At 57.4% G+C, this 57,671-nt stretch carries 48 protein-coding genes (2 of these 48 cut by a window edge); 17 read left to right on the top strand and 31 right to left on the bottom strand.

Features of this window, described 5'->3' with window-relative positions; translation table 11 throughout:
* Positions 1 to 302, bottom strand: the 5' portion of a protein-coding gene (locus tag AB4Y89_RS19640) for a methyl-accepting chemotaxis protein (protein ID WP_442302638.1). Its footprint begins 1,303 nt before the window's first position; the window shows 302 of its 1,605 coding nt (coding positions 1–302); the start codon lies at positions 300 to 302; its stop codon lies beyond the left edge, outside the window.
* A 211-nt stretch (positions 303 to 513) separates the two neighbouring features.
* Between AB4Y89_RS19640 and AB4Y89_RS19635 the strand changes: the two genes are divergently transcribed.
* The 4 genes from AB4Y89_RS19635 to AB4Y89_RS19620 all read left to right on the top strand — a co-directional run bounded on the left by AB4Y89_RS19635 (position 514) and on the right by AB4Y89_RS19620 (position 4,971).
* Complete coding sequence (locus tag AB4Y89_RS19635) at positions 514 to 876, top strand: hypothetical protein (protein ID WP_442302637.1); 363 nt, start codon at positions 514 to 516, stop codon at positions 874 to 876.
* A 383-nt stretch (positions 877 to 1,259) separates the two neighbouring features.
* Positions 1,260 to 2,195 carry a c-type cytochrome gene (locus AB4Y89_RS19630; protein WP_442302636.1) on the top strand — a complete coding sequence of 312 codons (936 nt, stop codon included), beginning with the start codon at positions 1,260 to 1,262 and terminating at the stop codon, positions 2,193 to 2,195.
* Between the two features lie 11 nt (positions 2,196 to 2,206).
* A complete protein-coding gene (locus AB4Y89_RS19625) occupies positions 2,207 to 3,895 on the top strand; it encodes an acido-empty-quinoprotein group A (RefSeq protein WP_442302635.1) in 1,689 nt (562 codons plus the stop codon).
* A gap of 89 nt (positions 3,896 to 3,984) precedes the next feature.
* Positions 3,985 to 4,971, top strand: coding sequence for a sugar phosphate isomerase/epimerase family protein (locus tag AB4Y89_RS19620; protein ID WP_442302634.1), 987 nt, complete (start codon positions 3,985 to 3,987; stop codon positions 4,969 to 4,971).
* Positions 4,972 to 5,039: 68 nt separating this feature from the next.
* Here the strand turns inward: AB4Y89_RS19620 and AB4Y89_RS19615 are convergent, their stop codons facing one another.
* Together AB4Y89_RS19615 and AB4Y89_RS19610 are read right to left on the bottom strand one after the other, a co-directional pair.
* A complete protein-coding gene (locus AB4Y89_RS19615) occupies positions 5,040 to 6,236 on the bottom strand; it encodes an MFS transporter (RefSeq protein WP_442302633.1) in 1,197 nt (398 codons plus the stop codon).
* A gap of 36 nt (positions 6,237 to 6,272) precedes the next feature.
* A complete protein-coding gene (locus tag AB4Y89_RS19610; protein WP_442302632.1) occupies positions 6,273 to 7,475 on the bottom strand; it encodes a Gfo/Idh/MocA family protein in 1,203 nt (400 codons plus the stop codon).
* A gap of 194 nt (positions 7,476 to 7,669) precedes the next feature.
* On the opposite strand from AB4Y89_RS19610, the gene AB4Y89_RS19605 reads away from it, so the two are divergent.
* The gene (locus AB4Y89_RS19605; protein ID WP_442302631.1) at positions 7,670 to 8,635 is read left to right on the top strand and encodes a sugar phosphate isomerase/epimerase family protein; all 966 of its coding nucleotides are present in this window, start codon (positions 7,670 to 7,672) and stop codon (positions 8,633 to 8,635) included.
* Here the strand turns inward: AB4Y89_RS19605 and AB4Y89_RS19600 are convergent.
* Entirely contained in the window at positions 8,595 to 9,887 is a 1,293-nt protein-coding gene (locus AB4Y89_RS19600) for an ROK family transcriptional regulator (protein ID WP_442302630.1), read from the bottom strand. The genes AB4Y89_RS19605 and AB4Y89_RS19600 overlap by 41 nt on opposite strands.
* A gap of 150 nt (positions 9,888 to 10,037) precedes the next feature.
* Here AB4Y89_RS19600 and AB4Y89_RS19595 point away from each other — a divergent pair, with 150 nt between their 5' ends.
* From AB4Y89_RS19595 to AB4Y89_RS19545, 11 genes are all read left to right on the top strand, one after another.
* Positions 10,038 to 11,378 carry a DegT/DnrJ/EryC1/StrS family aminotransferase gene (locus AB4Y89_RS19595; RefSeq protein WP_442302629.1) on the top strand — a complete coding sequence of 447 codons (1,341 nt, stop codon included), beginning with the start codon at positions 10,038 to 10,040 and terminating at the stop codon, positions 11,376 to 11,378.
* Positions 11,379 to 11,496: 118 nt separating this feature from the next.
* The gene (locus AB4Y89_RS19590) at positions 11,497 to 12,573 is read left to right on the top strand and encodes a substrate-binding domain-containing protein (RefSeq protein ID WP_442302628.1); all 1,077 of its coding nucleotides are present in this window, start codon (positions 11,497 to 11,499) and stop codon (positions 12,571 to 12,573) included.
* A gap of 161 nt (positions 12,574 to 12,734) precedes the next feature.
* Positions 12,735 to 13,886, top strand: coding sequence for a galactokinase (gene galK / locus AB4Y89_RS19585; RefSeq protein ID WP_442302627.1), 1,152 nt, complete (start codon positions 12,735 to 12,737; stop codon positions 13,884 to 13,886).
* Positions 13,886 to 14,920, top strand: coding sequence for a UDP-glucose--hexose-1-phosphate uridylyltransferase (locus tag AB4Y89_RS19580; protein WP_442302626.1), 1,035 nt, complete (start codon positions 13,886 to 13,888; stop codon positions 14,918 to 14,920). The genes galK and AB4Y89_RS19580 overlap by 1 nt, the downstream gene beginning before the upstream one ends.
* A 103-nt stretch (positions 14,921 to 15,023) precedes the next feature.
* A complete protein-coding gene (locus AB4Y89_RS19575) occupies positions 15,024 to 16,688 on the top strand; it encodes a carboxylesterase/lipase family protein (RefSeq protein ID WP_442302625.1) in 1,665 nt (554 codons plus the stop codon).
* 111 nt (positions 16,689 to 16,799) lie between these two features.
* Positions 16,800 to 18,191, top strand: coding sequence for a glycoside hydrolase family 28 protein (locus tag AB4Y89_RS19570; RefSeq protein WP_442302624.1), 1,392 nt, complete (start codon positions 16,800 to 16,802; stop codon positions 18,189 to 18,191).
* Between the two features lie 6 nt (positions 18,192 to 18,197).
* On the top strand, positions 18,198 to 19,712 hold the full coding sequence (locus AB4Y89_RS19565) for a GDSL-type esterase/lipase family protein (RefSeq protein ID WP_442302623.1): 1,515 nt from the start codon (positions 18,198 to 18,200) through the stop codon (positions 19,710 to 19,712).
* 225 nt (positions 19,713 to 19,937) lie between these two features.
* The gene (locus AB4Y89_RS19560) at positions 19,938 to 20,927 is read left to right on the top strand and encodes a pectinesterase family protein (RefSeq protein WP_442302622.1); all 990 of its coding nucleotides are present in this window, start codon (positions 19,938 to 19,940) and stop codon (positions 20,925 to 20,927) included.
* 420 nt (positions 20,928 to 21,347) lie between these two features.
* The gene (locus tag AB4Y89_RS19555) at positions 21,348 to 25,094 is read left to right on the top strand and encodes a TonB-dependent receptor domain-containing protein (protein WP_442302621.1); all 3,747 of its coding nucleotides are present in this window, start codon (positions 21,348 to 21,350) and stop codon (positions 25,092 to 25,094) included.
* A 101-nt stretch (positions 25,095 to 25,195) separates the two neighbouring features.
* Entirely contained in the window at positions 25,196 to 25,630 is a 435-nt protein-coding gene (locus tag AB4Y89_RS19550; protein WP_442302620.1) for a hypothetical protein, read from the top strand.
* Between the two features lie 27 nt (positions 25,631 to 25,657).
* Positions 25,658 to 26,737: a LacI family DNA-binding transcriptional regulator gene (locus AB4Y89_RS19545; RefSeq protein WP_442302619.1), complete on the top strand. Its 1,080-nt coding sequence runs from the start codon at positions 25,658 to 25,660 to the stop codon at positions 26,735 to 26,737.
* A gap of 142 nt (positions 26,738 to 26,879) precedes the next feature.
* On the opposite strand, the gene AB4Y89_RS19540 is transcribed toward AB4Y89_RS19545, so the two are convergent.
* The 27 genes from AB4Y89_RS19540 to AB4Y89_RS19410 all read right to left on the bottom strand — a co-directional run bounded on the left by AB4Y89_RS19540 (position 26,880) and on the right by AB4Y89_RS19410 (position 56,276).
* Positions 26,880 to 27,851 (bottom strand): glycosyltransferase family 2 protein, encoded by a 972-nt coding sequence (locus tag AB4Y89_RS19540; RefSeq protein WP_442302618.1) that lies wholly within the window; start codon positions 27,849 to 27,851, stop codon positions 26,880 to 26,882.
* Between the two features lie 616 nt (positions 27,852 to 28,467).
* Positions 28,468 to 31,113 (bottom strand): SLBB domain-containing protein, encoded by a 2,646-nt coding sequence (locus tag AB4Y89_RS19535; RefSeq protein ID WP_442302617.1) that lies wholly within the window; start codon positions 31,111 to 31,113, stop codon positions 28,468 to 28,470.
* Positions 31,114 to 31,348: 235 nt separating this feature from the next.
* Positions 31,349 to 32,377: an NAD-dependent epimerase/dehydratase family protein gene (locus AB4Y89_RS19530; RefSeq protein ID WP_442302616.1), complete on the bottom strand. Its 1,029-nt coding sequence runs from the start codon at positions 32,375 to 32,377 to the stop codon at positions 31,349 to 31,351.
* 375 nt (positions 32,378 to 32,752) lie between these two features.
* Positions 32,753 to 33,046 (bottom strand): hypothetical protein, encoded by a 294-nt coding sequence (locus AB4Y89_RS19525; RefSeq protein WP_442302615.1) that lies wholly within the window; start codon positions 33,044 to 33,046, stop codon positions 32,753 to 32,755.
* On the bottom strand, positions 33,043 to 33,840 hold the full coding sequence (locus tag AB4Y89_RS19520; protein ID WP_442302614.1) for a hypothetical protein: 798 nt from the start codon (positions 33,838 to 33,840) through the stop codon (positions 33,043 to 33,045). The genes AB4Y89_RS19525 and AB4Y89_RS19520 overlap by 4 nt, the downstream gene beginning before the upstream one ends.
* Complete coding sequence (locus AB4Y89_RS19515; protein WP_442302613.1) at positions 33,837 to 34,742, bottom strand: hypothetical protein; 906 nt, start codon at positions 34,740 to 34,742, stop codon at positions 33,837 to 33,839. The genes AB4Y89_RS19520 and AB4Y89_RS19515 overlap by 4 nt, the downstream gene beginning before the upstream one ends.
* 9 nt (positions 34,743 to 34,751) lie before the next feature.
* Entirely contained in the window at positions 34,752 to 35,195 is a 444-nt protein-coding gene (locus tag AB4Y89_RS19510) for a hypothetical protein (protein ID WP_442302612.1), read from the bottom strand.
* Between the two features lie 2 nt (positions 35,196 to 35,197).
* Positions 35,198 to 35,740: a hypothetical protein gene (locus AB4Y89_RS19505; RefSeq protein WP_442302611.1), complete on the bottom strand. Its 543-nt coding sequence runs from the start codon at positions 35,738 to 35,740 to the stop codon at positions 35,198 to 35,200.
* A 10-nt stretch (positions 35,741 to 35,750) separates the two neighbouring features.
* On the bottom strand, positions 35,751 to 36,494 hold the full coding sequence (locus tag AB4Y89_RS19500) for a hypothetical protein (RefSeq protein WP_442302610.1): 744 nt from the start codon (positions 36,492 to 36,494) through the stop codon (positions 35,751 to 35,753).
* Positions 36,495 to 36,520: 26 nt separating this feature from the next.
* Entirely contained in the window at positions 36,521 to 38,083 is a 1,563-nt protein-coding gene (locus AB4Y89_RS19495; protein WP_442302609.1) for a type VI secretion system Vgr family protein, read from the bottom strand.
* A 62-nt stretch (positions 38,084 to 38,145) separates the two neighbouring features.
* Positions 38,146 to 38,559 carry a hypothetical protein gene (locus tag AB4Y89_RS19490; protein ID WP_442302608.1) on the bottom strand — a complete coding sequence of 138 codons (414 nt, stop codon included), beginning with the start codon at positions 38,557 to 38,559 and terminating at the stop codon, positions 38,146 to 38,148.
* Positions 38,560 to 38,620: 61 nt separating this feature from the next.
* A complete protein-coding gene (locus AB4Y89_RS19485) occupies positions 38,621 to 39,217 on the bottom strand; it encodes a hypothetical protein (protein ID WP_442302607.1) in 597 nt (198 codons plus the stop codon).
* A complete protein-coding gene (locus AB4Y89_RS19480; RefSeq protein ID WP_442302606.1) occupies positions 39,198 to 40,070 on the bottom strand; it encodes an N-acetylmuramidase family protein in 873 nt (290 codons plus the stop codon). Before AB4Y89_RS19480 ends, AB4Y89_RS19485 begins: the two co-directional genes overlap by 20 nt.
* Positions 40,070 to 40,798 (bottom strand): PP2C family protein-serine/threonine phosphatase, encoded by a 729-nt coding sequence (locus tag AB4Y89_RS19475; RefSeq protein ID WP_442302605.1) that lies wholly within the window; start codon positions 40,796 to 40,798, stop codon positions 40,070 to 40,072. Before AB4Y89_RS19475 ends, AB4Y89_RS19480 begins: the two co-directional genes overlap by 1 nt.
* Entirely contained in the window at positions 40,799 to 42,919 is a 2,121-nt protein-coding gene (locus AB4Y89_RS19470; RefSeq protein ID WP_442302604.1) for a family 16 glycoside hydrolase, read from the bottom strand. It lies immediately after the preceding gene.
* Entirely contained in the window at positions 42,916 to 45,630 is a 2,715-nt protein-coding gene (locus tag AB4Y89_RS19465) for an ATP-dependent Clp protease ATP-binding subunit (protein WP_442302603.1), read from the bottom strand. Before AB4Y89_RS19465 ends, AB4Y89_RS19470 begins: the two co-directional genes overlap by 4 nt.
* 17 nt (positions 45,631 to 45,647) lie before the next feature.
* Positions 45,648 to 47,417, bottom strand: coding sequence for a type VI secretion system baseplate subunit TssK (gene tssK / locus AB4Y89_RS19460; protein ID WP_442302602.1), 1,770 nt, complete (start codon positions 47,415 to 47,417; stop codon positions 45,648 to 45,650).
* Positions 47,410 to 48,414, bottom strand: a complete 1,005-nt coding sequence (locus tag AB4Y89_RS19455) for a type VI secretion system baseplate subunit TssG (RefSeq protein WP_442302601.1) — start codon at positions 48,412 to 48,414, stop codon at positions 47,410 to 47,412. The genes tssK and AB4Y89_RS19455 overlap by 8 nt, the downstream gene beginning before the upstream one ends.
* A complete protein-coding gene (locus AB4Y89_RS19450; protein ID WP_442302600.1) occupies positions 48,402 to 50,096 on the bottom strand; it encodes a hypothetical protein in 1,695 nt (564 codons plus the stop codon). The genes AB4Y89_RS19455 and AB4Y89_RS19450 overlap by 13 nt, the downstream gene beginning before the upstream one ends.
* Positions 50,097 to 50,127: 31 nt before the next feature.
* A complete protein-coding gene (locus AB4Y89_RS19445; RefSeq protein ID WP_442302599.1) occupies positions 50,128 to 50,490 on the bottom strand; it encodes a hypothetical protein in 363 nt (120 codons plus the stop codon).
* A gap of 74 nt (positions 50,491 to 50,564) precedes the next feature.
* Complete coding sequence (locus tag AB4Y89_RS19440) at positions 50,565 to 51,014, bottom strand: hypothetical protein (protein WP_147647548.1); 450 nt, start codon at positions 51,012 to 51,014, stop codon at positions 50,565 to 50,567.
* Positions 51,015 to 51,093: 79 nt separating this feature from the next.
* Positions 51,094 to 51,570: a hypothetical protein gene (locus tag AB4Y89_RS19435; protein WP_442302598.1), complete on the bottom strand. Its 477-nt coding sequence runs from the start codon at positions 51,568 to 51,570 to the stop codon at positions 51,094 to 51,096.
* A gap of 40 nt (positions 51,571 to 51,610) precedes the next feature.
* Positions 51,611 to 52,054: a hypothetical protein gene (locus AB4Y89_RS19430; protein WP_442302597.1), complete on the bottom strand. Its 444-nt coding sequence runs from the start codon at positions 52,052 to 52,054 to the stop codon at positions 51,611 to 51,613.
* A 24-nt stretch (positions 52,055 to 52,078) separates the two neighbouring features.
* Complete coding sequence (locus AB4Y89_RS19425) at positions 52,079 to 53,419, bottom strand: hypothetical protein (RefSeq protein ID WP_442302596.1); 1,341 nt, start codon at positions 53,417 to 53,419, stop codon at positions 52,079 to 52,081.
* 2 nt (positions 53,420 to 53,421) lie between these two features.
* Entirely contained in the window at positions 53,422 to 53,922 is a 501-nt protein-coding gene (locus AB4Y89_RS19420; RefSeq protein ID WP_442302595.1) for a hypothetical protein, read from the bottom strand.
* Positions 53,923 to 53,943: 21 nt separating this feature from the next.
* Positions 53,944 to 55,392, bottom strand: coding sequence for a vWA domain-containing protein (locus AB4Y89_RS19415; RefSeq protein ID WP_442302594.1), 1,449 nt, complete (start codon positions 55,390 to 55,392; stop codon positions 53,944 to 53,946).
* Positions 55,392 to 56,276 carry an FHA domain-containing protein gene (locus AB4Y89_RS19410; protein ID WP_442302654.1) on the bottom strand — a complete coding sequence of 295 codons (885 nt, stop codon included), beginning with the start codon at positions 56,274 to 56,276 and terminating at the stop codon, positions 55,392 to 55,394. The genes AB4Y89_RS19415 and AB4Y89_RS19410 overlap by 1 nt, the downstream gene beginning before the upstream one ends.
* Before the next feature lie 237 nt (positions 56,277 to 56,513).
* Between AB4Y89_RS19410 and AB4Y89_RS19405 the strand changes: the two genes are divergently transcribed.
* Positions 56,514 to 57,671: the 5' portion of a ThiF family adenylyltransferase gene (locus AB4Y89_RS19405; protein WP_442302593.1), read on the top strand. It continues 6 nt past the right edge of the window; the window shows 1,158 of its 1,164 coding nt (coding positions 1–1,158); its start codon is at positions 56,514 to 56,516; the stop codon falls past the right edge of the window.

Below are 57,671 nucleotides of genomic sequence, written 5' to 3'. Positions count from 1 at the left end.
TCCTCGCGCATCTTCTTCTCATACGTGTTGTACTCATCGATGGCCCGGCTCAGGCCTTCCGCATCATTGACCGACTCTTTGACCGCGATTCTGCGGCTGGCGGCGAGTATCTCGGTCGAGTGACCATTCGCCATGCCGGCGTTGTACATCTTGGTCGCGTCCTTAATGCCGAGCTCCCAAGTCAGTTCGCCAAGGCCACTAATCTCGTAAACGGCGAGTCCGCCCAGCAGGACTAGAAGAATCATCATGGTGCCGTATGAAATAAGAAGTTTCTGTTTCACGGTGTAGCGTTGCAGGTTCACGTTGGTGGCTCCGTTCCGCTGGGTTCAACAATTGAGCTCATCCAGCGTTCTCAGAACTCCTCATCGGCATCGCGTGCAGTATCTTGAAGCGATTCGATGCTCTTAGAGCATTTTCCCTGTGGGGGTAATGTAGGGCATCTGTATCGATGGGCATTTTCCGCAATGAAAACGCCGCCGCACGATCCTTCCGGGATACCTGGCAACAGGGAAAATGCTCGAATTCACCGGTTTTCCACCTATCGCCGGTTTTCTGGGAGCCGATAGCTGCAGTGAGGTCGCTATGCAGGTCGCTCTCCGAAAATATGCTGCATTGTTCGCGTCGGTGCTGCTCATTTTTGCGTGGGTTCTCCTGGTTATGGTGGCGGGCACGATACTGACGTCGTGGCACAGCCGCTCCATCACAGGGCCCCGTACTGCTCTGTCCAAAACATCTCGTGACATCGCCAGCGGGCTTGTCGCACTGGGAGGCAAGCGTCCGGCCTTCTCAGAGACCTCTCAGTCGTGGACGTCGAAGGTAACAGTGGTCTTTCCCGCCGATGCGACCCAGGGACACGCAATCGAGGGAGCGTTCTAATACTTTCACTCCGCCACCGTTCGTTCGACTCCATACCCCTCCTGCGCAGTCAGCGTGGGAGGGGTTTTTATGTCTGAAGATATTTTATAAATAAGATTAATCGCCACCATTTCTACCTGCTGGACCACCTTTCTTCAAAAATTTGTCGCTATCGTCGCTTTTTTAGAGACTGCATTGCGTCTATTTTGGCCTTCCATGCGTCGATAGGGCGGGAGTTTGATCTTCCCAATCGTCGATTAAGTCATTTATAAAAGAACGCGCTCCGGATTACGCCCGTTTGGACGTGTCTCCGGAACAACTCTTGGAAAGAATTCAATTGGCGGCAGGACAGTCGGAATGATGTCTTGGCGGAGATCTATTTACATCACGACAAGGTTTGGCCAATGACGATCTTCAACTCGAAACTTCGCCGAAGTGCACTGGTTGGCGGTTTTGCCGCGGCAGTGTCTTTATCGGTTTGGCTGTGTACCGGCAATCTTCATGTATCTGCCCAGCAGGCGCCGAGCGGAGAACACGGCGGGCAGGCTGAACCGCCTGCTCAGGGAGCCAGAAACCGTGGTGGCCTGGTGGCCTATCCCGATCGGCAGAAGGCGCCGCAGGAAGTCCTCGATCGTGGCAAGGCCACTTTCGGCGTGAACTGTGCCTTTTGCCATGGATCGGATGCAGGCGGTGGCTCCGTCGGCCCCAACCTATTGCGTTCTGAGATTGTGCTGCAGGATCAGAACGGCGAACTGATCGCTCCCATTGTGCATGGGGCCCGCGTTGATCGCGGCATGCCCAAGATCGATCTTACCGATGCTCAGGTCGCTGACGTTGCTGCCTGGCTGCACAGCTTGAAGGTCAGCAGCCGCGCTGTCATCACCGAAAAGATCAACATCGTGGTGGGCGACGCGAATACCGGCAAAGATACCTTCACCCACCTCTGCGGATCGTGCCATTCCGTGACCGGCGACCTTGCCGGGTTCGCCGCGAAGTACGCCGAACCGCGGGCGATGCAGCAGGCCTGGCTGTTGCCGGGGATGCCCGCCGGCCGTTTCCCAGGAGCCCCTGCCGGTTCTTCCGTGCCTCTGAAGGTGCCGCCGGTTACAGCCACCGTGACTCCGGCAAAGGGAACGCCTATCACCGGCAAGCTTGACGCCATTGATGATTTCTACGTCCAGGTCTCGACCGAGGATGGCGTCGCACATCGATTCCTGCGGGATAACGATCTTCCGAAGGTCGAGATCCACGATCCTCTTGCCGCCCATCGTGCAATGTTCCGCACCATCAAGGACAAAGAGATCCACGACATTACCGCTTATCTGGTGACGCTGAAATAAAGGGGACAAGGATGCGCGTACTAAGAACGTTTGCAGCAATTGCAGTGGCGGCCATGACCGTGGCTCCCGCCATGGCGCAGAAGGCGTGGCTGGATCCCGCCGATATCCTGAACCCCAAGCCCGATACCTGGCTGACCTACTCTGGCGACTACAGCGGCCGCCGCTACAGCTCTTTGAAAGACATCAACACTTCGAACGTTCATGGCCTCACCCTGGCATGGGTACAGCGCCTGAGCGCTGGTTCGGCCCCACCAAGCGCCGGTCCATTCTCGTTCGCTCCTCCGGCGCCTCCGACGACCGTAGGTGGTGTCGGTACGATCGAAGCCCCGATGGGCAGCGTGAAGGGCGCCATCCTGCAGGTCAATGGGGTGCTGTATGTCACTACGCCGGACAACGTGTGGGCGCTCGATGCCTACGATGGCCATGAGCTGTGGCACTACCTGTGGAAGACACGCGGCGGAACGCACATCGGCAACCGTGGCGTGGGCATGTGGCACGACCGTCTCTTCTTTGAGACCCCGGACAACTTCCTTGTGGCTCTGAACGCAACCACCGGTAAGGAGATCTGGCACAAGGAGATTGCTTCCTTCGATCTGCAGTACTTTTCCACCATGTCGCCGATCGTCGTTGGAGACCACCTGCTGGTCGGGACCGGCAACGACCTCGATGAGCCCGGCCTGCTGCAGTCCTTCAACCCGGAGACCGGGGACGTGGAGTGGAAGTGGTACGCCGTTCCGATGAAGGAAGGCGACCCGGGACTCGATACGTGGAAGAACCTCGACGCGGCCTCACACGGCGGCGGCAATGTTTGGGTGCCTGGATCATACGATCCGGAGACGCATCTTTATATCTTCGGCACGGGCAATCCGACCGCCGCATACACGTCGCAGCTTCGCGGGCCTGGCGCGAATCTCTACACCTGCTCGCTGGTGGCATTGAATGTCGAGACCGGCAAGATGGCCTGGTACTACCAAACCTCTCCACACGACACGCACGACTTCGACTCGACACAGACACCGGTGCTGACCGATGCCATGTTCGGTGGCAAGATGCGTAAGCTGGCCATCACGGCGGCCCGGAATGGCTACTTCTTCGTGCTCGATCGCGTGACGGGCGAGCATTTGCTGACCAGCAAGCTTGTCGACTCTCCAAACTGGGCGAAAGACACCCTCGACAAGAACGGTGCTCCCGACCGCGACCCGTCCAAGGACTTTGACCTTGGTGGAGCCTTGGTCTCTCCGGCCAACGGTGGCATCGTGAACTGGCCGCCGCCGGCGTACAGTCCGCAGACTGGCTACTTCTATGCACATGCACAGGAGAGCTATGCGATGTACTACCTGGCCACCACCGACCCTCGCGGAGCGATGGGACTCGGCGGTAAAGATGAGCTGAGCGTCGGCTCGCTGGGAAGCTACCTGGTTGCGATGGATCCGAAGACAGGCAAGCCGGCCTGGAAGCATCGCTATCCCGGTGTTACCGGAGGAGGCGGCGGGCTCAACGGTCTGCTGACAACCGCGGGAGGCCTTCTCTTTGCTTCGGATGCACGCGGCAACTTTGTCGCGCATGATGCAGCCACCGGTAAGGCTCTTTGGCACACACGCATCTCCACAACCAATGCTCCGGAGACCTACATGCTCGATGGTCATCAGTATGTTCTTGTTGCCGGCAGCGATACGGTATATGCCTTCCGCCTGCAGTAAGAGGCGTTTGGAAATCGGGAAGGGCCGCTTCGTTGTGTCGCGGTCCTTTCCTCTGGCTCAACGAAGTCTTTAGCCCTAAGGAGTGACGCATGCGGTATTCAAGACGTGAATTCGGCAAACTCGCAATCTCGAGCCTGCCGGTAGCAGCTGCCGTGGCAGCCAACCCGGCTCGTTTGTTTGCAGCCACGAAGCCCAACTCGAAGTTCAACGGCGTACAGATTGGTGTCATCAGCTACAGCTACCGGCAGATGCCGCAGCACGGCGTGCTGGATGACTTGAAGTACATGGTCGAGAACGGTATTAACGCCTGCGAGCTGGAAACGATTCAGGAGGAGTGGGCTGGAGCTCCCAAGCGCCCGATGATACAGCGTCCTGCAGGTCCGCCGCCTGCAGCCGGTGCGCCGCGTCCCGCAGGTCCACGACCGGAGATGACTGAGTACAACGAAGCTCTGACGAAGTGGCGTACGACCATGCCGATCTCGAAGTATGAAGAGCTGCGCAAGATCTATGCCGACGCCGGCGTCTGGATCTATGCCTTCAAGGCCGGCCTCACGATGCGAATGCCCGATGCGGAGTTCGACTACGTCTTCAACGCAGCCAAGGCCTGCGGAGCGAACCATGTCACCATGGAGATGCCCGACGGTCAGTCGGAGCTGACCAAGCGCATCGGCGAGTTCGGCGCGAAGCACAAGATGATGATCGGCTATCACGCGCACCTGCAGGCTTTGCCTACCACCTGGGATGAAGCCTGCGCACAGTCTCCCTACAACGGCATCAATCTTGATCTCGGCCATTACACGGCTGCCGGTAACAAAGACCAGATTGAGTTCGTGAAGAAGCACCACGATCGCATCACCAGCATGCACCTGAAGGATCGCAAGAGTAAGGAGCACGGTGAAGCCAACACACCCTGGGGCGAGGGCGACACACCGCTCAAGGAAGTGCTGCAGTTGATGAAGAAAGAAGGCTACAAGTTCCCGGCCACCATCGAGGTGGAGTACCCAATCCCAGATGGCTCGGATTCGGTGAAGGAAGTAGGGAAGTGCCTGGCGTATGCCAAAGCTGCACTGGCTTAGTATTCGCCTCTAGCAGCAAGAAAGCCCGCGGCAGTTGCCGCGGGCTTTCTATTGCTTACTCCAGGAGCTTAGGCCTCAGCACCGTTCTCTTCTTTGAAGGCGAAGAAGAAGAACACCAGCACCACAGCGGCGATGGATGCTGCAACCAGCCAGATCGAGGTCCATGCGTGTCCCCCGTCCGGAGAAGCGAACCTGTCGACGACCACGCCTGAAAGCCATGAGCCAAGCAACATGCCTACGCCGTAGGTGATCAGGGTGATCAGCCCCTGCGCCGCGCTGCGGTAGGCTGCCGGCGCCTTGTGGTCGGTGTAGATTTGACCTGTCACGAAGAAGAAGTCGTAGCAGATGCCGTGCAGCAGGATGCCAAGCAAGAGCATCCAGACGCCCGCTTGCGGATTTCCATAGGCAAAGAAGACATACCGCAGTACCCATGCTGAAATGCCCGCGATCAGCATCCACTTCACACCAAGCCGGCGGAAGAACCAGGGGATGAGCAGCATGCAGCCCATCTCCGACATCTGGCCGAACGTCATCTTGCCCGCGGCGTTCGCCACACCGATCTGGTTCAGAAAGGGATTCGTGAAGGCGTAATAGAACTGCAGCGGAATGCAGATCAGGAACGACGCCAGGGCAAATACCAGGAAGCTGCGATCACCGAACATCCGTCGCACTTCGACCGGAAACAGATTGCTCACCTTGAAGCTCTCTGTTGCCTGTGGAGGCGTATTGGGTAGAAGCAGCGAATACACCGCCATCACGATTGAACCGCCTGCCGCCAGCTTGAGCGGAAGCGCCGTCGCGTCGCCATGGAATCCGTAACTCACAAGGAGTCCCGCGCAGATCCAGCCGATAGTTCCCAGCACCCGGATCGGAGCAAACTCCGACTTCGGATGGTTCATCTGGCGGAAAGCAATCGCGTTTACCAGGCCAAGGGTCGGCATGTAGAGGATGGAGTATGCAAGCACCAGCCCGTACAGTGGAGCGAAGCTCGTCTGCAGCGACGCTGCATACATCAGCCCAGCTCCGACCAGGTGCAGCAGCGCCAGCATCTTCTCCGCGGCCATCAGGTTGTCCGCGACCCACCCCGCGAGGAAGGGCGACAGCACAGCACCGATGGCTGTGGTACCGGCAACCATTCCCGTCTGCACGCCATTGAAGTGGAGCGTCTGGCTAACCCAGGTTGTTACTGTCACATACCAGGAACCCCAGATGAAAAACTCCAAAAACATCATGGCGCTCAGCCGGAACCGCATCTGCATGTTCATCGGGAAGTCGTCTCTCCGGAATCAGTTTGAATTGTTTTATTGTGCGGCCAGGGACGCCGTGTTGGTCTCGCCCGCAACCGCAGGCAATTGGACCCGCTTCCACACGCTACCAGCTTCATGGCTCGCCAGCATAGCGTCGAGAACGTGGCTGAGGTATTCGGCATCCGCAAAGGTACAGACGGTCGCCGGACGATCGCCGGTTCGGATCCACTGGTAAATATCCGCAATGATGTTGCGGAAGGCGTCGGGCCAGCCCTCCTGGTGTCCGCCAGGTAGCGAGGCATAGGCTGCCGCACCCGGAAGCATCAGGCTGGGATCTTTCTTCAGAATCTCGTTCGGCCGGTTGTAGTGACCGATCCAGAGCTCATTCTGTTCTTCCTGCAGCCAGCGAAGGGAAGAAGTACGGCCATTGAGTTCGAGTTGCAGCCCGTTCTTGTGGCCGGACAATACCTGACCGACCGTAAAGCATCCACGCGCTCCGTTATCGAAGCGGACCAGCACGGATGCGAGATCTTCGCCGTTGACGGTGACTGGATGCCGTTCGCCTGTCTGGTTCTGTGAGAACGCCTCAGCGGAGGCGCCGCTGGTGTAGCGGGTCTTCACCACAGTTGTCATGTCCGCCAGGACCTCGATGATGCGCGCTCCGGCGACATGCTGTGCAAGATCGCACCAGTGCGAGCCAATGTCGGCAAGCGCGGAACTCACGCCCCCTTTGGACGGATCGGATCGCCAGGAATAGACCTGATCGTCCGTCATCCAGTCCTGCAGATACTGACCGTGCACGAAGAAGACACGTCCAAGCTTGTCCTGTTCCACCATCTGGCGTGCCTGCTGCACCAGGGGATTGCCGCGATAGTTAAAGGTGACGGCATTTACTACACCGGCGGCATCGGCTGCCGCACGCAATGTGGAGGCCTCGTTCGAGGTCATCGCCAGCGGTTTGTCGGAGATGACGTGTTTGCCTGCTTCCAGAGCTGCAAGGCTGACAGGGAAGTGCAGATGGTTCGGTGTCGTGTTGTGAATCACATCGATATCCGGCCGCGCGATCAGCTCGCGGTAGTCGCCATAGGAGGTCTCGATGTGGAGCAGATCAGCTTTCTTCCGTGCCGAGGCAGCACTGGAGCCGGCGATTGCGACGACATCCACGTCTCCAAGGCGGCGAACTGCGTCAATATGGTGCGGTGCAATGAACCCAGGCCCTACCAGTCCCATGGAGAGGCGTTTCGGTTGTGTTGACATCAGCAGCTTTTCCTCGGTTCCGGCAGCGGTACGACTGCCATAAATCCTGCCTAGGCGTGCACAGGTTTGTCAAAGATAAAACGAATGCGTCGAATGAACCGCGATTCTTTGCGGACAATTGTTAATTATCAAAATATATGGTGCCGTCATAGGTCGATTTTGAACGCGATAGTATTGCGGCGAGGGTAAATGGAATGCGACTTGGTGTCTTCGATCCCGTCTTTGCGAAACTGAGCCTGGCAGAGATGCTGACCGAGCTGAAACGCTATCCCCAGATCACGGCCATCGAGGTCGGTACCGGTGGCTGGCCTGGAAACAACCACATCGATATCGATGCTTGTCTGCAGTCCCCGGAAGTTGCCGCATCGTTCAAGCGGCAAATCGAAGATGCCGGACTGGTGATCAGCGCGCTCTCGTGCCACGGAAATCCCGTTCACCCCGATCGGACAATTGCCAAGGATTACGACACCGTCTTCCGGAAGACCGTTCGGCTGGCGGAGAAGTTGGGCGTTCCGGCGGTAGTGACCTTCTCCGGCTGCCCGGGAGGAGGGCCGGAAGAGGAGCGTCCGAACTGGATCACTACCCCCTGGCCGCCGGAGTACAGCGATATGCTGGCGTGGCAGTGGGAGCAGCAGTTGATCCCTTACTGGAAAGATGCCGGAGCATTCGCCGCCGATCACGGCATTGGAGTGGCGATCGAAGCGCATCCCGGTTTCTGTGTCTATAACCCTGAGACCGCCATGCAACTACGTTCCGAGGCAGGAAAGTCCATCGGCATCAATCTGGACCCGAGTCATTTTTACTGGCAGGGAATTGATCTCCCCGCGGCCATCGCCTATCTCGGAGAGGCCATCTTTCATGTGCATGCCAAAGACGTTGCCCTGAACGCTAGCAATGTGGCTCGCACGGGTGTTCTGGATGCAAAGAGCTATACCCGCATGCAGGAGCGCTCATGGCTCTTTCGCAGTGTGGGCTGGGGACATGACGAGCTTGAGTGGAAGCGGATTGCGTCAGCGTTGCGGCTGGCAGGCTACGACCACGTCATCAGCATCGAGCACGAGGATGCGCTGGCCTCGATCCGCGAAGGGCTGGCGGCTGCGGTCGCGACCTTGTCGCGCGTCATCCTGCAGGAACCGCCGGTTGAGGCATGGTGGGTATAGTCGCTTCTGCACCGCGGCGATGATGGATCGTGTCGATCATGGCAGCCGCGGTCAGGCGCGCCGCACCGACGGCTCCGGCATTGGTGCCCAACGGCGAGGAGAGCAACTGAACATCGTTCACTGACTTTTCCATGGCGCGCTGACGGACGACACGGCGAATCTGATCCAGCAGCAGCACGGGAGCGGCGCGGAAGAGTGCGCCGCCGAAGATAATCGCTTCGGGGTTCAGCAGGTTCACCAGGTCGGCCGCGGATGCGCCGATATGCGATGCTGCCTCCGAGAGGACGCGATAGGCGAGACTGTCATTCTCCTCAGCAGCCCTGGCGATGATCTCGATACTGATCTGGTCCATCTGGTTATTGGCCATCTCCAGCGTCTTGGAGATGACGCCTTTGCTGAGGGCTCTGCGGACCGATTCGATGATGGTTGCAGACGAGGCCATTGCCTCCAGGCAGCCGTTGTTGCCGCACAGGCAGAGCGGCCCGTTCTCATCGACAGTCATGTGCCCGAACTCGCCGGCGCTGCCGTTGAAGCCGCGATAGATGCTGCCGCCGATAAAGATGGAGGCGCCGATACCCATGCCGGCATCGACATAGACGAAGTCCTGAAAGTTCTGACCCGCACCCAGAAACCGTTCTGTCGTTGCAACGGCGCGCGCGCTGTCTTCCAGCAGGCAGGGAATACCGAAATAGTCCTCTACCAGCTTCTTCAGGGGAACATTCTTCCACTGTTCCGCGTGCCCCAGCCTGGGGTAGGAAAGCACCATGCCCTCTGCGACATCGATCACGCCGGAGAAGGCAACACCAATACCAAGAACCTTGCTGACTGGAATGCTGCAGGAAGCTAGAGTCTCGTCGATGAGCTGGAAGCAGCGGCTTAGGACAGCTTCGCGGCCGCGCCACATCTCCGTGGCTTCTTCCCGGTAGCCGAGCAGCTTGCCGTTCAGGTCTGTAACGGCAACGCGGAGATTGAAGGTTCCGATATCGACGCCGACCACGTTGCCGAGATCGGGATGTATGGTGAGCGAGATGCGCCTGCGCCCAACGACTTTGGCCGCGGACATCTCTTCCACAAGAAAGTCTTTTTCAACGAGCGCACCCACGACGCCGGTGATGTTGGCGGTGCTCAAACCCAGGCGGTGCGCCAGCTCGACACGGGAGATGGCGGGTTCGCGCTGGATCAGTTGCAGGACAGCCAGTTCGGTCTGTCTTCTGCTCGAGACACGTTCTTTATCATTCCCGGTGCGCGACATATCGTGACCATCATAAGCGAAGGAATCTCCCTTCGCGATGGCAAGTATAAGCCTGTGGGAATCCGATTGACGGGGGCTGGTAAAGGGGCTTACAACTTCGTATACGCAAATTGCGCCACTCGAACCAGCGCGCAGGAGAGCTTCCGTCGCATGATCCGCGATCCTGAAAAGCCGATCCGAACACGGCCTCTGCCGGATGAGTATCCAGGCGTTCATTCCATGGATGAGGACGAGGTCGAGGCGGCCGTCCGGGTTGTCCGAAGCAAGTCGCTCTATCGCTACTACGGCCTCAACCCGCAGCATGAGGTCTCTGCGTTTGAGGCGGAGTTTGCCCGGTTTATCGGCGTGCGACACGCCGTTGCGGTAACCAGTGGAACCTCAGCTTTACATACCGCGCTCTGCGCGCTGCAGGTTGGGCCGGGTGATGAGGTCATTATTCCCGCCTATATGTGGGTCTCAGTGGTTGCGGCGGTCGTGAATCTCGGAGCGATTCCGGTACTCGCTGAGATCGACGAGACCTTCGGCCTGGATCCTGCAGATGTGGAGCGTAAGATCACCCCGCGTACGGCAGGCATTATCGCGGTTCACATGAACGGATGTGCGGTGAACATCCCGCGGCTGGTGGCGATTGCCCACCGCCACAGTGTGTTCCTGCTGGAGGACTGTGCGCAGTGTGTCGGCGCCACGGTTGCCGGCCGTCGCGTCGGTACCTTCGGCGACGTCGCTATCTTCAGCTTCCAATTGAACAAGAACATGACGGTCGGCGAAGCCGGCGCGGTTGTGACGAACGACGAACTTCTCAATCGCCGGGTGGTGGCCATACAGGACTCGGGATACTCGCGCAGCGATACCGATGAACTGCAGATGGATGACGCCGCTTCCTATAGCTGGGGCCGCGGCGTCCGCATGGACGAGTTGCGTGCCGCCGTCTTGCGGGTGCAGTTGCGGAAGGTGGAGACGACGATCGAACGCATGCGGCACAGTAAGAACCGCATCCTTGAATCCCTCTATCCACGCCAGCAGGTCGCGTTTCGTCGCCGCATCGATCCGGCAGGCGACACCAGTTGCTTCCTGCTGACGATCTTCCCGCATCGGGATACAGCGAGAGAGATCAACCGCCTGATGCGGCTCCACGGCATCACCACGAAGTCGCCAGACACCAGCAATATTCTGCTGGCCAACTACGGCATGCACGTCTACTACAACATCCCCTCGCTGGTGCAGAAGATCGGGACCGGCAAGCACGGCTTTCCCTGGACGCTGGCAGAAAACCAGCACTCGGTCTACAGCTATGAGCGAGGCGCATGTCCTGCATCGGACGATCTCTTTGAACGTACCCAGTTGCTCGTGATTCCGTCGTGCCTGACGGCACAGGATGAAGAAGACATCATCGAATCGTTCCATCGAGCGATGGACGCTGTATTGGGGCCGGTGACCTCAATGACAAGCCGCCTCGATCAGAGAGAGTACCTAACCAGCCCCTGCGGCTAGTCTTGGGCGACGTGTCAGATGTCGTTCGTCTTGCTTAAGGAGACGGCTTCAGCCGCTGAGGTACCGGCAGTTATCGACCGGCTACTCCTATCAGTCAATAAGCCCTTAGGATGAAAGGGTGCCCAGACGTCCAGCCAAACCCAATGGCATTCGTGAGATCGCAACCGCGCTGGGCATTTCTATCGGCACGGTAGACCGTGCTCTTCACAACCGGCCCGGTATCAGCGAGCAGACACGTGAACGTGTGCTGCGCATGGCGAAGAAGCTGAATTACTCTCCGAATGTCGCGGCGCGACACCTGAAGCTCTCACGGACGCTTCGCTTCGGCATCTTTCTCCCGGAACGCGTCGCCGTCTTCTTCGATTCCATGCGAGCGGGAATGCGTCTTGCTGCCGAACGTCTGACGACTACGGCTCCTCTTGAGCTGCACTTTTTCAGCTTCCCGCGTCTGGGAGACGGTGACGTGGAGTGCATGGAGCGGGCTCGCTGGCGACAGTTCGATGGCATCGTGCTGGCCCCGGGCAATCCGTCGGCTCTATCGGCGCTGTTTCGCAGGGAGGACGCTCCTCCGATTCTCTTCATCGGCAGCGATGCGCCTTTGCTGGGGCGTATTGCGTCCGTCTCCGTAGATGCCACTGTCAGCGGCAATATCGCTGCAGATCTGCTGGGACGTGTGCTCCCCGACGCAGCGAAGGTGGCGATGATCGCCGGAGACCTCCGCATCCAGGACCACAGTGAAAAGCTGCGCGGCTTCTCCGCTTCGCTGGCTGTTCATGCGCCTCATCTCAGGCTGCTGCCGCCATTGGAGTCCCACGAAAACCCCGAGGAAGGTTATCAGGCGGCACGCAGGCTCTTTCGGCGTCATCGCGATCTCGGCGGCATCTATCTGGGAACAGCGAATAGCCTTCCGGTGCTACGTGCCGCCGATGAGGCAAAGCTCCTGGGCCGATTGAAGATCGTCACGACTGACATCTTCCCGGAACTGATCCCTCTTATTGAAACCGACCGGATTCTCTGCTCTGTGCATCAGCGGCCGTTTACACAGGGTCGTATGGCGATCGAGCTGCTCTATGCCCATCTGTTGGGGCTGAAGACGGTTCCGCCGGTTATCAGGCTGGCGCCGCATCTGGTGCTTCGCAGCAATCTATCGCTCTTCGCCGACGGGTTGGATCAGGACATCCAATTGCCGGAGTAGCGGCTGAGCGATCGCTGATAAAAGTGAAAAATTCTCGGTCTATCTTTCGGTGTATTCCTTTTCGTGTACGTTACCGGGTAAGATGCGAAAATAACCTGAGCAGCTTGCTCCGCCGTTGTTATCTTGTCTTGAATTTTATTTTTGGAATGGGTGACATCCCTTTGAGTACATCGTTTTCAACTCAGCACGAGACCGTCTTCCGTGCTCCCGCGCGCGTAAACCTGCTGGGCGAGCATACTGACTACAGCGGCGGCTATGTGCTTCCAATCGCGATTCCGTACTACACCGAAGTCAAGATCGCCGACGGCGACAGCCGTCACTATTTGTTCCGCAGCCATCAGTTCGCCGGTATTGCCGAGGGAGGCTGGAAGGACCTGCAGGAGCGTCGTCATGCCTGGAGTGACTATCCGGTCGGTGTGTTGCACGAGCTGGTAAAGCTTGGTATCTCCCCACCGCCTTTCGTCATGGACGTCAGTGGCAATGTTCCTCTGGGCGCGGGGCTGAGCTCGTCCGCTTCCATCGAGGTCGCCTCCTGCCTTGCCATGCTGCACCGCAGCGGCAAGACGATGACCGATGCCGAAATCGCGTTGCTCTGCCAGAGAGCAGAGAACATCTTTGTGCAGTCACCGTGCGGCATCATGGATCAGTTTGTTGTTACGGCCGCGAAGCAGGGGCATGCGCTGCTGCTGCAGACACGCGATCTGACCTACGACCTGGTACCGGTGATCAGTGGTGCGCTTGCGGATCTGCGGATCGTTGCCTGCAACTCTCTGGTGAAACATTCCATCGCCGCCGGCGACTATGGCAGCCGCCGTAAAGGTGTTGAGACAGGGCAGCAGGTGCTGCGGGAGCGTTTCCCCGGGCTTCGCGATCTCGGCGATGCCACGCTTGAACAGTTGGAGCAGTGTGCCGGCCAGATGCCGGAAGATGCCTACAAACGTTGCCGCCATGTGATCTCTGAAAATGGCCGCGTCATGGCCGCACGTGAGGCACTGCTTGCGGGGGATGCCAAGCGTTTCGGTGAACTGATGCTGGGCTCGCATGTCAGCCAGAGAGACGACTTCGAATGCAGCTGCGAAGAGATCGACTTCCTGGTTGAGACGGCGATGACCCTGCAGGGATGCGTGGGAGCACGTCTGACCGGTGGCGGCTTTGGCGGCTGCACCGTAAATCTGGTTCGCAAGGAAGATGTGGATGCGTTTACGGCATCCATCAAGGACGCATATCACCAACGCTTCGGCGTTCATCCGGAAATCTACGTTTGCGATGCCGTCGATGGAGCCGTCAAGCTGGCGGCAAAGGAGCGTGCCTGATGGAAACACTCTGGTTGCAAACTCCGCATCGCCGCTGGAATCCGCTACGCCGGGAGTGGGTTCTGGTATCGCCACATCGCACGCAACGCCCATGGCAGGGACAGATGGAGACACCGGCTGTTCCCGCGCCCATCACTTACGATCCCACGTGCTATCTGTGCCCAGGCAACATGCGCGCCAACGGAGAGCGCACACCGCAGTACGAGAGCACATATGTCTTTCAGAACGACTTCGCGGCGTTGAAACAGGATGCGCCGCAGGCGCAGTTTGACCTGGGAGAGGGCCTTCTGCGGGCAGAGACGGAGCGGGGCATCTGCCGTGTGCTCTGTTTCGATCCCCGGCATGACCTCACGTTAGCGACGATGGAAGTCGAGAAGATTCGCAATGTCGTGGATATGTGGACCGCTCAGGCCGAGGAGCTGGGAGCTCGTCCGGAGATTCAGTACGTCCAGATCTTCGAAAATCGCGGAGCGATGATGGGAGCCAGTAACCCACACCCCCACGGACAGGTCTGGGCCACGGAACATATTCCGAACGAGCCGTTAACGGAGCTCGCCGCACAGAAAGAATACTTCGCGAAGTCGCAGGAGCCGCTGCTCGCGACGTACCTGAGCACCGAGCTCGAAGAAGATGAACGTATTGTCGCTTCGAACGAGACGTGGGTCGTGGTTGTGCCGTTCTGGGCGGTATGGCCTTTCGAGACGCTGTTACTGCCCCGTCGCTCGGTAGCATCCTTTACGGATCTGAGCCCCGAAGAGCGTGATGGACTTGCGGGCATCCTGCACACGATTGCGGCAGGGTATAACCGGGTTTTCGATACGCCGTTCCCCTACTCGATGGGCTTTCATCCTGCTCCTTCGGATGGCGAACCGCATCCGGAGTGGACTCTGCATGCGCATTTCTTTCCGCCGCTGCTACGCTCAGCAACGGTACGGAAGTTCATGGTCGGCTTTGAGCTGCTGGGTTCGCCGCAACGCGATATCACACCGGAGTCTGCGGCGGCAACGCTTCGCACAGTGATGCAGACTTCCTAACACGCATCCTCAAGATGCGCCTCATTTGTTCTTTTGCCTGAGCTAAGGCAAGAATGAACCAGAGCCGCATTCCTCTTTCGGAGCGGCTCTGAGGGAGACCGGAGTGCGTCGTCGTGAGTTGCTGCAACATGGGCTTGGTGCCGCTGCCTTACTTTCGTCCCGATCAGTCTTTGCATGGGCGTCGACCGGGTCGAGGCCAGTGGTTCGCACCACTGCGGGCGACGTTCGCGGTACAGTCCGCGACGGCATCGCCGGCTTTCTGGGAATTCCTTACGGTGCTGATACGAAGGCACGCCGCTTCCAGCCGGCGATTCCAGTAGCACCCTGGAAAGGCATTCGCGATGCGACAGCATGGGGAGACCGATCTCCACAGCTCGGTGGAGGACGCGCCCGCCGCGAAGAAACACGCACGAACGCTGAGACCTACCATCTGCCGCCCGACGAAGGCGAGATCAGCGAAGACTGCCTCCATCTGAATGTCTGGACTCCGTTGCCTTCGCGTGTTGGTCATGAACGGCGGCCAGTTCTGTTTTATATCCATGGCGGGGCCTACAACAGCGGCACCGTCAACGCGGCTCTCTATGACGGAACACGGCTGGCCCGTCGCGGTGACGCGGTGGTGGTGACCGTCAATCACCGTCTGAATGCCTTCGGATTTCTTTATCTCGCCGAGCTGATGGATGATCCGGTGTATGCAGACTCCGGGAACGTGGGCATGCTGGATCTGGTGCTGGCATTGCGCTGGGTGCGCGACAACATCGCAGGCTTTGGCGGCGACCCAAACCGGGTCACGATCTGGGGACAGTCTGGTGGAGGAGCGAAGTGTGCCACGCTGATGGCCATGCCAACGGCGCACGGTCTTTTTCATCGCGTCATGAGCATGAGCGGCCAGCAGGTTACCGCGGCCCCAAAGAAGATCGCTAGCGAACGTACACGTGCCTTTTTGGCAAAGCTTGGGTTGGATCACGTCCCCGGCAGCGACTTGCGGCAGAAGCTTGATGCGCTGTCGCTCGAGGCACTGGAAGAAGCCGCGCGTGTCAGCAGTGCCTGGCTTCCGGTTGTCGATGGTGGTGCGCTGCCGCGCCATCCGTTTGATCCCGATACGCCTCCGCTCTCCGCAAATGTCCCCATGATCCTCGGAAACACACATGACGAGACCCGCGGCCTGATCGGCGGCTCGCAGCCTGCTCTTTTCTCGCTGACGTGGGAGGAGGTTCCGGCGGCGCTGACGAAGAACGTTGGCAGCTTCCTCGGCTTTATCGATCCTAAGGACGTTGTAGCGAAATATCGGGGCTGGTATCCGCAGTACTCGCCCTCAGATGTGTTCTTTGCTGCGGCGACTGCATTCCGGTCATGGCCGGGGCAGGTGATTGAAGCGGAGCGACGTGCGCAGAGTCCCGCTGCAAGCCGCACCTGGGTTTATCAGATGAATTGGCCGTCGCCGGTAGCAGGCGGAAAATTTGGCGCGCCGCATACGCTCGATATCCCGTTTTACTTCGATAACCTCGCACTCGCGCCCGGGATGGTCGGCGCATCTGCTGACGATGTGCGCCGTGCCCAGCCGTTGGCCGATGCCATGAGCGAAACCCTGCTGGCCTACGCCAGAACCGGGAATCCAAACAACCCTGCGATACCGCAGTGGCCCTTCTATGATCTATCGAAGCGTTTCACGATGACTTGGGATAATAAGCCGTCAGTTGTCCCCGATCCTCGCGGGGAAGAACGAAAATTTGCGGCACAAGCCCACTACCGCCAGCCTGGGACGTAATCGGCTTCTATATAGAAACGTTTCGATTTGATTTGACGGAAGGAAATCCCGATCCTTATAGTTCAGGCACGCCCTAGGGTGTATCCCCTTGCCGTTTTGAATTGGAGTTGCGTGATCCGTCCTGCTGTTTTTGCTCTCTCGCTTGCTGCCTTGAGTGTCGTCGCTGTGGCCCCCGCTGCAGCACAGGACACACGCCATGTCACTGAGCCCGTCATCCCTGCGGCCTGCACGGTACTGAAGGCAAAACTGCACGCAGAGAACAATGCTCTGCTGGAAGAAGACGAGCAGAAGCTCGATACGGAGCGCATTCAGCATGCGCTCGACATCTGCGGCAGCGGAAAGGCGGTAGCCCTGCGCGCTGATGGTATGCAGAACGCATTTCTCAGCGGCCCTCTGGAACTGCGCGAAGGTGTCACGCTGTTGGTGGACAAAGGGGTAACGCTCTACGGTTCAAGCGATCCCAAGCTCTATGACACCAAGCCCGGTGGATGCGGTACCTCCGGTCCTGACAGCTCGCCCTGCAGGCCGCTCATTAGCGTGAAGGATGTGAAGAATGCCGCGATTATGGGCGATGGAGCCATCGATGGACGGGGCGGAAGCCGATTGATCGGCAAAAGCTATAGCTGGTGGCAGCAGTCGCGCGCGGCCGAGCCGACGAATACCAAGTACTCTGCACCGCGGTTATTGATTGCGAACCACGCCGACGGCCTGGTTCTGTATCGCATCCGCCTGCATAACTCGCCCAACTTCCATGTCGCGGTGAACAACACAAACGGATTTACCGTGTGGGGCGTGCATCTGTTGACGCCCACCGTGCGCGGGACAGATGCGCGTAATACGGACGGTATCGACCCGGGAAGCTCTGAGAACGTCACCGTCACCAAGAGCTGGATCGACAATGGCGATGACAATATTGCCATCAAGGCCGGCGTGCACCGCATGAGCGTGATCGACAACCACTTCTACAGCGGCCACGGCATGTCGATGGGCTCCGAGGCGCGGGATGAGTCGGACATCCTGGTGGATACGCTGACGCTCGATCACACAACCAGCGGAGTTCGTATCAAGAGCAACGTGCAGCGCGGCGGCATGGTGCGCGGTGTGACCTATCGCAATCTCTGCCTGCGCAATGTTCCCGTGCCGATCTCCATCAGCCCGTTCTATAACGGACAAACGACGGACGGCATCGACGATCTCGGTATGAAGGGGCCGCTGACGCCTGACTACAAGGGCATCCGGATTGAGAACTTCATCAGCCTGACTCCCGGTATCGTTCAGGTTGCAGGTCTTAACGCCGAACATCCGACGGAATTGACTTTGGATGGAGTTGACGTGCGCGGCGTAAAGCCGGAGCAGGTGCGTGCCCGATACAGTTCCATCACCGTTGGACCGAAGGGCGCAAACTTCACCTTTACCAGTTCCGGCGTGACTCCAACGACGCCGACGCCCAAGTTGAAGATGGACTTTAGCTGCGATAACAAGTTTGTTCCGTACCAGGACTAGGAGAAGATGATGTGGATTGCTGCCAGAAGTCTGGGCGCGTTGTTCCTCTGTGCCGTCGTAACCGGCGCTGTCGCTGAAGATGCGTATGTCGGTTCGCAACCGGCCCAGCGCAGGCCGGGGACCGCAGTGCGTGTCGATCTGATCGGTGATTCTACGCAGACCGACAGCGCCGGTTACGGCCGCGGCTTCTGCGCCAACCTCTCGGAGAAGATCGACTGCCTGAATATGGCAAAGGGCGGCGCCAGCACCAAAACCTATCGCGAGCTCGGCCTCTGGGATCGCAGCCTGAGCACGAAGCCCGATTACATGCTGATTCAGTTCGGGCACAACGATATGGAGACGGCCGAGCACCTGGATCGGCAGGTCTCCATGGCGGACTACGAGAAGAATCTGCGTCGCTACGTTGAGGAAGCGCGCGCTCATGGCATTAAGCCGGTGCTGGTGACGCCGTTGACCCGCCGGTACTTCGAAAAGGACGGCAAAGTCCATAGCGATCTTCTGGCGCATGCCGCGACCATGAAGCGGGTTGCCACGGAGATGCAGGTGCCGCTTATTGATCTGCAGGCCGAGAGCATTGCCTATCTGGACGGCATCGGAGAGCAGGCGGGACTGAAGCTCGGCATCACCAAGAAGGACAAGGACGGAAAACTGCAGCCCGACAAGACGCACCTCGATTGGCAGGGAAGCTATGCCTTCGGCCGCATCGTCGCCGTCGATCTCGGCAAAGCTGTTCCTGCGCTGCAGCAGTATGTGCGGCCCAATGCGGCGGAGCTTCCTCCTGAGGGGCAGCTTGCCATGCGTGTCATCCAAGGGGCGCCCTTCAAGGTGGTACTGACCGGTGATTCAACGGTTGCGCTTGAGGGAGGCTGGGGCCCGGGCTTCTGTGCGACCCTTACACCGAACGTCGCCTGTGTTGACCTGGGGCAGAACGGCCGCAGCACGAAGAGCTACATTGATGAAGGCTGGTGGAAGAAGGCGCTGGACGAGAAGGGGAGCTACTACTTCATCCAGTTCGGCCATAACGATCAGAAAGATGACCCGAAGCGGCACGCCGATCCTGATGGCTTGTATAGCGAGAACCTGCGGCGGTTTATTCAGGATGTCCGTTCCATCGGCGGTATTCCGATCATCGTCAGCTCTCTTTCCCGCCGGAACTACAAAGACGGCAGGCTGGTGAAGGATGGCCTGGACGAGTACTCGGCCGCGGCTCGTCGTATGGCTGCGGAAGAGAAGGTGACGTTTGTCGATCTCTTCAGCCTGTCGCAACATTTCCTGTCGGCGAAGACTCAGGAGGAGGCGGATGCGTTCAACGCGACAACTCATCCTGACGCCAATGCCGAGAACGGCAGTGCAGTGAAGCCAGACCGGACGCACCTGAATGACAAGGGCAAAGCGGTCTTCGGCCGGATGGTTGCGGACAATGTCATCCGTACGCAGGTGGAGCTTGGGCCGAATGTCAATGGGCTTCCAGACGGCGCAACCCCGGTCCTGCAGCAGGCTGCACCGACCGACGGACACTAGAGCATTTCCCTGTAGGTGTAGAGTAGGGCTTCCGCATCTATGGGCGTTTTCCGCAATGAAAACGCCGCTGCACACCAGTTCCGGGCTACCCGGCAACAGGGAAAATGCTCAAGCACCAGAACCTATTTCATCCAATAAAGGAGTGGTTCCGTGAACGTTTGTCGCTTGACGGGGCGTCTGGTGATAGTGGCCGTATGTACCTCGTACGCACTGGCCGCAGGGGGCGTGAGGACTCTGACTGTCGCGAAGCAGGGCAAGGCCGACTTCCGCACAGTGCAGGATGCAGTCGATCATGCTCCGTCAGACGGCTCCATTATCCGCATCGCTCCAGGAAAGTACCGCGAGAAGATTCATGTCGGCACGCCAAATATTGAGCTGATCGGTACAGGCAAACTGCCGCAGGATGTCGTCCTGAGTTGGAATGATTCTGCCAAGTCCGCCGGCGGTACAGGCAAGAGCGGAAGCGTGAGTGTCGATGCCGACGGTTTTGCCGCTGAGAACCTCACCATAGAAAATACCTGGGAGTTGGAGCACGAGCGCCTTGAGGAGGGATCTCAGGCGGTGGCATTGCTTATGAGCTCAGATAAGGCGGTGCTCGATCGCGTGCGCCTCCTGGGCGCCCAGGACACCCTCTACGCGAATAGCCGCACCTGCCACGACAATCTTCCAAAAGATGGCAGCGCACCTGCTCCGGGACGCACGGCCTGCCTTGCCTCGCGGCAGTACTTTCACGACTGCTATATCGAAGGGCACGTCGACTACATCTTCGGCGACGCCAAGGCTGTCTTTGATCATTGCGAATTGCACTCCCGCCACCACGATACCGTCATGCTGACGGCGCAAAGCAAGCACTTCCCGGAAGAAGACTCCGGCTACTACTTCCTGCACTGCCGCATTACCGGGCAGGACGTCGGTGACAAGGTAGTCCTTGGCCGTCCCTGGAGGGATTACTCCACGGTGCTGTTCTACGACACGGATGTAGAGCAGAAGATTGCGGCCGATGGATGGTCAGAGTGGAGCGGCCGCCTGAAGACCAGCAACTACCGGGAGTACAAGTCCCATGGTCCCGGGGTGAACGACGGGCATAGGATCGTCAGCTATCCGCCGCTCACGTCCGGCGAGGAAAAGTCCTGGACACCGTCTGGGCTGCTTGGCGCTCCGGATCGCTGGGACCCGGTGGCAGCAGTGGCTCGGCTGCGCAAACTGGTTCGCTAGTTATTGGTCTGACCATTGCCCTATTGAAACTATTTCAAAAAGCATCCTCCCGCCGCTCAGGAGGAAGGGCCGTAAAGCCCGTTGCCGGGCCTTTTCTGTTTGCTGGAAGTCTCTGGAAATAAAGAGGAAAAAGTTCTCTACACGGGCGACGGTAAGGCGGTCTATGTGGCTCCACTCATGGAGATCAATCGAAACGCTTCAATTAATCGAAACTACCGATTAAACCTGACATTTCATCGGTAACTTGCCTACAGTTACCGAACCGTTTCAATGCGGAAAACTTTGTTTGACTCTCATGTTTTCACAAGCGTAACATTCGCACACTCTCGAATTTCGAGACCGAGCCGGCGCATGAGGGTAGGCGCACGGCGGATGATCGCGGCGAACGTATGCCAGCGAGTTCACTTTTAGGAGTAACCAATGACGTTTCGTTCTTCAATATCTCGACTAACGCTTGCAGTTGGTCTGACCAAAGGGGTCGCTCGCTGTGTGACACCTCTGGCTCTGGCTGCAGTGCTATCGGTCTCTGCCAGCGCGCAACTTGCCGGTAAGGGATCGATCAATGGCCGCATCGTAGATGGCACGGGTGCTGTGGTGCCCGATGCGTCTGTCACGATCACCGACATCGGCACCAATAAGAAGCTGACGGTGCAAACGAACCCGTCCGGTGAGTACACGTTTTCTCTTGATCCGGGTAAGTACACCATCATCGTCTCGCGGCAGGGCTTCAAGACTGTTACGCAGGAAAACGTCAACGTAAACGCGCTGCAGACCTTTTCAGTGGATCTGACCCTGCCAACCGGTGAGGCGACTGAGTCTGTGACTGTCTCCGACGCTCCTCCGACGCTCGAGACCTCGAACGCAACTCTGGGTGTGACCATCGAGCAGGAGCAGTATTCTGCTCTTCCGCTGATTCAGGATGGCGGCGGTCAACGCCGCGCGACCGACTTTGCGTCATTGCTGCCGGGCGTCAGCGCTCAGGTAACAAATGGCAATCAGACCACCAACGCCGGTATCGTGAATGGCGGCGGTAGCCGTGGCGCTGTTTCGGCAATCTACATCAACGGTGTACCAATTACTTCGGTAGCTGGAGAAGGTGACCCGCGCTTCGTCTGGACCTCCATGGCCGTTGACGCGATTGAGCAATTTCAGGTGCAGACCGTCGGCTATTCGGCGATCTATGAAGGCCAGGGTGTTCAGAACTACGTGGTCAAGCGTGGTACGAACCGTATCCACGGTGCGGCCTACGACTACTTCCGTGATACCGGGCTGGACACATGGGGTTTCCAGAAGACCACCAACCCGCTGACGGGACAACTCCAGAAGCCTACAGAGCACCAGCACGAGTACGGGCTCTTCGTCGGTTTCCCAATCATCAAGGACAAGCTATTTGTCTTCGGTGGTTATGAAGGATATCGGTTTTCCCGGCAGGTCCCATTTCAGTCGATGACGATTCCGACGCTGAAGATGCGTCAGGGTGACTTTACTGAACTGGCAACCGGTTGCACCGCGTCCAGCAATCCTGCCTCTGGCTGCCTTTATGATCCTGACACGACCACTGTCTCAGGCGGCGGTTACAAGCGTAATGGGTTTGCGGGAAATATCATTCCGGTTTCGCGCCAGTCCGCCGTGGCACGCCGACTCCAGTCGTACCTCCCGGCCCCGACGACCAACACGGTCAACAATAACTACCTCGTGAACTACAAGACAGGTCTGAGCAACTGGACTACGACGAACCGTATTGATTACACGATCAACAGCAAGCAGGCTCTTTCGGTAGTACTCGCCTGGGGCCGTCAGTCAACGACAGCCCCTGCCGCTGTGACAGTTTCGTCCTCGTCCAACGGTATGCCGCCGCCGTACATTTCATCACAGCAGTTTGCTCCGAAGACGAAGGTATTTCTCTTCGAACACACCTACGCGATCACGCCGCGCATCACGAATCAGATCAACTACGCCTTCGGTCGCTATGACGGCCCTGGATTTAACCAGGACATCGGCAATGGCTGGGGCGCTGCTGCAAATGGAATTTCTGGTCTGCCCACTGGACAGGCTCAGGATTCATTTCCGACCGTAACCTTCACTGGCAATACCAACATCAATCGTTGGGCTGGCTATTCCAGCAATCGTCCGGTTGCGAACGGCTTCGTGCTGGTCGATAACCTGCAGTACACCAAGGGCAATCACACGTTCACCTTCGGCGCGCAGATTGCATGGATGCAGTACAACTTCCTTAATAATGCGACCGGTGTGAACCCGCTGCAGTTGACCTTCAACAGCACAGCCACTGGCGCTTTCACTGTTACGAACGGTAATCCCACCACTGCCGTCAATTCGTCCACCGGTCAGGCGTACGGCAGCTACCTGATTGGTGCAGTCAACACTGGTACATTCACTCTGTCTGCCGTCCCGGAGACGGGTGCGCGCTTCCGTCCGATCTCGCCTTATGTTCAGGACAACTGGAAGATTACCTCGAAGCTGACTCTGGATCTGGGTGTGCGTTTCGACTACTTCCCAAGCTACCGTGAAGTGAAGAACCGGTTTGCCTATTTCGATCCGAACGCAACCAATCCGGTGGTTGGAATCAAGGGTGCGGTCGCTTTCGGCGGCTACGGTTCCGGTAAGTGCAATTGCGATCGGCCGGTGAATGACTACTTCAAAGGCTTCAGCCCGCGCGTTGGTTTTGCGTACCAGCTCGACCCGAAAACGGTTATTCGCGGAAGCTATAGCGTTATCTATACCCATGGAAACGCGAATGGCGGCAGCGCCACCGCCCGTCAGGGGGTTGGTCTGCTGGGCTATAGCGTGAGCCCCAGCACAACCTTCACACAACCTACTTCCGGACAGGTCGGTTCGCAGTACTGGAAGCTTGATACAACCTTCCCGTCGTACGCAGCTCCTCCGAACCTTGATCCGGCCATCGGTACCTACAACACCACACTCATTTCCAGCCCTGCTCAGACGCCTTCGTATGCAGATCCGAACTACGGCGGCCGTGCACCTCAGTTCATCAACTGGAACTTCGGTATCCAGCGTGAGCTCACTCCGAGCACTACGCTGACCATGAGTTATGTCGGTTCGAAGGGGCACTTCCTTCAGCCGGACAGCCTGAATGGCCGTGGCATTGCTTCGAACCAGCTCGACCCGAAGTATCTGACTCTCGGTTCGCTGCTCGGCTCGGCGGCATCATCGGCATCCGCTCGTGCCTCTGCAGGTGTAACGCTGCCGTATGCCAGTTTTGGCGGCGTAGGCAACCCGACAATTTCTCAATTGCTCAAGCCATTTCCGCAATACAACAGCATCAGCGATGCATATGGCTTTGTGGGTAATACCAGCTTCCATGCGCTGCAGATCTATATCACGAAGCGCCTGACCAACGGTCTCACGTTCATGACCAACTACCAGTGGTCACGTACGATCGATAACAACGGTACTTTCCGCTCGGGTTATGACATTCCGGCTTCTGTATCTTCTGACGGGCAGTTCCATGCCGCTCGTTCTCTTGATCAGAGCTTGTCTCTCGGAGATCAGCGCCACAAATTCGTGACGACCGGTGCGTATAACCTGCCTTTTGGTACCGGAGCGTTGGGCGGCGGCTCGCGCTGGTCTCGCGTTGCCTTCGGTGGCTTCCGTCTGTCGGGAATCTTCACGGCATACTCAGGGGCTCCCCTGTCGATCACAATGAACTCGTGCAATACAAACCCGTCTCAGAATGCCTGCTATCCGCAGATGAACCCCAGCTACGTTGGTAACGGGCGCCTGCAGAACGTAGGAGTACGTCCTCTTACATCGGCTGAAGTAGGGAGCAAGCAGTTCCTGGATCCGAATGCATTTGTCGCCTACGCCAATGCTCAGGCGCAGTACGACTACAAGTTCAGTACGACGGCACGCACGGCCCCGTATGCGGGTCTCTTCCAGCCTGGCAACTACAAACTGGATTTGAGCCTGCGTCGCGCGATCGATCTACCTCATGTGGGATCGTTCGAGTCGTCGAAGCTCGTTCTGGAAGCCGATTACTTCAACGTAACTAACCACACCCGCTTTGTGTACAGCCAGTCCAATGCTGTGTTGAACACGTTCGGTAGCTCCAGCTATGGAACGATGGTGGTCGACACCTCGGCGCCCATCAACCGCGCGTTGCAGCTTGCTGCCCGCATCGAGTTCTAACCCTCCAACTCGGAAAGCCGCCGGTTCGCCGGCGGCATTTCTTTGGCTACTTTGTTCGCTACCCGTAATTAATTTAAGCCTCCTCTGGAGAAATCATTCGCATGGATCGTCGCTCGTCTCTGCGTAACAGTACGCTTGCCGGCGCCGCCTCTGCTCTGAAATTCGAAGGCGCATACGGGCGACAGAATTCGCAGGCTCTGCTCACGGCAAACGCCCGCAGCATGCGCTACCTCGATGCACAGTTCGATATCTCTGATGACGGTTGGCGTCTCTGGCTCGATCGCAGCGCTACGTGGAAGAACGACACCATCTATCTGCCGGATGATGTAAAGCTAGGATCGCTACCCGTCAACGCCCCGACCGGGGTCGGAGCCTCACCGGCTTCCTGGATGGGCTCCTGGTATTTCATTCGCGAGCACCCTCTCTACGACGGCATGCCTGCTGACCATGGCGAATGCGCTTGCCTGGCTGACAACGAAGAGAACCGCATAACAGTTGTGGTTTCCTCTTGTTCTCTCGTTCAGGTAAGCTTATAGGCCCCTATCCTTTCCAGGAGATTTGCGTTGGCAGTTTCACCGAAGGCGGACGCGCATAAAACGAAGCGGTCCAGCCGGATCAAGATTCAGGACGTGGCAAGGATGGCCCAGGTCTCACTGAGCACCGTCTCCGGCGTGCTCAACGAGAAGGACAACATACGCCCTGAGACACGTCAGCGTGTGTTGGACGTCATTGAGCAGCTCGGCTATACCCCGAATATCTTTGCCAGCAACCTGGCACGCCGGCGCACGAAGCTGATCGGTATCATAGTCTCCGACCTGCTGAATCCATTCTTTGCGGAGATTGCAAAGGCCCTGGATACCCAGGCCCGGGCATTGGGCTATGAGACCTTTCTTGCCTCCACCAGCTTTCATCCGGAACAGCAATACGCTGCGGTACGGCAAATGCTTGCCCTGCGGGTTGCCGGTATCGCCATGATGACTTCGGAGAACGATCCGGAAGCCTTCTCACTGCTGAAGAGCAGCGGCACTCCGACGGTATATCTGGATAATCCCCATGCAGGTCCGCACATCGGTACGGTTCGCGTGGACAAGCGCCACGGTATGTTCATTGCGGTACAGCATCTGCTGGAGCTCGGACATCGCCGGATCCTTCTGATCAAGAACTCGCAGCAGAGTCTTTCGGAGCCGCCGGAGCCGCCCATGCTCTCCCATATGGAGCGCCAGATCGGGTTCGAAGAGGCCCTACTGCGGTACAACCCGAAGGAAATGGACGTACACATCATCGACGAAGCCGGCGAACCTGCCGCCGCCGGTCTACGTGCCGTCCAGCGAGCGCTGGAGCGCTATCGGTTTACGGCTGTCGTAGCGATCAATGATCTTGTCGCCCTGGGAGCTTTCCGTGGATTGCAGGCCGCCGGTCTTTCGATTCCGGAGGATGTCTCTGTCGTTGGCTTCGACAACACCTATCTCTGCGATTTCCTGCATCCGCCGTTGACGACGGTAGCGACCCCACGCGGGGATCTGGCGCGCAGTGTCCTCTCCATGCTGAACGCCTATATCGATGGCGCCGAGCAGCCAAGCGAACCCATGCTCTCCGCCAGCATCGTTCTGCGAGAGTCGACAGCAAAGCCACCTGCAAACTAGGGTGTGCCATCCAACCCGATGACGCGCCCTAGCGTATTTTCCCTGTAGGTGAAGTGTAGGGCCTACGCATTGATGGGCGTTTTCCTCAATGAAAACGCCGCTGCACCCATACTCCGGGATACTGCGAGAGATGGAATGAGAGCTAGCGGGACCAGTATGAGCGGTTCATGGAGAGCCGCCGTTTCAAAGCTGAGCTTAGCGCGGCCTCTCGCTGGCCAAGCTTGTAGCTCAGCAGCTTCGTCGTGGTTCGGAGCAGACTGTATGGCAATAGGTAGGGCTTCACCCGGAGCAGCATCTTGATCTCAGAAAGAACGAATTTCTTACCTTCTCCTGTTGCCTGCCCGAAGTTTTTAAGAAGCCAGGATTCCCGGCTGTGGAAGACGCCAATGTCGAAGTATCGTTTGGCTTCTTCTCGCAAAGATAGGTCATGGGAATGGACCACTGTGGCGTCGGCGACGTAAACCTTTTTATAACCTGCAAGCAGCATGCGCGCTGCTACGTAGGCGTCTTCGCCAAAGATGATGTCCGAAGGGAAACCACCGACCTCCAATAGGGCTTCACGCCGATATGCCGCAAAACTGTTGGAGATGAAGAATGCCTTCATCCCGATGGTTTCGCGCGAATGCAGGGTTACGATCGACGTACTTTCGGGATAGTTGAAATACCGGGCATGCTTCTCAATCGGACCCGCTGCAGCGCGGGGTAACTGGCGGCCATAGGCACATCCCACAAGGGGGTCATTAAACGCCTCAACCAGCTTATTGATCGAATCCGGTGCTGTGAGAACAGCATCCTGCGTCATAAAAAGCAGAATCGGAAATTCGATCTTGCTGGCGGCCATCTGTCGAGTGTGGCCATGATCGAATTCACATCTCTGAATCGGGATGACCGTAAATCCCGCATTTCGAGCGAGTGATGCTGTGTTATCCGTGGAAGCTGAGTCAACAACAAAGATCTGAGAGGGATCGATGAACTGCGATCTTAAACCTCGTATCAAGTCTGGCCAGTCGGTCGCGGCATCCAGTGTGGGGATAATGACCGCAACGTCCTTGATCGTTGTATGCGTAGGGCCGGATTGAATCGATTCTCTGGTTACGGTGAGCGGAACAGGCATAACAGCAAACTCATCCCTGAGAGTAGCATGGTAGTTCAAACATCGGTTATTCTAAAAAGTCGCTTGGGGGGGGTGTTGTTCCCAGAATAACACCTTACCGCGAATCTCCAGGGTACCAGCGAATCCCCCGATCATTCCAACGTTCGACTGCTGGCCCGGTAGGTAAACAGGCGCTTTCCAAAGCTACGCTGCACCTGGAACCGAAGCTCCACGATATCCCAATCCGTGCAGCCGGTCGATGGCACCATACGCCAATGATCGATGGGGGAAGTATAAGTCGTAAACGTGGTCCGGAACTGGTTTGTGCAAGTTCGCTTGTGACAGGGAAGAACAGGTGAAAGGCACAGGAAACCCGAAGCTGTTTGGCAAGACCCGTGTGGCGGAGTAACTGCCAGAGTATTGCCGCATATTTGTCACCATGCTAGAGCATTTTCCCTGTAGGTGTAGTGTTCGGCTTCCGTATCTATGTACGTTTTCCGCAATGAAAACTCCTCTGCACACACTTTATGGGCTACCCAGCAGCAGGGAAAATGCTCTAAATCAGCGGCCCGGAAGCCAGGCGCCAGATGCGGCACGGGAGAGAATTTTCCCTATGTCGCATCTGGCGCGAAAGGCCTTACCGGATGACAGAGATAATGGCTGCTACCACCGCGAACTGGCTGGCAAAGCTGGAGTCGAAGATCGTGCGGAATTTATTGATCTTGAATGATTTTTCTGGAACAACAACGGTATCTCCGGGCGCCAGTCGTAGATTGGCGAAGGCGTGGCCCTGTTCGGCCGAGACGATGGAGCCGTTTGCACGAATGACAAAGGTGCGGGACCGATCTCCGGCAGTCGTGGCGCCTCCTGCCAGCGAGAGATAGTACTTTGCTTTGGCCAGGGGCGCGAAGATGTACGAGCTCTGATTGTTCACCGCTCCAATGACATTGACGGTGCTTGGGCGTGGCGGAATGATCAAGACATCGCCGTCTTCCGGAACCATATTCGGCAGGTCTCCAAATTCATGAGCGTCCGGTGTTGTATTGAGAACGACGCGGCCGGTCGCCTTCTGATTCCGAAGACGCCGCAACAGCTCTGCTTGCAATACAGGCAGGCTGGAAGCGGCCGACGAGGCACTGCCTCCGTTTACCGTCACATTAATGACGGAGTGTTGGATTTCGGCGGTAAGGCGTTCGATGTAATCATCCAGCCGCTGTTGCTGGGCAACGCGGGCCGACTCACGTGTAAACTCCGCTCCGAACGGATACGCATTGGCGGTGAGGCCGCCCGCTTTCTTTATGACGTCAGTCCAGCTTTCGTTATTTCCCACTCCGTAGACGCCGGCCATGGTGACCTCGCCTTCTACGCGGACGAACTTCGTCTGCTGTTCTCTCGGAACAGTAACGTCTGCCTGGGAGAAAATCGTGACGACATCTTCGGGTTGAAGTTCCTTGTCCTCGCTCATGTCATGATCCAGGACAAGCTTTCCTAGATTGAAAGGGACGAGGGTGCTTTTAAGGGTAACTGGGTCTTTACGCTCGATGACAGCGTAACTCCAATCGATATCCGGGGCCGGAATAGTGATCTTTACCGCTTTGGCGGCTCCCTTACTGACCTGGTCGCGTCCTGAGATGGAGCCTTGGCTGGGATTGGGATATTGATTGGGATATTGATTGGGATATTGATCTCTGCTTCCAGCAGTTCCAGTGGCGCCGTTTTGGTTCAGATAGAGATTGGAATTTGCTTCGGAAGCGCCGTTGGGGGAGTACTGATTGGGGTACTGCTGCCCAACGGTCTGATCAGAGGTCGTGCCTGTCGTGGCCGTCCCATTGGGATACTGCTGCGAGGCAGCGTCGCGCGAGGTTATGCCCGTATCTCCAAGAGCGTTGCGGCGTGTTGTTGCCAGAGGCTGAAAGTCGGGTTCGACCGCCAGGCGATTGTGCGTGTACCAGTAGCCTTTGGTAAGCAGAGCGTTCTTCTCGGGGAGAATGTCGCTGAGTTTCAGGCCTGCATGCCACGCAAATCGGAGCGGTTGCACAACATTTCCGCGAAGGGTAATTGCATTTGAAAAGGACGGAGGAAGTTCGGGGACGAAGACGATATCGCCATTGCGTATAGGGGTCTCTGTCAGGGCCGTCGACGGGATACGAAGGATGGTTCTGTTGTCGCCCGGAACGATGCGTTCAATTGTGAGAGGGGATTCGGCGGCGGTATTCAATCTGCCGCCTGCCAGACTCAGCGCAGCCTCTACGGACTCGCCTCCCAGCAATTCGTAGACCGCGGTATCTTTGACGCTTCCGCCAATTGCGATCTGCTCGCCGACAGGAGGAATGAAAATGACGTCCCCGGGCATCAAACGGACATCTTTGGTTTTATCGCCGAACCGCAGAAAACGATACAGATCGAGTTCCGTCACTGTTTCGCCGCCGCGACGAAGCTGGATCCGGCGGAATGAACCCGTATTGGCAGGGCCCCCGGAGGAGAAGAGTGCACTGATGAGGGTGCTGAAGGAACTTACGGTATAGCTGCCTGGTTGCCGTGCCGCTCCCGTGACGAAGACCTGGATCGAACGCAGACGACCCAACTCGACGGAGAGGTTGTAGTTGCGATAAATGCGGTCAATAGCGCCACGAAATGTGTTTTCCAGATTGCTGAATGGAATGCCGGCAACCGTAATTTTTCCAACTTGGGGAAGATAAATCGCTCCGGCACGATCGACGGAGACTCTCTGATTCATAGAGACGGATCCCCACATCCGCACCAGCACTTCATCTCCAGGAGCAAGCTGGTAATCGTCGGGTACCTGCATTGCGGTATTGGGTGGGTAATCGTTCGGATCACGGAAAAAGCGGCGTCCGAAGATCGAAGGCAATGTACGAAATGTGTTTGCGGCGGCGAGTTGCAGCGGCAGTGGAGGCACCGACGGCTGTGTAAGCAGGCGTTCCCGGCGGGCGGCACTCTCCTGATCCGGGCGAAGAGGGTTGCTGTCCCGTTGCTGCTGTTGTTGTTGCAAACTCTGATCGTCGAGCGAGGGATACGCATTCCCGCTCTGGGGACGTTGCACCTGCGGAGTGGGGGCAAGACCCGTCTGCTGCTGCTGCTGCTGCGCGGCGGGATCGGGATATTGTGTCGCATTGTTCGTGCCCGCGCCATACTGAATGTCATACTGCTGCAGGATCGTCGTCGGGTTAACCGAAGGAGCCTGGCCGTGAATGGCTGATACTGATGCTGAAAAATAGCTGAAACAGGCGACGAATGTGATCAGGCGAATCTTGAAAGGCACGGACGGAGACTACTCCTCACTTTAGCAGCAGTATAGCTGCTGTCGCCCAACGACAGCAGTAATGTTGAATCCCGCAGATTCTTCTGAACAAAGGATAGTTTGACAAAAGCGGGGATCAGCTCCGGCCTATGGCTGCCGCTGGCTCGGTGCCGATGTAAGTTGCTGGATAGAGGACGCTGTTTCCGGTGCGTTGGAATATATCGGCCAATCTGGAATATGCCGGCAGGAGCTGGACTTACGAGAAATCTTCCGGGAGATCTTTTTTCCAGTCTTCAAATGCCTCTTCCAGCGTAAACCGGAATCGATATCCTAACTCCTCCAGACGCATGGGATAGACATTCGTGGAGCGAAATAGTTTCCGTACCCGAACCGGATTGATGGGAGTTTTTATCCCAAAGGCAGACGCCAATGTGGAGACCGGGTAGGAAACCCCAAGCAGCAGAGATCGAGGCACCGATAGGGGAGAACGTTTCAACCCGACGGTCTTTTGAATAGCCCGCACAAAATCCTGGAGCTTTGGGGTAGGCCCGAATGAAAAATTAAGCAACAGAAAACTCTGCTGATGCTCTTGCAGGTAGGCCATGGCGAACAACATGACCTGACAAAGCTCCTTGACGTAGCCGCCCGCCTTGATCGTATCGCGATTCCCCATGTAGACGAAGTAACCCTTCACAAGGCTGCGAACCAGGCGGGTTACATTGCCACCTTCGCCTGGGCCAAAGACGACCCCCGGACGCATGATGACAAGTCTTCGAGCACTATCGCCTGCCAGCCAGGCCAGATGAATTTTTTCAGCGGCCAGTTTCGAGCTTCCGTAAGGGCTCTCGGGGGTAGGGATGGATCGCTCATCCTTTCGGCTTTCGGACGGGCCATACGGCGAGATGCTGCTGGTAAAGATGATCTTTCGTGAGGATGTTCGCGTGGCCCAGTCACAGACATGCTCGGCCCCCAACAGATTCGTTTCAAAATATTCGGGGGCCGCATGGCCGGGTTCACGGTGGATCGCGGCAAAATTGAAGACAATCTCAGCCTGTGGCAGAAGATCTGTGGGCATTGGCTGCCGTACGTCATGCTGGACAAAGACAGCGCGCCCGGAAGAGAGCGCCTCCACAATAGGACGTGCATAGCCTTCCGTACGAGGAGGGCGGATATCCACCAAATAAATCGTATTCCGGGGATCGGCAGCAAGCAGCGTTAGTGCTGTGTGGGTGCCAATAAACCCGTTCCCCCCAAAAATAACGAATGACCTGTTCAACGCGTCCATGGGCTCAGTCGTCCTGTTCCTAGCCTAAAAAGTGTGTCAGTTTCGTGCAGTCAGTGTCAGAGTAGACGTAGTTTTGGCTTGCAGCCTCAAGCAATACGGAAGCTGAAGATTGTTCACAACCCCATTGGGGAAAACTCATTACGGCTGACATGAATATGAAACAAACGGGCCTGATCCACCATTGGTGACGTCTCCATTCTCTGTATACGTGTACTCCCTAGAATAGCCGGTCGCTTTGAATCGACAAAATCCTCCGAAGATATGTCGACAAACCGACATCCACCGGACTTTTTAGATAAAGCGCGGGGAAAGCTGAACGGATGTATGGATTCCGGTAGGAATTGACGGTACGTAACCGGCACTGGCAAAGCTACTTTATCGCGCGGACTGTGCCGCTGCCCTTGCCTGGGCTTCGATAGATTCCCGGAACTGTTGTTTAATCTCGTCCGCAAGTGACTGCAGTGCCCCATTTTCGGTGAACTCTCTCAGGTGGGCGTCGATTGACCGCTCCGCATTCGTCACGGCAGCCTCAACACTAACGGGGTCATCCGCCTGTACGGACTGAAACATCATGTCGCCGTTGACCCGGGCGATCAGTTCGTCGAAGTCCTGTCGAAGCTGAGCTGCGGCCGTATCGCTGCCGACGGTGATATTGATCTCACGGCTCATTGCATTTCTCCTGTTTCGGTCTGCTGGGGAAGGTGGAGAGCCCAGGGGCTTGCCTCTCCATAACCGGTGCGCCGCAACCCAGCCGTCCCAAGCAGCTGTTCCAGAGAGCGGCTGCCAACGACGACCAGTTCCTTTGTCTCCGGGGACTCGCGGAGATAGAGATCGGCCTCCGCGAGCCACTCCGAAAGCTGTTGTGCCGAAGCCTTTGCAACGCTTCCAGAGGTCAATAGTGGAAAGTAATACTTGAAGTTTTGGAACTCTCCCTCTGCCATATAACGCTTTAGCGTCTGCTTGGTGTGCTGCATATATCGCTGTGCCGCGGCAAGTGTGTCGGCCTCGCGGAAGCACATCAGGTTGGCAACTCCGCGGGCGCTCATGACCTCATACGCGGCAAGCGATTGCTGCAGGTTCGAGACGAAGATGCACGACCGGTCGGCCAGCCGGGGCTGAGTACCGTATTCCATATTCAAGAGATCGTCGAACCTCAGCTTGCGTGGAGCGGCTTCTGAGGGGTCAAAGCAGAAGCCCATCTCGGGCGACCATTGACGAGCATGAGATCCGTAGACCTTGCTTCCTCCCTCCTGGTGAAGTTGCTGTGTATCTAGCCAGAGAGCGGGTGTGCYGAGTCCGAGTTTTTCCGCCGCCGCAAGCAGCCTCTTCACCAGGTCAACGACGGGAGAACGTGCTTCACCCCAGAGGGGAAACGCGAGGTTCGGGACGCAGAACGCCTGGAACGGTGCGGCGCACTCTACCGGTGTGAGCTCGAGAACGGTTATGGCGGTCGCGGTGCTCATAATGGGTACTCGTCTCCATCCTTTTTGATCTCCTCCAGAAGCGCAATCAAGCGCTCGTCGAAGTCCGGATCGCGAAAGGCCAGCAGAATGCCCCGATCCTGTTCGCTCTCGATGCAATAGGCCGAGAAAATCTCAAACCACCTTTGGCGGTCGTCCGGCGACGCGTCCAGAAAGTGGGAGCTGTTAAAGCGAGGCAGCACAAACATCGAATGTTTTTTGGCGGGGCCGTCCGGAAGATGGGCTGCAAAGATCTCACGGCTCTTCGCCAGGAATGGGTGCTGCAGACGAGCCCCTTTGCGAATCATGGCATCGAAGTTCGTATCTTTCATGGCAGGATGGGTTGCGAGGACGCGCGGAAGCTCAATCTTTGGCCCGACAGGTTCCTGCCCGGCATCGATCCACAACATCAGCATGCCGCCGGCTCCGAAGAAGTCCTGCCGTTGCTGGGGCTGCTGTTCTCCGGCAAACCATGCGCAGTACTCGGGGACCAGATGATCAAGATTGAGCAGGCCATCGGAGCTGTGACTCTCGGTAAGCTTCTTGATCTCCATCGACGTGGGGACCGCAGGCAGCTGCTGGTTGGGCGCGAGCAGCATGCCTGTCATGGGCCGGTAGTCAAACATCGTGTTGACGAAGCGCTCATTCAGGTCCGTGCGGGTGTACTTCAGGAGTAGAAAGTTCTCTGAGGTCTGCTTCTCTTGTTTCAGGTCTTCATCCAGCCGCGCGATGAACTTCAGGATCCATTCCCGTCGACGGAATTTGATCGGGAACTCGGATACCGGCAGCCAATAGAGCGAGATATCGTCGATGGCATTTGCGCGGTGAAATGGCTCGAGCTGCCGCAACGACCTTACAGCAGTAAGACGGCGGCGGGCGGGTGTGGATATAAGTTCTTGCGTCATGATGATGCTCTATTGGCCGCACCGCTCGAACCGTACTGAGAGATTGAGTGCGGCATGATCCTGATTGCAGACAAGCGAGACTCTGCCATTCGCACGCCCATCCTGCAGGGAAATGTTGTCCGTTTTGTAGACGGAACAGGTGTTTTCGGGGAAGTCGACGGTCTTGCGATCGTATTCGAGATGAACCTTCCTGGTGCTGGGTGCAAGGGACATCGTGACGACAGCTTTTCCATCGGCCAGAAACGATAGCTCCTGGGAGCTGGCATGGTAGCGGCACGAATCGACGTGACGGTCCCAGGTCTGCGAGGACGGCGTATTGGGGTCTTGGACGTTGACGCCGCCGACTGCGGCATTTGAGCCCTTTAGATTCGTGCTGCCCATCGCCATTTCGGCTGCGTTGCAGCCCGTCATGATCGTGAGAGCCGCGAAGGTTGCCGTTGCTGCAACATGCATGATCACTGTCGGCCCTCCGTCGATGCATTCAGGAACTGATTGATCGTTCGCACGGCTTCATCCTGTCCGCTGCGATGGCTCCAGATGGGATAGGCGAGATCTCTGCCGGTTCGCGCCACCAGGCGGATACGGCCTGAGTTCGGCTTGGTGTCGAGCACAGCCTCTTCCAGATCTTTGAGTTCGCCAGTATTGGTTCGTACCGGCAGAAAGAGAGACATACGCCATTGCATCGCAACCGTACCCGCGCTTCGATCGAGTGCGATGGAGCCGGAGGTATATGACGCTGCCCAGAAAAGAGCGAGAGCCAACACGGTGATGCCCAGTCCGAATGCGCGATAGCGGAAGACAAGTGTCGCTACCTCGGCCGGCGCCTTTTCGGCCGAAAAGACCCGCGCCATCGAGCGACCGGTGAAGTAGAACATTGTGGCAAGCAGGATGCCGATCACGATTGCCAGCCATCCCGAAAGCAGGGATTGGCCTGGAGCCGCGATCACCAGCCGCGTGCCGCTACGTTCTACGATCTGAAACGCCGATTGGCCGATCACTCGAATCTCCTTACGCCCACGGGCTGTCGATATGCACCGCAATGCAGATGCCAACCCTGACAGGCATGATAATGGTGCGGGTGATTCCCACCTGGGCATTCAGTCCGGCGATGTTGTTATCGATGCCTTTCAAGCGTTCTTCGAGTTCCTTTTCGCCGATGTCGACAGCTACTGCTTCATTGACAAAGACACCTGCGCCGACTGAGGCAACCCAAGCCTCGGCCTTTCCAACCCAACCCTCTCCCTTCGTGACGGTAGCGTCCAACGCAAGCCCCTTCGCTTCGATGGAAGATGCTTTGATCGCCAGGTCTATGTTTTTGAATTCACCTTCAACATTAAGGATGTCGAAGGTGTGCGTCGGGTTGATCTGGTGATCTTGTTCGTGGTGCTGGTCGGTATGCTCGCCGAAGTACTCGAACCGGCTTTCCGCGTGGTAGTACTCCTTGACGTCTTCAATGCGGTTGTCCGTTGTCTTCCCATTGACCTTGAAGTTCAGGTCCTCGTGAACCGTCCACTCCTCGTTCTCCATGACGTCGGTCTTGAGATCCTTATCGATCTTCTCCGTCTGTTTGCCGTCGATCTGCTGCCATCGGTCGCCGTGGATCAGCTTGGCGTCGGTTGCATCTGTTCCGCTCAGAGCGGTAGCGGAGGTCATCGCCTTGGGATTCAGCTTGCCAAAATCCGGAGCGACGCTATCAGATCCGCCTTTGTTGGAACGGGTCGAGGTTGGAATATTTCCCTGAAAGACTCCCATCTGTTATCTCCTTTCGTTCCTGTTTATCAACCAATCTCACGCGAGAAGAACTGACTGCGTACATGCACACGGCCATTGGGCGCGGTCAGAATAATGTCGCCGTCGGAATGAATGTGTACCAGTGTCCTGCCAGTGCTGTCGTGTTTCTCGGTCATGGTCAGCGCAGAAGAGTTGGGTGTCGCCAGGACAACCGTCTCCTTGCTTGGCGTATCGATCATCTGCACCCGATTCCCGGCTTTCGTAACAATGCGCTTCACGTTGTTGTCTGGAATATCCGAGGTTGCTCCGAAGAAGCCGAGGCGAGGAGCCTGCTGCACGCCGTTCCAGACCGAGCCGAGAATAACGGGACGTTCCGGGTCGCCGTCTTCAAACACGATGGCAACCTCGTCACCGACCTCGGGCATGAACATGAAGCCGCGATCAGGGCCGGCATGCGGTGACACCATGCGCGCCCAGTGCGTAGAGCCATCCTGCTGCCAGAAAAACTGAACCTTGAGGCGGCCCATCTTCTTGGGATCGTTATGATCGACCACCCGTGCCGGCACCACGCCATACCAGGAACGAAGCGCCGGCTGCTGCGGATTCCTGTACTTCTTCCATGGAGTGCAGACAAAGGAGTTGCTGTATCCCTGCGGTTCCCAACGATGGATGACCTTTACGAGACCATAGGCGCCCTTGGCATCAATGTTGCCTTCGACTTCGACGATATCTCCAGCCTTCAACTGTTGATTGCGAGAGTGGCCGGTCGCAGTAACGCTGCCGCCGATGGAACGCTGGCTCTCTTTGCGGAGATAGTCCTGATAGCCATCAAGCGTCATGACACGCGCGCGCTGTGATGCAAATGCCGAGGGAAGCGACTGCGAGCGCGACTGGACCGCGCTGGTCAATTTACTCGAGGAAGGATAAAACTCGGTCGAGTCACTTATCTTTTGGAAGGTATTCGACTGCATGACATGGTGATCGTAGTGGGAGCCACTGACAGAGGCAGGTGCAAGCGAGCCCTTCACACGAAAGTCAATAAGACCATCTTCTCCACGCCACAATACTTTGCCACCGGGCTGGAAGGAATCGAAGACCTCGAGTCCTTTTTCAGAGGGCCGGAGCCAGCATCCATAGTCGTCGACAATCCGATTCAGGAACGAGAAGTCCGATTCGCCATACTGTACGTAGTTCAGCCCCTTGCCCCCGCCTCCGTTCACGGAAACGGAGAGACCCTCGCGGCCGGAGACGGTATTTGCGATCGACGATAAGGTTTGGTCAGAGTAGTACTCTTTCCGCGCTGTCAGGTCGAGCTTATAGCTCTCACTGACTGCGGTGAGCTGCGCGGTATAGCTGCCCCAGACCTCGTAGTTCAATTCGACATCCAGCACGAAGCCGGAGAAATTGACGTGCTCTACGCCGTCCTGGTCAGTCGTCTTGATCTGGACAGCCTGCCCAAGGAAGTCCTCGACTGGGATTCGTTTGTCTTCCGTCTGTCGGCAGACAATGGTGCACCACCAGTGCTGGTTAAGCTCTTGCGTGATTTCGACAGATGCGAGCAATGCATCCTGCAGCAGGTTGTCGCCAATTTGAATGTGAGGTAATGCCATGATGAGTGCCCTCAGACCTCGGTAGATGGCGTTGCAGAGAAGAACTCTGACGCCGAGCGGTCTTAATTGCCCAACTGGAGGTCGTGGTAGTTCTGTTGGTCTAGCGCGGGTTGAATACTGACGGAGAGAACGTGATTACTGCCACCTCCGCTTGATACGTTCCAGGAGCTGATCCAGCCCTTGAAAGAGAGTGTGCAGATGGCGTCCTGCCGATGTTCGTCTTTCCAGAATTCGATCTTTACGTCTTTGATCTTGTCTTTTGTCGGGACATTGGCAAGATCGAAGTATTTCTTCACCGTGGCGAATGGAACGTTGACGGTGTCGTGCATGTCAGCGGAAAAGTCCATCGCGCAGCTCAGAGAGCCCATCGACGGCATCCCGTTCGTATCAACAACCGTGGCCAGGCCGATCTGTGTCGAAAAGGCGTTGAGTTTAATGCCGTCGACGGTGATGGTCGTATTCGATGGATTTGCCATGCTTATCTCCTCACGGGGCTGAATCGTATGTTGACGGTCTCCATCTGGAGACCATTTGCGTCTACTTGCGCTCCGCGGCATTTTTTGCGAGGAGCCTACGAATATTGGGAATCGTGTACGGCAGTTGTTGTGTCGTAATCCATTGCGACCGCTCTGCGTCGAGTTCGTATATGCCGGAAGCGGAGTTCCACTTCAGCAACACTGGTTCCGGGAAGGACTCGTGTCCGGTCGTCGCCTGGTAAATCAACACCAACGCCGGATACTTCGATTTGCTCTCTGCGGTGCCGATGGCGGAGAGGGAGACACAGCTCTCAGCTTCGGTCCAATCGGTGCCAAAGGTGACGATAAGGTGTGTCTTTCCTGTGCCGTTAACCGTAGCGAGACCGCATTGATGAAAGGGCGGGCCGGCAGCGTCTCCATTCTTTGAAAAACGCACAGGCACAAGTGTGAGTGCCGGAGACACTGACAACGACATGATCTGTTTGCGGTCAATCTCCAGCTCTGCCGCTCCGGTTGGCAACGTGGGTGCCGTGACTTTGCCGGCGGCTGCGTTCGCATCCACAGGCGTAGCCTTCCGCATGGCGGTCTGTGCGTGGCAGGCAACGCTGCTGAGTGTCGCGAGCATGAGGAAGTGATGACTAAGGCGTCGCAGCGTCATAAGCTCCCTGCAGATTGGCGTCATAGTGGTTGTCCTTATACGCTGAACCGTTATAGATACGGGCGAAGGTCGCCCAGTTGCGATTTTGAATCGCTTGCGTCAGCGTGGCGTTGAACTTGATGAAGGCGACAAATGCCCGTAACTGCTGTTGGATCGACTGGCACATAGCGGTCACAAAGAGATCTACGGTTCCGAAACCTGCCTGAGCATAGTTGTCGCCGAGAATCTGAAATGCACCCCAGGAGGCTGCCCGGAGGGCCGCTGTCGCATCGAGCTGATAGGCACGCTGCAACTTGTCATACTGCGCCGCATATTTTCCATACCCACCGCGGTTGGCGTTGGAGATATCAGGCGCAAACCGGTCATAACGGCCAGCCGTGAAGCGATGGAAGAGGTGACGCTCGAAGAGAATCGTGGGGCGGCCGAACTCATCATAGGCTCCACGGGGAGCTTCTACCGACGTAACCGCCTTGATCGCACGCACCTCACAGCACAACTCATCCGCGGCGACCTTGTAATCGTCATCCGTCAGCTTCGCATCACCTGTACGGTAGGGAAGTCGAAGTCCTCCGGCTGCGCCGGCCATTAGCCGTTGCCCTGTTGTCATCGCAAGCTGCTGGAAGGTCGCGCTGTGGGGTTCTACGATGCCATCTGCGAACGGCATATGCATGATCCGTCGCTGGAAGGTAGTGATCGCCGTATAAGTCTGACGATCGAAGCTGCCATTCTGCGGAACAATGATTCCAGTACGTGCCGATTGCCGGTCGAGCAGACGCTGCACCAGGCGCACATCCTGTTCTTCGTTCGGCTTTCCGGGTCCGACGGCTTTTTTGAGCTCCTCACGAAATGACATCAGTCAATCTCCACAATGACGCAGGTGGCATTGTCGTGTCCGCCGGCGTCGTTTGCTGCGCCTACCAGTTGTTGACACGCCTGTTCCGGCGAAGATGTTGTCAGTAGCAGTGCAAGCATCTCGGAGGTGCGCAACGCCTTACTGACACCGTCCGTAGCGAAAATGAAACAGTCGCCGAGCTCGACGCGCACCATGCTGACTGCTGGGATCACGATCTCTGAAGCGCCCACTGCCTGAGTCAACATCGAATCCCATTGCTGCATGGCCTGTTTTGAGCTGTGGTTCAAACCCTCCCGCAGCTTTTCCGCCAGTTGGGAATGATCTTCTGTCAGGCGATGGAGCGATTGCCGGCGAAGCAGGTAAGCGCGGCTGTCACCGACATGCGCGATCCACATGCGTGTGCCATCGAAGTGGGCCGCAACGATAGTCGTGCACATGCCCTGATAGACGGCGTCATTGAGAGACGACTGGTAGATGTAACGGTTGGCGCCCTGGATAGCCCGGTGCAGCTCATTACCCCCGTCGTTGGAATCCGCCAGCGTTTCGGGGAACGTACGTAGAACACAATCGACAGCCGACTGGCTGGCAACTTCGCCTGCACGCGATCCGCCAACGCCGTCGCAGACGACGAAGAGTCCTCGGCCCAGATCGAAACCGAAGGCATCTTCATTCGTTCGCCGGATGCGTCCGACATCGCTGGCTCCTGCTGCGCTGATACGTATCTCCATTTACATCTCACTCTTGGCGCGGCGCTTTGTCGTAAGGCGCAGTTCAACTGAATTTGCCAGGGTTACCTTGCTGCCTCGACGCAACAGTGCCGGGCTTCCCGGCTGGACGGGTTCTCCATTGATAAGGGTTCCATTCGAGCTGCGAAGATCGGTGAGATAAAGCTGTCCGTTCTTGCGGACAATCTCGCAGTGAAAGCGGGAGATTGCATGCTCAACATCCTGAATGACGATGTCATTCTTCTGGCTTCCATGTTGCGGCACAGCGCCAATGCGGATGAGATCGCGGTCGAGCGGATAGCTCTTGCCGGACTCGAGGCCGCGGGTGACCTCCAGTACGGCATACCGATGCTGACGGCGGCGGCGGATCCACATCGTCACCATGCCCGCAAGAGCTACGATGCCGACTCCGCCTCCAAGCCAGAAGAGACGGGACCGAAGCGACTGTGCCGCACTGATGCGCGAACGAAGGTCGCGCACCATGGGGTTCGAAGGTGAAAGCCTCTCTGCAACACTCAGCGCCGTAGAGGCTTGTGCAAAATTGCCATTGAGGAACGAGCTCTGCGCCTGTAGCAAGGAGGCGCTGCTTTGTTGTTCTGCGTTCTGCGCGTCCTGCTGCTGATGCTGTTCCTGCACCTGCTGTTGCTGCTGTTGCGTCTGTGTCGTCTGCAGTTTGGTCTGCGCTTCTTTATATCCCTGCACCGCTGCTGCATTGGAAGGGTCGATCTGTACGACCTGCGAGTAGTACGACATCTGCTGCTGCGGATCGTTCGTGGAAAGCGCCTGGTTCATCAGGCCGGCAACCTTGGCCTTATTCTTCTCGTCGTCAGCTTCTTTCTTCGCGCTCGCCTGCTGTTGCGCCAGAATCATGGTTTCGGCCGCGGAGGGCGCCGCTGCTGCCGCTTGTGTGACAGCAGGAGGAGTTGGTGGCGGCGGCGGAGGAGCCGATTTGGCCGCCATGCCGAAGGTCTTCGGCAGCGTGATGGCGCTGATCTTCTGCAGCTCAAGGTGGTCTAACGCGTTCGGCAGAACAACCGTCATGGATCCCGCAGAGAGCTTTGCACCTTGTGCTGCATTCGCGCTTTCCGCCCGGGTATCGGTGAAGACTGAGGTCAGGTTGCCGCCAACCCAAACCGCAATCGTACGTCCGGAGATGATGATGGTTTGGTCTACCGCCTTCGTTGTCGTTGTCGGAGGGCGCTTTACAAGCGGGTCGATGGTGCCCGCAAACGGTCCCAGGCCGATTGAGTATCCGCCGGAGAGCTGTCCGGGAGTATTTCGTAACAGGATGGATGAGAAACCTGTCCCCGGTTTGTTATTTCCTGTGACAGCGGCGCTGACCTGTACGATGGCATCTTCCATCATGGTTCCGTTCTCAAGTCCGCCGGGGCCGCTCTCTCCGTGAATACGGCCGCTATCTACCTTCCATGTGGCATCATGCGATTTTGTCGTTCCTCCCGCCATCCCGAATGAGAAGGTCTTCTGCAGGGCGTGTCCCATGCCTTCCTTTGCATCCGCCGCGCGCGCGACGCTTTTCCACCCATTCAGGTCGCTACCGTCAAAAAGCGAGCCTAGGTTGAGCGGAGTGACCTTGATGTTACGGACCTGAAATTGGCCATTGCCCTTAGCCTCGAAGCCGATATATCCAGCACGGCTACCGAGGTTGCCCGGACTTGCAGTGATGACATCGTCGATCCGGACACGAAGCTTACCGTGATTCGCTTCGATCTGAACCCGATGCCATCCCGACGGAATAATGGAGATGGAAGAGCGATCCAGATCTTCTACACCTCCTACGCCGGCTGCGTTATTAGTGTTATCGAGATCGATTGTGAGACCGCCGTTGTTCTCGCTGGTTGTCCAGAGACGAAGCTTTGCACCGACCGGCGTGACGATGTTGTACTCAAATTGCAGGTTGATATCGGCGAAGGGAACTGCCGTGAGAGCATGCCGATCGCCGGACCCGGTTCCCGACAGCGTGCCGCCGTTCGTCGTCCATGTCCCTTGAGTGTTCCAGCCCAGTAGCGAAGTGCCGTTGAAGAGGCTCAGCGGTGTTTGACCCACTGCAGAACCCGCCGTGCTCAAACCAAGTAGACCAACTGCCAGCAACGCCTCGATCTTCACTGCGATACCTCCTCGGGCTGCTCTGATTGCGCCGCCTCGAGACTTTCTTCGTTATGCGCATCCGGATGCTCGACCGAGAAGAGAAGCTCTGTCTTCTGGTCGTCATCGACAGAGAGGTCCAGATGAATCCGCGAACCTGGACTCACATCTTCCGTAAGCAGGATCCCCGCAAGCGGCGACAACACTTCACGCTGCATCACACGGCCCGCCGGACGAGCCCCGTACTCCGGGTCATAGGAGAGACCTGCGAGAAATTCGATGGCGCTGTCTGTCGCTTCCAGCCTCAGCTCCCTGTCATCCTGCAGCTTCCTGTCCAGCTTACGGAGGTGTGTCTCGACAATGCGTCGCAGTTCCTTCATGCCCAGTGGATGGAAGGGAATGACCTGTCCGATCCGGTTATAGAGCTCGGGACGCAGGTTGGCTTTGACCGTCTCGAGGATGATCTTCTCGCGCAGTTGATTGTCCTCGCCGGCGACCATGGACTCTCGTACCCCCAGGTTCGAGGTGAAGAGCACAACCGCATTGGTAAAGTCGCAGAAGCGTCCCTTCGCATCGGTCAATCTGCCTTCATCAAGCACGCCCAGCAACAGATCGAGAATCGCGGGATGTCCTTTCTCCACCTCATCGAAGAGGACGATGGAGTAAGGAGCGCGGCGTACCTGCTCCGTCAGGAAGCCACCTTCATCTGAGCCGACCAGGCCAGGCCGTGACCCAATCAGCCCGGCGGCCGATGAGGCGTCCTTATACTCGCCCATATCGATGCGGATCAAGGCGCTCTCATCGTCGAAGAGTGACTCCGCCAGTGCCTTGGCCAGTTCTGTCTTGCCGACACCTGTCGGGCCTACAAAGAGGAAAGATGCAGGTGAGCGCTTGAGCTGCAGGTCGGTACGCATGCGCCGTGCCGCTTCAGAGACAGCATGAATCGCTTCCGGTTGACCATAAACCCGCTCTGCCAGGCGATCTTCCAGATGTACAAGCCGTTCTCGCTCGCTCTCCAGCATGCGAGAGGCGGGTACTCCTGAACGCTCAGCAACAACTTCAGCGATATGTTCCGGAAGAACCTTATCTGCGATCAATGTGTTTTCGTTGGCGCTTTCACGTGAGAGACGCAGCTTCTGCTCCAGATCGTCCCGCTGCTCTTCCAGGTATTTGAGTGTGCCATAGCGGATCTCAGCGGCCCTGGTGACATCGCCTGCACCTTCCGCGGAGGCAAGCAGACGGCGCTGTTCCTCGATTGCCTGTGCCGTCCGCCCCAGTTCAATGCGCGCTGAGCGCTGCTTCTCCCATGCATCGGCATCGGCGGCGATCTTCGGTTCCAGCTCCGCGATCTCGGATTCGAGCTCTGTTATCTGCCGGCTTTGTGCGGCTGAAGGGCGGGGAAGCGACCGCAGCGTCTCCAGTTCGGCCCGTTTGCGGGTCAGCAGGCGCTCCTGTTGATCGAGCGCTGTCGGCCGCGATTCCAACTGCATCCGCAACCGCGCCGTGGCTGCATCGATCACGTCGATGGCCTTGTCCGGCAGGAAGCGGTCGCGCATGTAGCGGCGTGAAAGTTTGATCGCGGCGTGAAGTGCTTCGTCGGTCAGGTCAACCCCATGGAAGATGGCATAGCGCTCACGAATACCGCGCAGGATATAGACCATGGACTCATCGGTCGGCTCACCGACCTGTACCCGCTCAAACCGCCGTGCCAGTGCACCGTCCTTTTCGATCCGCTCTCTGTACTCATCGAAGGTGGTGGCTCCCACGCAGCGCAGTTCTCCGCGTGCGAGCGCGGGCTTCAGGATATTGGCTGCGTCCATGCCGCCCTCAGTTCCACCGGCTCCGACAAGCTGATGGATCTCATCGAGGAAGAGGATGATCTCGCCTTTGCGCAGGCGAACCTCATCGACGACGGCTTTAATCCGCTCCTCAAATTCACCACGGTACTTCGCGCCGGCCACAAGTCCCATCAGATCGAGAGCAACGACGCGGCAGCGCTTCATGCTTTCAGGCACATCCTGCGAGGCAATACGGATGGCAAGTGCTTCGACGATAGCGGTCTTGCCCGTTCCAGGGTCGCCAACCAGAACCGGATTCGACTTGGTCTTTCGCAGCAGTGTCTGGATCAGTTGCCGCACCTCTTCGTCGCGGCCAAAGACGGGCATCAGTTCACCGGCCGCTGCGGCCGCTGTGAGATCACGCCCAAACCGATCCAGCATCTTCGTGCCGCTCTCAAGATCGCTTCGGGAAGGCTGCGGGTTTACCACTTCCTGAGCCGATGTAGAGACCGAGGTGGGAGCCGCGGCTCCGCGAATATCCTCGAGCGTAATGCCGGCATTACGGAAGTCGCTCCGCAGGTCGTTGTGTCCTGTCGCGAGAGCTGCTTCCAGCACATCAATTGGCTCTGCCGATGGACGGCGATGGCTGTCGGCAATCTTGAAGGACTCCGCCAGCAACGTACGCAATGTCTGCGAGGCAAGCGGCCTGCGGCCGTACTCCAACGTCTGCTGTGAGAGCTGGTCAGCGCGGCGCGACAGGGCATCGAGCAGAGGCGTGAGGTTGATCTGCCTCTGCAGCAGAACCTGCTTCAGGCTGCCATCTTCCGTATCGATCAGACGAAGCAGCAGGTGCTCCGGCTGAATCAGGGCTTGCCGTCTCTCCTCGGCCAATAGCCGGGCACCGGCGAGACCGGATTCCATCTCATCGGACAGCTTGCTTAGATCGAGTGCCATCTTCCCTCCGTTCCCGTTTATTCCAAACGCCGGCGGCGCGGACGTTCATTCAATTCCGACGAGTTGGGCATGCTGTCTCGTGGCATCCATGGCGGCTGGACGTCGATTGCGTCATCGGCGAGCGGCTGGATGGGAGCTACAGGTTTGCGATTGACCGGAATCGGCTCTGCGCGCCGGTAGCTCTCTACCGGAGCTGCAGTGGCTGCCACCGTTGCAGGTTCTCTGGGAAGATCAGTACGTTCGATGCCGCGAACTTCCGGTGCTTCCCGATTGCCGGCGTAGAAGCGATGACGTGTGAACAGCAGCGCCGTGTGCACGGTGTGATACGAGGGAACGGTCACACGCAGATCGGTGATGGTGGGCACATCCGGTGCTTCGAAATCAATCTCGATATTGAACTGTTCATCCAGCCTGGCTTCGCCGGAGAGGATCAGGCTTTCACGGCGAAACCCGGAACCTTCGTTGATGCGGATCTCGGCTCCGATCGTAATTCCTCGCAGCCACGGCTTATTGCGGTCGCCGACCAGGATCAGGCGATAGCGATCGCGGCCCTCGAGTCGCAGGTTCGAGAAGAAGATCGTCATCTCGTCCGCGATGCCCTGAACACGAGCCGGCCGAGCCGCGAGGCGATAGAGAACTTTGCCGCCGCGATCGAAGATGAAGTTCGCGCTCTCGATCGCTGCGCTCTTTCTGAAGTCAATGTACTTGCCTTCGAGCGCGAGCTCCAGCTTTTCAAGATTCAGCAGCGATTGCAGCGATTTCTTGATTTCGATAGCGAGATTCGCATCGAGCTTGATGGTGCGGCCCAGTTGCAGCATGTGTTTCTGCAGCTCAAGCAGGCCAAGGAACTCACTCTCGCCCGTTTCGCGCAGCGTGTCATAGTACTGTTGCATGCCGGTGGCGATGTCGAAGAAGATCGCTGCCGAGTGCAGCATGCGGCGCACGCGGCTGAAGAAACGGTCCGGCGGCTGGGTGCGGTCCAGAAGATCATAGGCCGTATTCTGCAGCTCAAGCACCATCCGTTCCGCAAACTGGATGGAGTCGCGGTCTACTTCTGTCTCAAGTCCGCGCTCGGTGAAGATCACCATAAACTCACGCATGGCGCGATGCAGCTCTGCATATGCAGAGGCGAGACGGTTGATGCTCTCAACGATGCGGCGTGCACCGGTCATCAGTTCAGAGTGGGCGGCGAGAGTGATACAGGGAGGGATAAACTGCGGGTCGGCCTCAAACATCATGCCGGTTGCCGGCCGGCGGATGCGAGCGACGGCGACACTTTGTTGCAGCTCCGCGGCGGTGACATCGAGTGCAATACGGAAGCTCGGCGCACGTTCAGTCCGCATCTGGGGATTGAACGAATCCGCTACGCCATCTGTCTTGAGCCGTTCCGACGGATTGCTGACTACGTATACGACGGCTTCCGCAACCCCGGCAAGTTCCTCTTTATTGAAACGAGTGCTGATGCTCCCAACAGCATCCAGGTCGATCACGATGCCTGAAGGGCTGATTCCACGGACACGAGAGACGGAGATATCCAGAGACTCGGCGGTCTCGTGCAGCGCGACTTCGGGATCGAAACGTGAGGTTCCTAGGTCGGTTTCGGGAAGACGAATACCCCCGCCGATCAGTCCGTAACCTGGAGTAAGGTAGCGAACGCCCCAGGAGACAAGTGACTCGAGATAGCGCTCTTGGCGGAGAAAGTGCTCGGGCGTGAGCAGCATTCCGTGTTCCCAGTTAACAGAGCGAAGGGTTAGGGTGCTGTCGGTTTCAGATCGAATTTCATGCATGGCTAGCTCCAGACCATGTCTCTTGTGCGACGGAAGCATCATCCGCGCGGACATGTGTTGGTAGATCGGGTGCGGCATCCAAAGCCATACCCATGTGGGTGTTGATACCAAGGCGGGCATTGCGTTGGGCAAAACCCAGGCGAGGTGCTTGCCGAAGATCCTCAACCAGCCAACGAACCTCAAAGATCGTTGAAACGGGAAGAATCAGATCAAGGACACGCCGTAGAAGCATGCGTCCTTCCGCGGTCTCTTCAAACCGCTCATAATCCGCTAGCGTGGACGGGCCGACTTCAACCTGCAGCACCGCCAGGTCCTCAGCTCCATCGCCGAGAAGCAGATCCATACCGAGCCGCGAGGCGCGATAACCCAGGCGAGAAAGCGATTCTTTCGGAAGAATGCTCTGCGATGGACGATAGGAGAGGGAATTGACTCTCAGGCCAAGCAAGACCTCAAGCAGAAAACAGCATCCGTTCTCGGAGCACGAAAGCTGCGGAATCTGCGCGACAACCGACGCAAGTGGATACCACGTTGTGCGCGGCCAGAGCTCTGCATCGATACCGAACAGCGATAGCCAGCGAGCACACGCATCCGGAGCATCCGGTCCAATGCGGAACAGCGGTGCGCCTTCATAGAACCAGTGCCTCAGTTTCTCAAGGGGGTCGTCAACAACCTGCAATATCTCGCGGGTGCCGGCCTCACGTTCTCCGCCGGAGTCCCACATGCCTGTCGGCAGCGCATGGACGAAGCCCGTGCCGGAGACATCCAGTTCGACCGGCGTGCCCGGTGTCAGTGGAGCGCCTGGTGAGGGACTCTGCCGCACAATGGTTCCTGCAGGAGTTGCCTGCAGGCCGATACGGCGTAAGGTAATCCGCTGCGGACTTACGCCCCGGGCCTGCAATGAGAGCAGCGCAGAGTCCAGGGAGTGCCGGTGAGCATGGTTGCCGGTAACAAAGTTTGGCATCAACCGGGCTGGGGCCGTGTGTGCTAGTTCTTCCATACGAACTGCACCTCCAGTTCCAGCCCTTGTACAAGCCGTGATCGAAGCGAGGTCTCTACCTGTGAACGCAGCATCGGTAATTCGATCTCCGGCTTATCGAATGCCTGGGCGTCCAGTGTGAGCAGCAGGCGTTCCACTCTGCGTAACCCGCCTTCGCGACGCTCCAGACCGGAGCTGATGGAAGCAGCCACGATTCTGCGGTCGAGAGCGAGGGCAGAGGTTTCGAGGTCTGTGCGTGTCACGATGCGGCCGCGGGTCAGCAGCGCATCGGCAAAGCGCCGCTCTGCGTTGGCAAGACTCTCCACGTTGGCCCCGCCAGCAGCGGCAGTAAATGGCGCAAGGCGGATGCCGGTCATGGCTGCGGCATGAGCAAACCCGGTAATGTCTCCAGGGCCAACCTGGTTTCCGAGTTCGCCATTGGTGAGCCACAGACGAACGTTCGCGCGATGATGGGAAGATCCATCAGGATTGGTGCCCGGATACAGCGTTAGCTTACCGTTATGCAGAGCAAAGCGGCCTGCATGCGACTTCGTGCGCGGATATAGAACCGATTCATAAGGCTCGTTCTCCACACTCATGATGGAGAGCGGCGCAACCAGATACTCCGGTGTGTCGCTTTGGCGTGTGACCGGGATAGACGTGCCGTCCCGGTCAAAGTCCACCGTCTGGTTGCGCGCATAGACGTTGGACGCGGTCATGCTGTGCAGCAGAATGCCGTTGACCGCATGATGCAACGTCGGAGTCCCTTTGGGCATGGAGATCTTGATCCAGAGCCTGGGCTCTTCGAGTAGTCTCGAGGCGTCGCGATTCAGCAGCCGCGAAAGTGCAGGTTCCAGTAATCGCGGGCAGCGGCACAGGAATCGATCGCCGGCATACATCGGAGGGAAGACAAACTGGCGCCCACTATAAAAGCCATCCGGAATACTTGGAAGTGCGGCGTCAAGATGCGAAACCTCCTCGCCCTGGTGAAGCTGGAACGCGAGTTGATAGACTCCGCCATTCGTACGCTTCGGGCGCAGCAGGCCCTCGCTTGAGAGATCGCCGTTTTGATCGAAGATCCACCATGACTCATGGCAGAGGGCATGTTGCACCGGATAGCTACCGGGGCCGAGGTCGAAAAAGATGCCGTGCCGGTTGAGCAGGGATGGCGAAAGATTTTCTATGGCAAGGAAGAGTGCTGGATGTGGCCCAAGGCCGACGGGCGTGGGCTCCATGGAAGGCCGCATCGCCTGAACGGCTTCGCTCATCTCTACGCCCGTCAACAGGCGGAGGCTCTGGTCCTGATAACTCAGAGCGAAGGCAATACGCGCTTGCGATATCTCGACAGTTGCATCCAGACCGAAGGTAAGTCGCTCGCCGGAAGCGGCTACGGCATTCAGCTCTGTTCCGTTACGAAGAATGCGCGGTTCCGGTTGATGGCTGACAAACCGGACAGCAGCCTGGGCAGGCCGGGCAAGATATTGCTGAACATTGAGCCCGTCCATCAGTTCGTGAAGCAGTGCACCACGCAGTTGATCGGTATCGCCGTAAATCTGATCGACCTGCTGCGCAACGGTACGGAACAGGACAGCCAGCAGCGGATCGATCGTATCCGTGCTGACGCCAAAGTCCTTAACGCGGCGTCGGAAGTCATCGCGAAGTTTACGGTCAATCTCGAGAACGCTTGGTGTCTGTGGGCTCACAACTGTTACCTCTTCTAGACGAAGATGTCTTCTATCGCTCGGGGACTACGCTGGCGGTAATGCGCTCCTGCGAGGAAATGTCTTCCAACGTAATCGCATAGGTGTCGACATCCCGTCCGGCACTCAGCTCGCGCACAACTTCGGTCACGGCATAGCCCGTGATCTGAAGTTCGGTGAGCGACTGATTAATGCGTTCCATGGCAAGATGCGCCGCGTCTGCGCGTAGCCGCGCATCTTCAAAGAGATCGCGGAGGCCGAAGTTGGGACATGCCTTCCAGGATCCTTGCGGTGTTCTCGCCATCATCTGGAGCAACGAGATCAATGCGGCGGAGCGTTCACTCCGTCTTAATAGGCCGTTCTCCTGCAGACGCATGGGAAATGAAAGGGACGACATAACGATCACCAGAGCGGGGCAGTGGGGCGTCTGGACCGCGGCCGGGGGAGGACCGCGGTCCAGGATTGGGGGAGTTAGTTCGAGAGCATGATGTCGCGGAAGTTCTGCTGGTTCATCTGGGCTTCCAGATCAAGAACCAGGATGTGATTCACACCGGCATGGTCCTCATCCTTAAGCTGGGTCTCGCTCTGATATGGGTTCAGCGTGTGGAAGCCGCTGATCCAGCCGTTGAAGTTGTAGGAGGCCAGGGCATCCTGGTGCGAGTCGTCCTTCCAGAACTCAAGCTTGATCGGCTTCACCTTGTCACGGGTGACAACGTTCGACAGGTTGAAGAGATTGCTCATGGTCGAGAAGGGGATGTTGGTGTCGTCGTGGAAGTCGACGTACACGCGAATGTCCGTGTTCAGAGAGCCCATCTGGGGCATGCCGGCTCGGTCTTTATCCGTAGAAAATGCCACCTGGATCGAGAGGCAATCGAACTTCTGTCCGTCAATGGTGCAGGTGCTGCGGTATGGAGCTGCCATTTGGGGGAATCCTTTCGGCTGTGCGCAGATTGCGCGAATCATTTTTGCGAGCAGAGCGTGGACGTCGGTGCCGGTGTCCTTAGTTGCTCAGGCGGATGTCCTGGAAGTTCTGCTGATTCAATGCCGGCTCGATATCGAGTACGAGCATGTGATTCAACGTGGGCGAGGTGCCTTCGGCAAGAACGTCTTCCGTGCTGCCTGCCTGTGTACGGGTCAGGAAGTCAAGAGGGTTTGAGGTCTCGAAGCGGCGGATCCAGCCGTTGAAGCTATAGGAAATCAGCGCATCCTGCTGCGAATCGTCTTTCCAGAATTCGATCTTTACCGGCTTGATCTTGTCACGGGTAACGACATTGGCCAGATCGAACAGGTGCTTGACCGTCGAGAAGGGAAGGTTCTGATCGTCGTGAAGATCGGCCCATACCCGGATCTTGGTCGCGAGCGAACCCATCTGGGCAACGCCGGCGCGATCCTTGGCGGTGTTGAACTTCACGCTGGTTGTGACGGCCTGAAACTTCTGGCCATCGATGGTGACTGTCGTACGATATGGATTTGCCATGAGCTCTCCTTAGTGTGATTGGCGAAATTGTCCCTTCGTACTAGACCGAATCGCCGGGTCGAATAAGTTTTTGAAGCAGGGATTGCACCCGGTTTGCCACATACTGCAAAGCCGCCGGGGCTGAAGAACCTGAGGTATCGGTCGGACGGAGTACCTGCAGGTTCTCGTCGTGCGCCAGGGTTTGGACTTGCTCTCCCTCCGCGCGATCTTGTTGACATGAGGCAGCGTGCTCCTCGCCCGCATTCTGAATAGCTTGTGTTACAGGAGAATGAGGTTGCACACCACGTGATGTTCCTCGCATCGAAAGGGTGACACCGTTCACATGAGGATCCATACCGGCTGCTTTGCGCTGCTCGGCATCGCGTGCTGCAGAACCCGCGGCAATACGGAAGTTGGGGCGCTCTGCTGGTGCGGATTCACTCTCCGCACTCTCAGCAGCGCTACCCGGACGCAGACCATGTATGGTGAATCTCAGCTGGGCCATGTTCGACGCTCTGGATGGTTTGAATTACGCTTTTGCAGGTTCCGGACGGCTGAACTCAGGGACGTCGATCTTCAGAACAAACGTCTCGGCTGGTCCGGTCGGCATCACGTTTAGCGTGATGTCACAGATACCCTGCATACGCTTGTTTGAATCCTTATCGACAAACAGGTCATAGCCGAGGATCGTACCCTGTTCCACCTGTTCGTCGAGAAGCCTCTTGAGCGGGGTTTCAATTTGCTGATCCATGAAGTCGCGCGTCAGCACCTGCCCGGCAACCTGCAGCAGATAGTGACGGCAGCAGCGCTCCAGGTAACGAAGGATGCGATATGAGGTGAAGAACTTCAACACGCCATAGGGATCGTCAGCCTGCGTGCGGCAGCCATAAAAGCAGAGGTGGTTATCTGCATCACGGATCACCGGGATAAGCTGACGCTCCATGGAGAGATGCTCCATCTCGCCGATCAACGGTTCGATGCGGGCTTTCATCGCTCCATTGACTCGTCCAAAGCGTGAACCGACAGGACCCTGTGCCAGACCTTGAGCATCATCCGCGCGCGCAACCGCTCCTGCGAACACCATGGATGGTGGACCATACAGCCCATCCTGTGCATCGGCATCTTTCTCGAACCAGTGAGCCTCGCGCAACTGGAGATAGCCCATCAAGCATACGTCGGCCGCGGCCTGGTCTTCCGGACGCTTCAGGAACTCGTACTTGCCGCCGGGAAGGAAGTTGCGCTCAACGTTTTTGAAGGATTTCTCGTCGTCCAGGTCGCCAATCAGCAGCATGCCCCAGGCGTTGGCCAGTGTTTCCAGCTTCTCGCGAATGGGCTGAGGATAGTAGCCCGGAACCACCAGGTTACAGATGTCGTCACGGAAGTTGAAGTTATCGTTTCGCTGTACGACAAAATGCTCCATGGCGGCGATGTTCATCGAAAAGATGTCTTTCATCGCCTTGGCATCGGCATTCAGAATATAGAGCTCAACCGGTTTGCGAACCTTGCCGTCGCCGACCTTCGCATTCTCGAAGAAGAGCTGCAGTTGACGGTATGAGAGTTCAAGCGGGCGGATCTGTTCAAAGACCTGGCGCAGCAATTCATCGCGGACGCTCTCGGCACTGTCGATTTGGCCCTGAAGCTTCTTGACCGTCTCGTCGTAGGTGTCGTCAGCGCTGATGAGCTGTTCGAAGTTCGTCAGCTGTGACAGAAACTCCTTCGCTGACTGTGCGGAGAAGATACTCGCGATCTCCCGCTTTTCATTGGTAAGGCCGGGATGCAGGTCCGCGAAGATATCCTGCAACAGCTCGCGTGCCGGGCTGTCGGCGATGATCTGTTCTGTCGTGAGAGTAGGTGTTTGTGTCTCTGCCATGGCTACTTCTCTCCTTCCGCAACGCGCTCGAGCTCGCTGCGCAACTTGCCAAGTGCTTCTACGATCTCTTTACGCTGTTCCGCATTTCCCCAGGCTCTGCGTACCGTCGGCAGCTTCCATCGGTCTTTCAAGCGATAGAGCAGATCGATATTTGCTCTAAGATCGGCGAGATCGTTGCGCAGATAGCTCACATTGCCGTCAGCGTCGCGAACTTCATGGCGCTTCTGCAGATTTTCGGGTTCGAAATCCTTGATCGAACGAAACTGAAGGTCCGCGCGAAATTCGGTTTCGCCATCACCGGTATAGCCACGGAAGTTAAGCTTCGGCTCGAATTTGCGGAAGGCATCTTGCAAATCTTCGACCTTGGCGAGCGCTTCGGTTTCCGAAGCGGCTTCACCACCGACTCGATTGATCGTCATGGGCAGCATGGCTGCGGCGGTGGAGGTGGGGACCTTACGAACTGCTGGGGTAACACCCTTGCGAACAACTTTTACCAAAGGCATAAGGGGGAGGCTCCTGTTGGTCTATCGGTCGAAGGTGAGTCTCGTTCGTGAGAACTCATCTCGCGGTTGAATTTGGGTTGTCTGGGAGGCTGAGCGCTGAATGGGAACACTGACTGCCCCGTTCGTTTCGAAGCCTGATGGGGGAGTTTCTATAGATCGAATCTGGACACTGGATGCGGAAGTAACGGCGGCTCCATTGCTCCATCGTTTGGAGCGTTGGGGAACCATGCCCGCGTACTGTTCACCCCAGATGAGCCGAGGAACCCAGAACCAGAGAATCAGCATTGCCACAAATGCCGCCGCAAAAAGTAATGTATGCAGAACGAACATGGTCCAACCGGATTCGGCAGAAGGGTGGACCTGGATCAAAGCCTGCAATTCCGGTGCCAATGCAAGGCGCGTAAATGTCGGAGCATTCGTAGCCGGCGCAATCCAACGTATAGGGGCACTTTGAAGGGAAGCTCCATCCATGGTCCGGAAGGTTGCGTTCCATTGATGATCGTGTCCCATCAATGCAATGCGAGAGCTCTCCGAGAGCAGCCATGTTATCTGCATCTCGTGGCTGACAGCCGAGCGGCTTGAGTGCAGCGCGGCCAGCAGTTCACCCGCATCCGACGCGTAGAAAAATCGTTTTGAGAGTTTCTGCATCGCGGCCGTGTCGATCGCTTCACGATCTCCAAAGCCAATGCCAATCACGTCGAGATGTGAGGCCTGAACCTGGGCGGCGGCCTGTTGCAGGCCAAGCTCGCCGGTCAACAGTTGAGGGTCGTCACCGGGCATGACTTCATTCTTTCCGTCAGTCATCACGATGAGGTGAGGCTGCTGGCCTTCTGCGGAATGGCTATCGTGAGCAAGGGAAGAAATTTCGCGCCGAAGAGAGTCTACTCCGGTGAAAATTGCCTGATAGAGCGCCGTATTGTTCTTAGCTGCCGGGCTCGGCATGGCATTTAATTGCGCGAGGGCATCAGCCTTTGTAGTGACATAGACAGCGGACTGAATTGTGGGTACGACATCGTGGCTCTCAAAGGGGACGATCGCAATCCAGTCCACGCCTTCCTGCATGCCATTGATGAAGTCTGCCACGGAGCTCTTGAGTGCTGCATATCTGGAAGCAGCGCCCGGCGATGGCTGATTCATGCTTCCGCTGATATCGAGAACCAGCAATGAGACGTTGCCATGTTGCGCTGCATCCGGTCCAGCCCCAACACTGGCGTAGAACGGATGAATCTCTCCATCGGAGCTGCTCAACGTAATCAGATTCGTCAGATCGTTCGGTGCTGGAAGAACAAAGGGCGCCGGCTTCCCATCGGAACCTACTGGCGTGATCCTTGCAGACATGCAAGGCGACTGCGTAACCGGACTGCAGTTCACCAGGGTCGGAGGAGCTGTAAGCTGCAGCATCGCAGGCTTCTGACCCCACGCCGTGGAAGACAGCGCAAGCAGGGCAGCGAGACTTAGTCGAGTGCGCACTATTCGCCCTGCTTTCTGCTCTCGAAGCGAAGAGCGGTTCTGCCAATCATGACGTCGTCACCCGGGTGCAGTTCCTGTGACGCTACGACGGTTTTGCCCTTGATGCGCAGCACATACTTCGCAATGCCCTCGGCGCCTGAAGCTTCGGGATGACGGGCGATGTAGAAGCGTCCATCCTTCGAAAACAGAACCGCATGTCTTGGTGCAATGCTGCTGTCGGGAATCATGATGTCCGCGCCCTGCTGGAACCGTGTTCCTCCCTGCGTCGTAGCCGCGCTGCCAAGGACGTAGCTCTCATCAATCTCCAGGTCCCAGGCGGTCTTGTTGTTCCCCCGTTTGTTCTGGGCACGCGCGTCTCCGGAGCTTATGAAACGGACAAGGCCATTGCGGATGAGAATGGGTGCGATGCCGGCTCCAAAGCCCGTTCCCGCGCCTGCGAAACATAAACCTGCGAGCGACATGCCGGCGGAAACATGAGGCGCAAACAAAACAAAAAACGTACCGCCGAGCAGACCGCCGGCTAGACCGCCAACGTAAGCGTGGACAGAGCGTGCGCGGTTCGTCTTGAACCACCGCAGACCGATACCAAGGCCCACTACGGAGGTGCACAGAGCCCACACTGCAACGCGATACAGAGAGGGAGAGTTATTCGCAATGCCGAGACGTAGCGCCACGCTGAGGGCTGCTGCAATCAGACCCGCGCAGCCACCAAAAAGAACACCCCAGCCAATGGAGATACCGCGTATTTTTCCAAGAAGAATGCGATCGAAATACAGGAAGAGAAAGATTGCCGCACACAGGGCGAAGACAAGGAATGTCGTCGCGTCCGCAAGCCAACCGGCTCGGCTGTTTGAGAGCGGGATGCAGATCAGCAGGGTAACCATCGCAGACACAATGCCTGCCAATGTTCCTGTAAGAGTTGAGAAAAATAACGCTCGGTACATGATCAACTCAACTAAATTAAGGGTCCACCGGGGGAGGCGGAGTGGAGAAATTCACGGCGGGCAACTGAGCAGTCCTGCTCGTCACAGTACTCAATCACTGATGGTAGGATTAGAGACCGAGTTGCCGGGAGAGGTTGCATCTTAACCCGGTAATAAAATGTCCCATCCCCTTGGGCTATGATTCATCACTCTGAAACAAAGGCATCCACGCGTGTTCGGATTGCACTGATTGGAGCCGGTGCTTTAGGCTCCGAGTGCTGCAGACAGATCGTCCAGCTCCCGGGAGCGGATGCTCTGATCGAATCCATTCTGCTGGTCGATCCTGACATCCTCACATGGCAGAACGTACCTTTGAGCCGCGTGTATCAGGAGCTTTGTTACCTGAATCCGGAGCAGTGCATTGGCAGGTCAAAGGTGTTGATTCTTCAGGGCTTTCTTAACAGATATGCGCCACTGATTAAAGTCGAAGTCATAGCAGCCCCAGTGGCGGATGTTGGTTGGCAACAGCTACGTGCAAGTCATGTTCTGATTACGGCGACTGATAGTGTTCTATCCCGTATGGAAACTGGCTTGGCTGCTACAACACTCCGTATTCCTATGCTCGACGGGGCGGTGCACGCAAACTCTACCGGTGAAGGCCGGGTCTCATGGTTTACCGGTCAGAACGATCATGCATGTTACTCCTGTGGTATGTCAGATGTTAGCCGTGCTCGATTACTGGCGCAGATGGCTTCACCGTCCAATGGGTGTGAACGTCTTACACCGTCGCTTGCCATGAGCGGCGCTCCTCCTGATACTCCATCGCTTGAGATCACGGCCCGTCGCATGGTGCAGCTCCTTTGTGAATGGACAGTAAATCGATCAGGGTTTTTGACCGGTTCTTTCATCGTTAAGAGCGATGAACTTGCAAGGGTTACAGCCCCGCGGAGTATTACTTGTCCCTGGCACGATGTCTCGTCGGCGGAACTGATCGAGCTATTTCCGGATAAACCATTCAGGGACCAATTCCCGCGACAGGAAGCGCATCAGGGGGACCGGTGTTTTGAGCTGCAGTGGCCGATCAGTCTCGTCGCAAGCTGTGAGCATTGTGGTAAAGAATCGCGTAGGCTTCTTAGGCTGGCTCAGCTCCGGACGGCTTCATGCCCTCATTGCGGCGATCGTGCACTGCAGTCGGATCAGACGGTATCGGTCATCCGTTCCAGAGATCCGCTTGCAAAACTTACGCCGCGACAGCTTGGATTGCCGGATCTGCATCTAATCCGGTTAAGGCCAACCGTCCAGTTTCCCCCGATCACAAACGGACAGAACGAGAAAGAGACGAAACGAGCAACAGCG

This window comes from Terriglobus sp. 2YAB30_2, assembly GCF_052114765.1.
GTDB lineage: Bacteria > Acidobacteriota > Terriglobia > Terriglobales > Acidobacteriaceae > Terriglobus.
Note: the sequence above shows the minus strand (reverse complement) of the source record. Positions and strands in the feature narration are given on the sequence as shown.

Bases quoted from the DNA above. Each gene is read 5' to 3' on its own strand.
- AB4Y89_RS19635 (WP_442302637.1), top strand. From the start codon at position 514: ATGCTCGAATTCACCGGTTTTCCACCTATCGCCGGTTTTCTGGGAGCC.
- AB4Y89_RS19630 (WP_442302636.1), top strand. From the start codon at position 1,260: ATGACGATCTTCAACTCGAAACTTCGCCGAAGTGCACTGGTTGGCGGT.
- AB4Y89_RS19625 (WP_442302635.1), top strand. From the start codon at position 2,207: ATGCGCGTACTAAGAACGTTTGCAGCAATTGCAGTGGCGGCCATGACC.
- AB4Y89_RS19620 (WP_442302634.1), top strand. From the start codon at position 3,985: ATGCGGTATTCAAGACGTGAATTCGGCAAACTCGCAATCTCGAGCCTG.
- AB4Y89_RS19615 (WP_442302633.1), bottom strand. From the start codon at position 6,236: ATGAACATGCAGATGCGGTTCCGGCTGAGCGCCATGATGTTTTTGGAG.
- AB4Y89_RS19610 (WP_442302632.1), bottom strand. From the start codon at position 7,475: ATGTCAACACAACCGAAACGCCTCTCCATGGGACTGGTAGGGCCTGGG.
- AB4Y89_RS19605 (WP_442302631.1), top strand. From the start codon at position 7,670: ATGCGACTTGGTGTCTTCGATCCCGTCTTTGCGAAACTGAGCCTGGCA.
- AB4Y89_RS19600 (WP_442302630.1), bottom strand. From the start codon at position 9,887: ATGTCGCGCACCGGGAATGATAAAGAACGTGTCTCGAGCAGAAGACAG.
- AB4Y89_RS19595 (WP_442302629.1), top strand. From the start codon at position 10,038: ATGATCCGCGATCCTGAAAAGCCGATCCGAACACGGCCTCTGCCGGAT.
- AB4Y89_RS19580 (WP_442302626.1), top strand. From the start codon at position 13,886: ATGGAAACACTCTGGTTGCAAACTCCGCATCGCCGCTGGAATCCGCTA.
- AB4Y89_RS19565 (WP_442302623.1), top strand. From the start codon at position 18,198: ATGATGTGGATTGCTGCCAGAAGTCTGGGCGCGTTGTTCCTCTGTGCC.
- AB4Y89_RS19555 (WP_442302621.1), top strand. From the start codon at position 21,348: ATGACGTTTCGTTCTTCAATATCTCGACTAACGCTTGCAGTTGGTCTG.
- AB4Y89_RS19550 (WP_442302620.1), top strand. From the start codon at position 25,196: ATGGATCGTCGCTCGTCTCTGCGTAACAGTACGCTTGCCGGCGCCGCC.
- AB4Y89_RS19540 (WP_442302618.1), bottom strand. From the start codon at position 27,851: ATGCCTGTTCCGCTCACCGTAACCAGAGAATCGATTCAATCCGGCCCT.
- AB4Y89_RS19530 (WP_442302616.1), bottom strand. From the start codon at position 32,377: ATGGACGCGTTGAACAGGTCATTCGTTATTTTTGGGGGGAACGGGTTT.
- AB4Y89_RS19525 (WP_442302615.1), bottom strand. From the start codon at position 33,046: ATGAGCCGTGAGATCAATATCACCGTCGGCAGCGATACGGCCGCAGCT.
- AB4Y89_RS19515 (WP_442302613.1), bottom strand. From the start codon at position 34,742: ATGACGCAAGAACTTATATCCACACCCGCCCGCCGCCGTCTTACTGCT.
- AB4Y89_RS19510 (WP_442302612.1), bottom strand. From the start codon at position 35,195: ATGCATGTTGCAGCAACGGCAACCTTCGCGGCTCTCACGATCATGACG.
- AB4Y89_RS19500 (WP_442302610.1), bottom strand. From the start codon at position 36,494: ATGGGAGTCTTTCAGGGAAATATTCCAACCTCGACCCGTTCCAACAAA.
- AB4Y89_RS19495 (WP_442302609.1), bottom strand. From the start codon at position 38,083: ATGGCATTACCTCACATTCAAATTGGCGACAACCTGCTGCAGGATGCA.
- AB4Y89_RS19490 (WP_442302608.1), bottom strand. From the start codon at position 38,559: ATGGCAAATCCATCGAATACGACCATCACCGTCGACGGCATTAAACTC.
- AB4Y89_RS19485 (WP_442302607.1), bottom strand. From the start codon at position 39,217: ATGACGCTGCGACGCCTTAGTCATCACTTCCTCATGCTCGCGACACTC.
- AB4Y89_RS19480 (WP_442302606.1), bottom strand. From the start codon at position 40,070: ATGTCATTTCGTGAGGAGCTCAAAAAAGCCGTCGGACCCGGAAAGCCG.
- AB4Y89_RS19475 (WP_442302605.1), bottom strand. From the start codon at position 40,798: ATGGAGATACGTATCAGCGCAGCAGGAGCCAGCGATGTCGGACGCATC.
- AB4Y89_RS19465 (WP_442302603.1), bottom strand. From the start codon at position 45,630: ATGGCACTCGATCTAAGCAAGCTGTCCGATGAGATGGAATCCGGTCTC.
- tssK (WP_442302602.1), bottom strand. From the start codon at position 47,417: ATGCATGAAATTCGATCTGAAACCGACAGCACCCTAACCCTTCGCTCT.
- AB4Y89_RS19455 (WP_442302601.1), bottom strand. From the start codon at position 48,414: ATGGAAGAACTAGCACACACGGCCCCAGCCCGGTTGATGCCAAACTTT.
- AB4Y89_RS19445 (WP_442302599.1), bottom strand. From the start codon at position 50,490: ATGTCGTCCCTTTCATTTCCCATGCGTCTGCAGGAGAACGGCCTATTA.
- AB4Y89_RS19440 (WP_147647548.1), bottom strand. From the start codon at position 51,014: ATGGCAGCTCCATACCGCAGCACCTGCACCATTGACGGACAGAAGTTC.
- AB4Y89_RS19435 (WP_442302598.1), bottom strand. From the start codon at position 51,570: ATGGCAAATCCATATCGTACGACAGTCACCATCGATGGCCAGAAGTTT.
- AB4Y89_RS19430 (WP_442302597.1), bottom strand. From the start codon at position 52,054: ATGGCCCAGCTGAGATTCACCATACATGGTCTGCGTCCGGGTAGCGCT.
- AB4Y89_RS19425 (WP_442302596.1), bottom strand. From the start codon at position 53,419: ATGGCAGAGACACAAACACCTACTCTCACGACAGAACAGATCATCGCC.
- AB4Y89_RS19420 (WP_442302595.1), bottom strand. From the start codon at position 53,922: ATGCCTTTGGTAAAAGTTGTTCGCAAGGGTGTTACCCCAGCAGTTCGT.
- AB4Y89_RS19410 (WP_442302654.1), bottom strand. From the start codon at position 56,276: ATGGTTACCCTGCTGATCTGCATCCCGCTCTCAAACAGCCGAGCCGGT.